Here is a 57,671-nt window from a genome sequence, read left to right on the forward strand (position 1 = left end):
ATCCCAAAACTAAAAAATTAGGACGCCATGAGCATTTTTGTTCGGACAGTAGTGAATATATTTCTACAAGTAGAGCACCTTCATGCCATACTGGAGGGCGTTCACGAAACAAAGTAATTGAACGATACAGAAGTAGAAGATGGCAAAATTTAGTCAGTGCGAACAATTCTTGAATTCAAGGCAAATTCAAGAAATAGAACAATACGTAGGTTTTGATTTTCCGAGGGTGTATAAAGAGCATCTTCTTGCCTTCAACGGTGGGAAGTGTTCTCCTAACGTTTTCCAGTTCGGAGAAGGCGGAAAAATAACTCGATCCACTGTCGACTGGTTTTTGGCCATATATGATGGGAAATATGATAACCTGAAAAGATATATTGAGATATATAAAAAGGATAGCAAGAGACTACCTGGTTATATGTTACCTATCGCTCACGATCCGGGCGGAAACCTTATTTGCCTATCGTGCGCTGGCGAAGACAATGGACAGGTTTTCTTTTGGGATCACGAAAAGGAAGTTGATTATACCACATCAGATGATTCTGATTACTCAAACCTTTATTTTATAGCAGGTTCCCTTCAGGAATTCCTGGAAAGCTTACAGGAAATTTAGTCCTCCGCTGCCGGGCTAAAAGAGAGGCTTTCACTGCACTCATTCCATCGCTTCCAACCGCAATTTTCTCAAAAAATACCTGTATATTTCAATGGATAACTTCTGGGAAAATAACCCGATTCTATGCGCTTGTTGAAATACGTTTGTATAATTATGTTACTGGTGCTTACCTCACTTGAAGCCGAGGCCCAAATTACCCCCTCCATCCGCCTTGGCGGCCAGGAACAAAATCAGGTGGACAAGGTCAAGCGTATAGGGAAAGCTGCCAAGCGCACAAAAAAGAGAGAAAAGAAGTCGAGAAAGCAACGCAGAGCAGAAAGAGATTCTCTGGCAAATGCACGGGCCGAGCAGGAGGGCGAGCGGCTTAGGGATGTTGCCAAAGAGGCTGCCAGGGACACTTTGAACCAACGTTTTGGCGAAGAATTCGAGCAATACAGTGACGAGCTTGCAGCTGGAGAAAATGTATACAATCAGGTAAAGGGAGTGTCTGAAGATAGTCTCACGGCAGCGCAGCTGGCCGACACTGTGGCGCATACCGCATTGGAGTACGGAGAGGGGCAGTTAGAACAGGAAGCAGCCAGGGCCCTTGCCGAACAGGGTGAGGGGCCAGACCTTGGTGCTTTCACTCCCGGAGACACGCCTGACCCCAGCCAGCTACTGGGTGCCGGGATGACGAATGAGGAGATGGAGAAGCTCAAGGCCCTGAACGACGCCAGGCAAGCTGCTCGTAAGCTTGCAAAAAGTAAGGACATTCTAGAGGCGCTTCCGAAAATTGAAGCTGCTGCAACCAAAGGAATTCCATCGGTAGATAAAGTCAAACAACGGTATTTTAAATATGGTACAGTTAAGGGTCACCCAGAAAAAAATGTGTTTAAGCAACAGCCCTTTCACAAGCGCTTTATTTGGGGAGGCAACCTGGATGTGGTGATAGGGCTGAAGAACACGATTGACTTCGGGCCTTTTGTCGGGTACAAGATCAACAAGGTGTGGACAGTGTTTATAGGCGGCAAATACCGCACCGAGATCAACTTCAAAAAAGGTTTTTATTTCCGGCGGGGAGAAGATGAAATGCTGGGCTACCAACTGTTTACGCAATATGTATTGTACAAATCCATTTTCGCCTATGCAGGCTACGAAAACAATTTTGCGGCGGCCAAGACGGATCCAAACTCGCCATCCGACAAAAGCCCTGGGAAGGTATGGGTGCCTTCTGCCATGCTTGGCATAGGGAAGAAGTTCTCAGTCAGTGCCAAAATCGGCGCACAGTGCATTTTGATGTATGACTTTTTGTATGACCGCAACACGGCGCTATACCCCCGCCCGTGGCAGGTGCGGGTAGGGTTTTATAAGAAGTAGGCATCTTGCGGATCAATCTGTATTCTTGGGGACTGAATGATTGGTGTGCGGCTAAATAAAAAAGCAAAACTGGTTCAATGCGTCTCGCCCGGCCGGGTTAGGCTTGGACGTTTTGCTTTTTTATAGCCACTCGGGATATTGCGCTTTAAAGTTTGTCCCCCAGATTTTACGCTTTATCCCATTTTGCTGGAGCCAATTCTCCCTTCGGGCACCGCTTGCCTCGAACGTTTTGCCTTTCGGAAAGCCTCAACACTGCATCAACTTACCACCCATTTTTAACTCTTCCTCAAATATTCATTTCACCACATCAATCGGCTGCTTATTTTGTGCTTTCTCGCAAAATTCAACTCCATGAAAAAACTTTCGATGTACCTGTTTTTCTTTCTGGCCATTTTCTCAGGCCAGCTGCTGGCCCAATACCCCACCGACTACCTCGGCAAGGATTTTCACAAAGAACGCCGGCAGGCGCTGCGGGAAAAGATGCCACCCAATTCAGTGGCCGTTATGTTTGCTAATCCCGTTCGAAATCGGGCCAACGATGTGGAGTATGTTTACCATCAGGATCCTGATTTTTACTACTTAACTGGCTACCAGGAGCCACACTCATTGGTGCTTATTTTTAAAGAAAAACAAAAAGATAGTCAGGGAAATACATTCTCAGAAGTGCTATTTACGCAACAAAGACAGGCTCGAAAGGAGATGTACAACGGTGCCAGATTGGGTGTGGAGGGAGCTAAGAGGGAGCTTGGCTTTGAGGCGGCCTACGACGCCACCGAGTTCAAAAATTTCAACATGGACTTCTCCGTGTTTGACAAGATCATGTTCCTCAATTTGCCCTCCGATGTGAGGGACGCACCCGGCGACGAAGCCGATCTCTATAGTCTCCTGTTGCAGTTCAAAAACAAGGTTGACTACCCGGTAGATTTTAATGCCGACAAGTACAAAATGTATGACTATGTCAAGTCGGAGGAGTTCCTGAAGAACCCGCAGGCGGCTCAGATTTTGAGACAGCTGGTCAATAATTTCCCTGATTTTGCCTCAAATGAGCAGATAAAGGCTGTTTTGGAGGCGAAGTCTCCCGAACAACGCAAGCTGATGATTGAAAAGCTGCCAGAGCCCAGGCAAAAGTTGGACGGCTCCTCTCTGGAGAAATACCTGACGGATCTTAGGGAGGTAAAGTCAGCTGAAGAGATAGCACTTCTTCGCATGGCTGTCGACGTGAGTTGTGTGGCGCAGGCAGAAGTGTACAAAGCTATGCGGCCCGGCATGTCGGAATCGGAGGTACAGGGCATTCATGAGTTCGTTTTCAAGAAATATGGCGCCGAAGACCTGGGTTATCCGTCGATTGTCGGGGCGGGCAACAATGGCTGCACACTGCACTATATCAGCAACAACAAGATGGACATCAAGAGCGATTTGGTGCTGATGGATCTTGGGGCGCAGTACCGGGGCTACACAGCCGACATTACCCGCACGATTCCGGCCAGTGGTAAATTTACCAAAGAGCAAAGGGCTATCTACGAATTGGTGCTGAAGGCCCAGGAAGCCGCTTTTGCAAGGTCAAAACCAGGCAATAAGATATCAGACAACACCCTTGTTTGCAGGCAAGTGATCAACCAGGGGCTGGCGGAGCTTGGCATTATTGAGTCGGTCGATGCGCCGCACAATTACTTTCCCCACGGGGTGTCGCATCACATTGGCCTGGATGTGCACGACAGGGGGAACTACCAGGAATTCAAGGAGAATATGGTGTTGACTGTTGAGCCCGGCATCTACATTCCGGAGGGCAGCCCCTGCGACAAAAGGTGGTGGGGGATTGCAGTGCGAATTGAAGACGATATTTTGATCACAAAAGACGGGTACGAGCTGCTCAGCACCCGTGCGCCACGCACTCCCGACGAGATAGAAAAGCTAATGGCGGAAGAGAGTATTTTCTCTAATTATAAACTTCCTGATTTGAAGAAATAAGATTTGAAGAAATTTTTCTCTGAGTCATGAAATAATATGTAATGACTCAGAGAAAAATATGGAAAGTGACTGTTTACTCACCCATCATCCACTGTGAAAGCAGGTAGCCTGCTCCCTTGGTCACTACCTTGTCAAAGCCACTTGGGATTTTACCTTCGGGAAGTAAAATCCACCCATCCATTTCCGCCACTTCGGTAACGTCGATAGCCATAAACGCAGCGCCATCGCCTGAGGCTTTTTCCAGGAACACGTACCTGTTGTTGTCAGCAAATACAGCTGCAATGGCGGGCACTGCATAGCCGGTGGCCTCACCAGTTATAATTTTCCCTTCCACATACATGCCCATGATGAAAGGGATATTCTCCTCTTCGAAGTGCCCGTGGACTTTTACAGCCCTGGTGTTGTCGTCGAAGGCCTTGTCGATCAGGTAGATGTCTGCTTCCAGCACCTTGCCGGGCATCGACGGCAGCATGATCTCCATTTTTTGTCCCTCTTTTACATTCATTGCCTCCGACTCATAAACGCTGAGTTCGGCATGGATGTGGGTGAGGTCCACTATTTCCATAAGGGATTGCCCGGGCGTTATGTAGCTCCCGATTTTTGCAGATACTTCCGTCAGGTAGCCATCCATTGGTGCCCGGATGACAAAAGACCTGGCAATAGTCCCTTTGTCGAGTGTGGCCATATTTACATGCAGAAAGCTCAGCTTCTGTTGTAATGCTTCAACTGAGGAGGTCGTTTGCTCATACACAGCCTGAGCGAGTTGCAGATTCTTCTTTGAGGTGATGGAGTCAGCGGCCAGGTTGCTTTGTCTTTCAAACTCGGACTTTAGCACCGCCAGTTGGCTCCTGTGCTCAAGATACAGCTGTTGCAGATCAACGAATGCCGGCCCCTCCATAACGGCCAGCACTTCTCCTTTCTTTACTTTTTCGCCGATGTGTTTGTCGGCTGATTTTACATAGCTACCCAAAAACGTGGTAACAGAAGCCATGTGCTGCGTTGGAACATCGAGCATGCCATTTGCGGATACAGAGGTTGTGATCGTTCGCTGCTCTATTGTTTTTGACTGGAGACCCGTTTTTGCAATCTGCTGGGCCGACAGTGTCAGGCCATCAGCAGTTTTTTGGGCTTGCTGACTCTCAGCAAGCGGCTCTGCCTGGTTGCTGCAGCCCTGGACGGTAGCTAGAAGTGCAAGACCTAAAATATATATTTGACAACTTTTCATCTGTATAAAATTTAATTTTTAGCGGCCAGATGGAATAGCCTGTACCATTACGGAATAGATCTTAGTCTGTTGACAGATTATCCATTCCGTTGGGTGGGGTATTCCTTATGGCTATTTCATGTGGTGTAGATTAATCAATTAAAAAGAATGCAATGTTGACCTCTGCCAGCTTTAGCTGATGCAGTTGGTCGATGTAGCTTAGCCTGATTTGTCTGGCAGTTTCGAAATTCAACAGCAATTGGTATAAGTCTATTTCTCCTGCGGTGTATGACCTGTTGGCCACTGATATAAGCTCTTCGGCCATTTTCAGCCCCTCAGTTTGGTAATAGGCAACCATTTCCTCAAACTTTAGCCGGTTGGCCTGCAAGCCCGCCCATTCGGCCTCCCTTCGCCGCTCATAATTGTCCAGTTGCTCACCTGCAGCTTCCGCATACAGCTTACTGGCCTGTACTCGCCTCACCTGCGAAAGCCCCAGCAATGGAATGCCAATCCCGAACTGGTAGCCATCAAAATTGGCAGCGTTTTCGCCCTGCCCAAAGCCTTTGAAATACTGGGCCTGAAAGGTAGGTGCCAACCTTGATTCTTCTACTTTTTTGAGTGAAAGGCTGCTGGCTTCTTTTTTTACCAGCTCCCGATACTTTGGATCGTCCTGAGAAGCCTCAATAGAGGTGTTTTTTCCCAGAATATCGGTGCGGCTAAGGGCCTTGGAGGGGAGTACGATTGAATCTTCACTTTGCAGGATGCCTTTGAGCCGTTCCCGGTAATGCGCCACTTCCAATTGCGACTGTGTCAGCGCTGCATGCACTTCGCTGGCTTTCGATTTAGACTGTATAAGCTCAAGTTTGGTGGCGTCACCCACCTCAGCTCTCCGCATCACCACCTGGTTCATGGCAGCATACAGGCTATCCAGTACCCGCCAATGCTCCAATTTTTCCTGCGATTGGGCCATGCCAAGATAGAGAATAGCGACGTCTTTGCTGAGCTGTCGTTTGGCAATATCAAGCTGTGAGGCAGTAATGTCTGTTTGGTTACCCAGGGCCTTTTTGGACGCCGTGTAGAGCCCAGGCCAGGCGATTTGCTGCTGCACGCCAAGCACCCTCAACGGAAAGCCGTTGGGCGCTATATTGTTTTGGTCGTAGCCGTAGTAGATATGGGTGGGGCCGGGATCGAAAGCGGTCTTCTCCAGTTTCTCCACACCTTGCAACGTTTTTTGGGCGGCGTTGATGCCCTGATTGTTCTCCAGGGCGATCTCAATGGCTTTGTCCAGCGTCAACGCAGATGGAGCATTTTGAGCGTTGATCGCAAGGCTGCTGCTCACCAACAGCAACAGCATCGTCGCCTTTTTACCAGGCCATTTGAAAAAGCCAGTTTCCAGGAGCGTGTAGAGTACCGGAAGCACCACCAGTGTGAGGAAGGTGGCTGACACCAGACCGCCGATAACAACGGTCGCCAGAGGGCGTTGCACTTCCGCTCCAGCTGATCCTGAGAAGGCCATAGGGAAGAAGCCCAGTGCTGCCGCCGACGCCGTAAGCAACACGGGGCGCAGTCTCATTTTTGTGCCCATGATTACTCTTTTGTGGATGTCGTTAATTCCTTTGTGCTTTAGTTCGTTGAAGAATTCAATCAGTACAATGCCGTTTAGCACGGCAATGCCGAAAAGTGCAATGAATCCAACGCCAGCAGAGATACTGAAGGGCATGCCCCTGATAGTTAAAGCGATGACCCCACCTATTGCGGCCAGTGGAATGGCGGAGAAAACAAGTAATGCCTCACTGACAGCCCCAAAGGTAAAATAGAGCATGATGAAGATGAGGAACAACGCCACTGGCACCGCCACCATCAGCCTTTTCTTTGCATTTTGAAGGTTTTCAAACTGCCCGCCATAAGTGATATAGTAGCCGACAGGCACCTTCATATCGGCGGCGATGATTTGCTGCATTTCCTGTACCAATGACTCCATATCTCGGTTTCGCACGTTGATACTGACCACAATCCTTCGCCGGGTATCATCCCGTGAAATTTGGGCTGGGCCTGCTTCGTAGGTGATACTGGCCACTTCCCGTAGCGGAACCTGGCCTCCAGCTGGAAGGGCAATGAATAAATTGCTCAAATCCTGCATGTCTTTTCTGTTTTTCACGGCCGTTCTCACTACAAGGTCGAAGCGCTTTTCTCCCTCAAACACAACGCCGGTGGCTTCCCCGGCAAAAGCCATTCTGATCACCCTGTTCACTTCTTTAACCATGAGGCCGTAAGACGCCAATTTGCGGCGGTCGTATTGCACCGACATTTGCGGCAGACCTGCAATTTGCTCCACACTTACGTCAGCTGCACCTTCCACATGCTGGATAAGAGACTTTACACGGTTGCCCATATTGAAAAGCGTATCGAGATTTTCCCCAAAGATCTTAATGGCCACATCAGCCCTTACACCCGTAACAAGCTCATTGAACCTCATTTCGATGGGCTGAGTAAATTCAAAACCAATGCCAGGCAGCACCGACATGGCAGCTTTCATTTTATCAGCAAGCTCATCTTTTGATGCAGCGGATACCCACTGATCTTTTGGCTTCAGCCTCACAATGACATCCGTCATTTCCATCGACATAGGGTCAGTGGGAACTTCCGCCGCTCCAATTCTGGTGATCACCTGACTCACCTCTGGAAAATTCTGAAGCAGAATCCTTTCGAGCTTAGTGCTGATGTCCACCGTTTCCGACAAGGAGGTGCCCGGCTTGAGAATGGGCTGTATCACGTAATCACCTTCATCGAGTGTGGGGATGAACTCGCCACCAAGCTGAATGAATAGGAATACGCTAGCTGCCAGCATAGTGATGGCTGCACCAATAACCAACGCCTTGAACCTCAAAGCGAAGCGGATGGTGGGCAGATACAGGTTTTGTATTTTTTCAATCAGGGCGTCAGAAAACCCTCCTTTTGAGGCCTTCGCTTTTTTGGGCTTAAGAAAGTAAGCCGACATGGCTGGCACGTAGGTCAGACAAAGGATCATGGCACCTATGAGGGCAAAACTGAATGACAATGCCATCGGCTTGAACATTTTTCCCTCAATGCCCGAAAGCGAAAGGATGGGAATGAAAACGATCAGAATGATGACCTGCCCGAAAATGGCGGATCGCATCATTGTGGAGGCACTCGTCGCAGTAAGAGTATCCATTTCGGCGGTTCGCTCTTCGTCTGATAGCTTCAGAAGGCCGTTTGCCCTGGCAGAGATCTGATGCACCGTATATTCTACAATGATAACCGCACCATCGATGATAATACCGAAGTCGATGGCGCCGAGGCTCATGAGATTGGCCGACACGCCGAAGTAGTTCATCAGCGTGATACCAAACAAAAGGCTCAATGGAATAACCGAGGCTACTATCATTCCCGAGCGGAAGTTGCCAAGCAGAAGAACCAGTACGAAGATAACGATGAGTGCTCCAAGAATAAGGTTTTCGGCCACGGTTGTTGTGGTCTTGTCAATTAGTTCAGTTCTCTCCAGAAAGGGGTTGATGTACACGCCTTCAGGTAGAAACTCCCCTATTTCACTTACACGATCTTTCACTGCATTGATTACCTGGCTACTGTTGGCGCCCTTGAGCATCATCACCTGGCCCATGACCTTTTCGCCCTGGCCGTTGGCGGTAATGGCACCAAACCGCACGGCAGTACCAAACCTGACTTCTCCCACCTGCCTGATCAGGATGGGAATGCCATCCCGGTTGCCGATCACCACATTGCCAAGGTCCTCCAGGGACTTGATCTGACCCTCTCCCCTGATGAAGTAGCTCTGGGAGGCCTTTTCTATATAAGCACCTCCAGTCACGTCATTACTGGCTTCAAGCGCATCAAATACTTCTGTGATCGTAACGCCTGTGGCATTCAAGAGTGCCGGATCCACGGCAACTTCGTATTGCTTGAGAAAGCCACCCCAGGTATTTACTTCCACCACGCCTGGTATCCCCGACAAATAGCGTTTGACTATCCAGTCCTGAATTGTGCGAAGCTCTGTGGTGGAATATTTGCCTTCATAACCCGGTTTCACATCCAGGATATACTGGTAAATTTCGCCGAGGCCGGTAGTAATAGGGCCCATTTCCGGCGTGCCAAACCCAGCCGGGATGGACTCCTGGGCCTTCTTGATTTTTTCCGCAATAAGCTGACGAGGTAAGTAGGTGCCCAGGTCTTCGTCGAACACGATGGTGACAACGGACAGCCCAAACTTCGAGATAGAGCGTATTTCCTGCACACCCGGAAGGTTGGCCATTTCCAGTTCAACCGGGTAGGTTATAAATTGCTCGACATCCTGAGTAGCCAGGTTTCTTGACACGGTTAATACCTGCACCTGATTGTTCGTAATATCCGGCACAGCTCCAAGTGGAATTTGACTTAGCGAAAACAGGCCAACGCCCATAATGGCTAAGGAAAATAATGAAACGATCAGCTTATTGTGTATGCTGAATCGAATGATTGAATCGACCATTAACAAATAGATTTAAAGCGCCCGAAAGGGCATGAAAATTAGATAACCAAGAAGATTATCAGGCGCTTTGAGGAGGCTGAAACCAGTTGGATGCGTACTGAAACTGGTAATTGATAGAAAAAGGCTTAAAGTGTTTCACCGCATACTCCTGCACCGAAGCTTGTAAATCGGGTGCTTGGGGGATAGTGAAGAAAAAAGACGCCACCACACCATTGTGTAAAGGCAGCTCTGTTTCGTGTGAAGGTTCACTGTGGTCGGAACTGAGGCTGAAATGGAGCACGAGGAATTGAGGAAAGGTGAGATCCTTATCAAAAACCTTCTTGTGATGCTCATAGTGTGCAATCATAGAGGGCACCTTCTCCAATTCTTTGAAATTGGAACGGGGCAGGATGCTTCCGATGATGAAGTACCCGACAAAAGCCAATGAAAGCAGACTTTTCACAATGCAAATGTATAATTTGATAAACTCTTACAATGGCCACTCATCAATTTGGAATGTATCTAAAGAGGTGATGGCGACCAATAGGCGTGACAGAAGCCCTACTTTTAATGACTTTACTTCTCTCTGTAGTGCTTTTTTCTTTACTTTAGCAATGTCATTCAAATCCTTCGCTGCAATTTCTTCCAATCGAAGGGAAAGTTCTTCTAGTCGGGTTATGTACAAAATTGTTGGAGCAGTGTTTGAAGCCATCGCTGCGAGATTGCCCGGCTAGACCGCACCTGAAAATGCTGTGCTTCTGAGGATTGCCGAAAAATGCATCTTCAATTTCATTGACTTTTGCCTTGTAGTATCAGCCTCTTTGGCCTAAACCTAACTCCCCGCACTGCGCATTGTAAAGATGTGTCTTTCTGCAAACTCCTGGAGGGATTTGAGCAGAATGCGGCGCTTTTGAGACACCGTTAGTGCCGTGCAGCTTGGGGACGTTCTTCCACCCTGTAGAAACTGAGCAAATCGCTTACCTCAAAAACAGGCCCTTTTACAGCTTCTTTTTGCAGAAATGAGTATTGTCGGAATACTTGGGAAAACATACAAAAGACATGATCGAGTTCTTTAAAAAGGCGTGGATGGTACTTAAGAGAGGATCTCTGAGTTTTTTTCAGGAGGATGCTTTTACATACGCAGCATCAATCGCTTACTATACCATTTTTTCAATGCCAGCCGTTTTGCTCATTGCAGTTTCGGTTGGAGCAGCGTTTTACGAAGAAAATAAAGTGCAAATGGAGCTGACTAATCAAATTTCAGCTTTGATAGGATCAACCAGTGCTGCAGAAATTGAGAAAATGCTAGAAAAAGTGGCGATAGAAAGCTCTTCCAACTCTTTGGCTAAGACTTTGGGGATTGTGGCCTTGATTGTTAGTTCAACCACTGTTTTCATATCTCTACAGCTGAGTATCAACAGAGTTTGGAATGTAAAAGCTAAACCAAAAAGGGGAGTTGTTAAGTACATAATCAATAGGCTTCTTTCTTTGGCGATGGTTATCAGTATTGGGTTTATAATGCTGGTGTCGCTACTGCTTGAAAGCTTGCTTGTAATATTGCATGACTTTCTGATGGCGAATCTGGGAGGGGTTTCCGTTTATGTTGTGTCTGTTTTTTCGTTTATCGTTTCCCTGGGGATAGTCTCGTTGATTTTTGCACTGATGTTCAAAATTCTTCCCGATGCGAAAATTGACTGGAAGGATGTGTGGGTTGGCTCTCTGATCACCGCCATCCTGTTCTCGCTCGGCAAATACCTTATTGGCATTTATTTGGGGTCGAGCTCTATTACCACCGCCTATGGCGCTGCAGGTTCAGTGGTAGTTGTGCTTGCCTGGGTGTATTATGCGGCAATAATATTCCTGTTCGGAGCCAAACTTACCTATTCATACGCCGAAATATTCAATAGCAAAATCGAACCCAAATCAAACGCCGTTAGAGTGAAGACGGTGGAAATAGAAACCGACGAATGATATGAGATTAAAAAAAATGGATCATTATTGGTTCGACAGGCTTAGCTGGCGATACACCAACAATAGGAAACAAATCCTAGAAATTTTGATTTTGCGGACTAGAATTGACACAGCAAAGCACGCAGGTTTGAAAGTTAAAACATCCTACTATGGACAATATTACTACCCAATTGGTTGAGTCATTTGAACGGTTCCTGGACATCGTCATCAGAAATGCGCCCGCAATTTTTATAGGCATTATTCTGTTGGTGATATTTCTGTTTGTTGCCTCAGGGCTGCGATCGCTCACCCAAAAGAGACTTACCCGTAGGATAGAGGACAAGCTCCTCGTCAACTTCATAGGCAGGATGGTTTTTCTGTTCGTAAGTGCATTTGGAGTCGTAATATTTTTGAACCAAATAGGGCTTGGCAAAGCAGCCAGTGGCCTGCTGGCAGGTGCCGGAGTGTCTGCGATTGTGATCGGATTTGCCTTCAAAGACATTGGAGAAAACTTTCTTGCTGGCTTTTTTCTCGCATTCAGCCGCCCTTTTTCCATTGGAGACACTATCGAGGTGTTGGAATTGAAAGGAGTAGTGAAGGCACTGAACTTTCGTAATACACATATTCGAACATTTGATGGAAAAGATATTTTTCTACCCAACTCTTCTTTAATCAAGAGCCCTTTGATCAATTACACCCGTGACGGACTTCTTCGGTACGATTTTTTGATAGGTATTGACTATGGAGACGACATTGCAGCCGTAGGCAAACTGATCATCGATACATTATCCGCCGAGAGGCGGATAGAACATAGCCCTGACCTTAAACCCTTTATTTTGATTGAAGAGTTTGGTACAAGTACCGTTAACATAAGGACATATTATTGGGTCAATTCGCAGCGATACGAAGGCTCGGTGGCGGTGCTGCAGAATGATGTAATGAATGGGATAGTTTCGAGCCTTATGAAGCAGGGCTATAGTTTGCCGGCCGACATAGTAGAACTGAAAATATACCAGGAAGGGAAACCTATTCCGCTCAATTTTACCTGTTCCAAGTAGTGAAATCATTTCTCTATTTCTTTTTACGATCGGGTTCAACGAGACGATCTAAACAATTGCCCTTTGTTATTGATTAATAGGGCATATCCTTTGCCTTTCAAGTATGAAAATTCGAATAAAGACCCATGTAAAAGCCGATTTGCAAACGGTAATAGCCGGGTTCACCGACAAGCTTTTTTTAAAGTTAAATCCCCCTTTTCCACCTGTGAAGCTCCGGCGCTTTGATGGTTGCAAAAAAGGAGATAAGGTGGAGCTTGAACTGAACTTTATCTTTTTTAAGCAAACCTGGGAAAGTCTCATCACGCATGATCTCACAAATGAGACCGTTTTTTCTTTTGTCGACGAAGGCGTGCGGCTGCCCTTCTTTCTGAAAAGCTGGAAGCATCACCACCTTAATGAAGCCAACGACGCAGGAGGCACAAGCATCACCGATGATATCGAATTTACCACGCCTGCGTTGCTTACCAATTGGCTAATTTATCCGATTCTGTACTTGCAATTCCTCTACCGCAAACCCATTTACCGAAAAGTATTCAGTAAGTAAGTCTTCTCTTATTTTTATTCTAATTTTGGCGCATCGTGGCCAAAGTAAAATCAGCTTTTTTCTGTCAGAATTGTGGTGCGCAATCACCGAAGTGGACTGGTAAATGCCCCTCTTGCGGAGAGTGGAACACCTACGTTGAAGAGGTAATAGAAAAGGAACACGCTTCCTCGCCCTCCTGGAAAAAAGCCAGCGGCCCTGCCCGTGCCTCTAAGCCTCAGGCGATTGACCAGGTGGAGTCCGTGGCTATGCAGCGGATCAAAACTGCCGATGAAGAGCTCAACAGGGTGCTGGGAGGAGGCATTGTTCCGGGAAGCCTGGTGCTGATTGGCGGAGAACCGGGCATCGGCAAGTCGACGCTGCTGCTGCAAATTGCGCTGCAGCTACCCAACCTCAAGGTGCTGTACGTATCGGGTGAAGAAAGTGAGCAGCAGATCAAAATGCGGGCGGAGCGTATTGGCATCAAAAACAATAACTGTTTTGTGCTTTCTGAGGTAGGCATTGCCAATGTGTTCAGACAAATCGAAGAGCTGGAACCCCAGCTTTTGGTCATCGATTCGATCCAAACGCTTTACTCCGATAAGGTAGAATCAGCGGCTGGCAGTATTTCTCAGATAAGGGAATGCACAGCAGAGCTTATGAAGTTCGCCAAAGAAACCAACACCCCCGTGTTTCTCATTGGCCACATCAACAAAGAGGGCGCTATCGCCGGGCCAAAAGTGTTGGAGCACATGGTGGACACGGTACTACAGTTCGAAGGTGATCGGCATTTAGTATATCGCATCTTACGAACTACTAAAAACCGATTCGGCGCCGCCTCCGAGCTCGGCATTTACGAAATGCAAGGGGAGGGGCTTCGGGAGGTCAAAAATCCATCGGAAATCCTTATTTCACAAAAAGATGGCGATGTGAGTGGTGTGGCCATTGCCGCTACGCTGGAAGGCAATCGGCCTTTGCTGATCGAGATTCAGAGTTTGGTGAGCCCCGCCACCTATGGCAACCCTCAAAGGACGTCTACAGGCTTCGACAATAAGCGATTGAGTATGCTGCTGGCAGTGCTCGAGAAGAGGGGAGGCTTTCGGTTGGGGACGCAAGACGTTTTCCTGAATGTGGCCGGTGGTTTGAAGCTGGATGATCCGGCAGCGGATTTGGCCATCTGTATGGCCATGATTTCTTCTCTGGAAGAAATCCCTGTATCCTCAAAAGTTTGCTTTGCTGCAGAAGTGGGATTGGGTGGTGAGATCAGAGCAGTGAACAGGATCGATGGGAGAATCATGGAGGCTGAAAAACTGGGCTTTGAGGCCATTTATGTTTCTAAGTTTGCGCAACGGGCAATAGAGGGAAAGAAGTTTAAAATAGCCGTCAGGCAGTTTGGAAGAATCCACGAGGTGATATCCGATTTGTTTGGCTAACTAAAAGAGGCAATGAAAGAGTTTTTCGAAGGTTTGGGTATCAGTGAGTCGGTGTTCACCTACGTAGTTATCCCTGCGCTGATATTTCTCGCCAGAGTGTGCGACGTGTCCATTAACACGATACGGATCATCTTTGTGATGCATGGTAAGAAGTTGCTCGCACCGCTTCTGGGTTTTTTTGAGGCCTTTATCTGGTTATTGGCTATCCGTCAAATTATCACCAATATCGATGCCTTCTATTCTTATTTTGCCTATGCAGGAGGCTTTGCGACGGGCACGTTCCTGGGCATGGTCATCGAAGAAAAACTTGCCCTTGGCCGGGTCGTAGTAAGGGTGATTACCCAAAATCCAGCTGAGCAGCTGACAGCCTTCTTAAAAGAGAAAGGCTACCGCTACTCTAACCTCGATGCGGAAAGCAATGATGGCAAAGTCAATGTGCTTTTTACCGTTGTGAAAAGGGACGAGCTGCCAACCTACATCAACATCATCAAAAAATACAATCCCCAGGCTTACTACACTGTGGAGAGTGTGAAAAAGGTAAGCGACGACGATGTATTCGATCAGCCTGCTGCCTACCAGGGAGTGCTGGGGCGACTCAGAGGGATCAACAGGAGCTAGGCGTTAGTTATCCTCCTTCTTCTTCTTCTTGAACCAGCTCTTCCAGGTTTTTGGCTGCTTCTTTTTGGTGATGATGGTATAAATATCCTTTTTGCGGATCACCGTAGGCTTTTTCAGTCTTGGGTCGGTGGGGTAGTCCACTCCTTCATCGTTGCTGGAAAACTTCGGTTTGGACCTGTGTGCTGGCGGTAAATCAGTTTCTTTCTTCGCTTTGCCACTTCCGATAATAAGGTTAACCCCCATTTTAAAGTCCAGTGTGTTCATGTTGCCTACATTGGCAAATCCAATCAGATTGTCTGAAGCGATATAATACTGAACAGGACCGCCAGTCATCGACAAAGCGAGCCCTGGCCGGGGCCATTGCTGCGGAAGCTTCACCACGCTGCCTGAGGCAACAATGCCTGGCGTTAGCTGTTTGACATAAGACACGGCGAAGGCCGATTTTACTTTGCCTACGAGGAGTTGATTCATCATTGTAACTGTGACTCTATCCACAGGACCAAGTAGCAGCGATCCGCTTACTATTGATTTGGCACTCAACATGGCCGAATATGGATCGGCCGTTTCCTTTGGTGTAAAGGCGTTCTTTAGTGAGTCAATAGTGCTTTCTATATCACCATCAGCTGTGAAATAGACACCCTGAAAAGCAAATGAGGTGTCGCTAAGAATGAAATTCTGGCTAAACTCCTTCCAACGGACATAGCCGAGGTCGGTGATAGAGGCCGACAGGCTGTACAGGTTTTGATGAGTCCACGTGGCACCGAGGTCGATAGCTGCCCCCTTGTTTGGGTTCGAAAGCAGGTAGCCAACGGAGGGATATTCATTTACTCCGGCTGCATTTAAGCCAGCCCTTTTGAATAGAAAACCGTAGCTATAGGTTTCCGGCTCAATATCCACTCTGGCGTCCATCCCCCATAGTGTTTTCACATTGTATATCCCCTGGATCAGCTTTATTCTGGCGCCAATTTTCAGGTCATCATTCATCAGGGACGTATTCACGCCAACGCCATACTCTCTGAAGTAGGAAGCGCTGAAAGCCGACTTGCCTATATTGAGCGGCTGGCCTACAAGCGAGTTGGTGCCTTCCCAGGCTGCCTTTATCAGATTTTTGGTGTACTGGCCCCGCACATTAATTCGTTCGTTGACAAAGAAGCTGTAGCCAAAGGAAGACTTTTCCGGCTTGATACCCACATAGAGCAGGGGGATACTAGTTTCAAATAGCAGGGCATTCCTCTTTTTGAGGTGAGAGACCACCTTGTCAACGTCCAGCTTCACGGAGTCATTTTCCAGTTTGGTGAACGCCCTGTTGTAACCGAATCTGTTGTTAACATGCAGTCCCATTTCGGAAATGACCGGCAGGCCCAAAACCAGTTTTCCTTTTATCTCATTCGCCGGATTCAACCGGCTGTTTTGCGGCACAGCATCACCCAGCGTGTATAGTCCCAGCCCATTTTGCCCCTTCACAGTTGCGAAGCAGCAAATAATGACCAATATGGTTGTTAGCCAGCGCCTCATTGGGTTTTTATTTTCAAGCGGCCCAAAACAGAAATATTGATGTCAAGTTTGTAGTCGGCATACAGCTTGACGTACTCCTCGTCGGCGGCATTAAACGTATTGATTATAATGGCCACATTGAGATGGTCAGCGCTCTTTAGGGCCTGAGTGCCCTCTGTTCCCAACACAATTTCTGAAAGCAGCTTTTTTGATTCCAGTGTACGCCCCGATGCGTCAACTTGCGGGGCTGACAGCACCAGCTCTTCTGGCACGGTGAAGAGAATGGTGTCGTGTTCGTCAGCAAAGTTGACAGCGAGTCGCCCCTCAAAGGGCATTTCATTTTCGGTGTAAAATCTCAAAGCTGCTTCCTGAAGATTTTTCAGGTCGATTTCGTCGGTTCCAAACTTAAGGTTGGTGGTGAACTCCTGCATCCTCACTTCGAAGGGTAACTCCACCACAGTGATGGTCCTGAACCTGCTGCTGTCTGTCATGAAATTCAGGTAGTCCTTTTCAAAAACATCGGGGTTGGAGATGACTGTCAAAGGCAAGTTGAATTTGACGGGGGTGATGCCAAAAAGCTCCCTGATGTTTGAGTTTTGTGCGTTGATGACAAACTCTGAGTGGCTGGTTTTTCCGATGGAATCGAGCTTTGGATAGTTCACAAATTGTAGCGACTCGGTTATTGATCCGGTAAGCGCAACTGAAGTGCTGTCATTATTACTTGCGGAAAGGTTGTTCATCAACAGGCCCGATGGAAACCCAAATGAGTTATCAACTTTGAGAATAATTTTGGGATCTTTAAAGTCGAGCCCGTAGTCTCCAAACGTTTCAAAAAACTTTAGCTCTATCGTCCTGTCCTGCAGGAGCCCTTCTTTCCGGTCGAAGTAGCCATGCACATGAGAGTATGTTGCTTCGGAGAAGTCAATCGAAAAACGAAAAAAATCCGAGAAATCGACCGACTGGCCAGGCTTCACCACTACTTTTCCTTTGATGATAACATCAAAATCGTTGGCCTCTTCCCGCCTTCGGAAAAGAAACTTTTTGCCAGCCAGCGTCATTTTTTTGATCGATGTTACCGGCACTGTTGTGCCAAAGTTTAAAGTATCCGAAATGCCAACCGATGAATTTTCGGCCGTCTCAAACATAGAAGGAAAGCCAAACTCCAGAATGACGTCACTCCGGAAGCGGGAGTTAATTTCCAGTGCCAGGTTTCCGCTATTAAAAAAAATAGAATCGACCTGCTCACCAAAAAAGGCATCGAAAGAGAAGGTGATCACCTTTTCGAATTCGATCTCCTCGGTCTCTCCGCCAGGAGACGAAGACACGAATGGAAAGACTATATCACTTTTATTAATAGGGGGGAAATAGAGAAAAGCTTCCCGTTCGTCATTGTACGAGGTGTCCATATACACGATGGTCATGAACAAATCCTCACCTTCTTCAATGGTCAACGCATTGTCCTGAAGGTCGCCTACCAGTTCCCGCATGGTGTATCTCGACACTCCCAACGGAACAGCGAGCGTTGGCTGGTAGTCGGGAATATCCAGGTTGCCAAATTCGAGGTCATTTATTCCGCAGCCAGAAATCAGAATGGCCAAAGCCCCTTTCATTAGCAAGGACAATGGACTTTTCTCCAAAAAAGTCATTAAGGTCGATAGTATAAAAAAAATAATAACATGAAGAAGTCGTCACGCAGAAACGCATGTTGTTCCTTTACGCAGGTATTCTCCTAAAACCGGCCCTGCCCTGTAGCCCGCCGGTATGAATTGTATAAATGACAGAGCCTTTACGAAAGTAAGCATTTTTAATCATCTCAAGCAGGCCAAACATCATTTTCCCAGTGTAGACGGGATCTAAAGGGATGGCATATTGGTCTTCGAAGGCCTTCATAAACACAATCAAATCATCTTTGACCTTTCCATATCCACCAAAATGGTAGTGGTTTATCATGTCCCAATTGCCAAAAGCGCTTAGGCTGTATTGCTGTTGCAGCGCTATTATTTCTTCGGTAAGGAAATTGCCTTTCAACGCTGAGAAGCCAAGTATTTGCCCCTGTCCCCTCAGGCAGTCTATGCATCCAGCCATCGTGCCACCCGTTCCCACCGGTAAGGCCAGATAGTCAAAAGGAGTATCGATTCGGGCGACCATCTCTGATGCTCCTTTTATGGCCAGGTCGTTCGTGCCACCCTCCGGAATGAGAAAGAAATCACCGAATAGCATCCTCATTTCATCGGCAAATGAAGCAAATTCCTTCTCTCTGTATTTGGCTCTTGATATCCTGTGCAAGACCATTCCGTTCTCAAGCGCTAGTGCCAGGGTGGGGTTGGTCAGGTCGGCATCCTCGCCTCTGATGACACCAATCGACTTCAGCCCAACGGCCTTGCAAGCGGCTGCAGTAGCGGCGATGTGGTTAGAGAACGCCCCACCGAAGGTCAGCAATGTGTGGTGGCCGAGTTTGCCGGCTTCCAGAAGGTTATATTTTAGTTTCCAGTACTTATTTCCCGAAATGTGAGGATGGTTTAAGTCTTCTCTTCGTACAATGAGTTGTACGCCAGCCTTTTCAATAAAAGGTGCCTTAATTTCAATCTCGGGAACAGGCTGTGCTGCTGGATAAATCATTGATTCAAAATTGGCAGAACTTCTGTGTATTTTTGCACCATGAGCGAAGAAATTGATTTGGGAGAAGATTTTTTGGATGAAGAAGGTGAGCTTTTTGAACACCACAGGATTGTGGTGGATAAAAAGCAGAGCCCTGTGCGAATAGATAAGTTCTTGACTGACAGGCTTCCCAATACTACCCGCAACAGAGTACAAGATGCCATTCGGGATGAGTTTGTTCAGGTAAATGAAAAGGCTGTAAAGCCAAACTATAAGATTCACCCGGATGACGTGATCACGGTTTCACTGCCTGAGCCTCCCAGAGACACTGAGGTGGTGCCCGAAAACATTCCACTTAATATTGTTTATGAAGATGAGCACCTGCTTGTGGTCAATAAACCCGCTGGCATGGTAGTTCATCCGGCTTTTAATAACTGGTCAGGCACGCTTGTAAATGCCCTTACCTACCATTTTCAGCAGCTGCCGGAAATGAAAGGCAATGAAGGAAGGCCCGGCTTGGTGCATAGAATCGATAAAGATACCAGTGGACTGCTGGTAATTGCCAAAACAGAGCTTGCCATGAACTCTCTGGCCAAACAGTTTTTCGACCACTCTATCGAACGCACATACTATGCCCTGGTGTGGGGGGTGCCTGAGCAGGAAAAGGGTACTGTTGATGTCTTTCTCGGAAGAAGCTTGAAGGACCGCCGGGTTACTACAGCCTTCCCCGATGGTGACTTCGGCAGAAATGCTGTCACGCATTATGAGATGCTGAAGGATTTGAGGTATGTAGCGCTGATCAAGTGCAACCTGGAAACGGGCCGCACTCACCAGATCAGGGCACACATGAAGTACATCGGGCACCCGATATTCAACGATGCTACCTATGGAGGTGACAGGGTAGTAAAGGGCACCATTTTCACCAAGTACAAACAATTTGTGGACAATTGCTTCAAGCTAATACCCAGGCAGGCCCTTCATGCCAAGTCGCTGGGGTTCATACACCCTGCCACCAAAGAGTTTGTGCAATTTGAGTCCGAACTGCCGGAAGATTTCACTTCTGTAATCGACAAATGGGAGCACTACCTGCAGTATAATTAGAAACCCCCTAAAACTTTTTCTGCTTCTATTGTGACTTTTCTGCTGATCTCCTGATTTTAATAGGAAAGTTGGTTCTTTTGAAAGAGGAGACTCACATAGAAAACGCACGATCGGACTACAACGAAGAAGAGCTCCTCCTTCTTTCGAAGAAAAATATTGACCATTTCGGCAAGATTTATAACCAGCAATACGACTCGATTTTCCGATTTGTCTTGCGCAAAACGGACGACGATGAGTTGGCAGCCGACCTTGTTTCGGAAGTGTTTCTTAAGGCCATGCTGGCCATAAAAAGGTTTCAGTACTATGGTGTGCCCTATCAGGCCTACCTGATGAAAATAGCCAGAAACGAGGTGCTGGCCCACTATCAGCGAACAAAGAAGCGGATGGTGATCAGCATTGATGAGACCAACCTGAGAGAGATTCTACAGAACGAGGTAGAAGTGAAAATGGAGGCTGAAAAAGTGATCAGTCTTATCGACCTGCTCGATGAGGACGAAGTGGCCATTCTGGAGCTCAAGTTTTTTGAAGGGAAGGCATTTTATGAGATCGCTTTCATCCTCGAAAAGAATGAGAGCACAGTGAAGATGAGGTATTACAGGGCGTTGCAAAAGTTAAAAGAAAAGGTGTCGGGGCAATGAAGAAGTACGATATACGGATACGGAGGGGAGCTTTTCAGGAAAAGCGGACGTCGAGGTACAAGAACTTCGACCAGCTGAGCCGTCGGTACAAGAAGGAACGGGTCAAACAGGTGATGACCAGATTGTTCTATTTACTATTTCTGGTGGCAGTAAGCGTAGCACTCTTTTTTCTATTTCGATAACCGTAAACTTTAAACACTACAAAAATGGAAGCAAAGAAAAACCCCCGAGCAGATGTACAGCGCCGATACGGCCTGCATCTGTCCATTGGATTTATGGTGGCCCTGGCCCTGGTAGTCACTGCTTTTGAATGGCGCACGGCTTATGAACCGCCGATTACTTATGAGGATATTGATAACCCGATACCCTTGCTTGATGAGGTAATTGCTACGGATATACCTGAACCTCCGAAGCCAAAAGTTGTCATGCCAGAAGTTGTTCCTGTCCCTGACGAAGAGATTCTCAAGGAGGAACCGGTGATTTTTGATAGCGACGAGGCTGAGAAAGTTGAAGACATTCCTTTTTTGACTGAGGAACTTCCTGATGAGGAGGTCGATAAGTTTTATGAATATGTTGAAAAAATGCCAGAACCAATGGGCGGCATGGCTGATTTCATGGCATTCCTGGGAAAGAATATCAGGTACCCAAAAAGCGGCATCAGAAACGATATTCAGGGCAAGGTCTATGTGCAGTTCATTGTAGATGAGCAGGGCAACCTGACGGACTTAAAGGTGATTAAGGGCATCAACGAAGACTTCGATAACGAGTCGCTGAGGGTGCTTTCCAAAGCACCTGCGTGGAAGCCAGGCAGGCAGGGCGGGCGGCCCGTCAAAGTGAGGATGGTGCTGCCGATTATTTACAAGCTTCATTAAAGTACATGAGAAGGGCTGGCGATCCCAGCCTTTCTCATTAAGGTCAGGTGCCGCTCCATTTAATTGTACAGCCAATGGCTTTGGTAAGCGTTACAGGAACTTTCTTGCTGGAAATCAGCGCATCTACGGCATCTTCTACATACTTCTTGTCAGCCTTATCCGAGTCCTGGTGGTTGTTGTCGATGGCGCCGATATAAGCGACCCTAAGCTTGCCACTTTCTTTGTTCAGCAAAAAAACATGAGGCGTTCGGGCAGCACCATAAGCACGGGCTATTTCCTGGGTTTCATCAAGCAGGTAAGGGAAGCTAAAGCCTTTCTTTTTGCTATTGGCCTGCATCGCTTCAAACGAATCGCCGGGCGACAGCGAGCCGTTGTTGGGCTGAATGGCAATGACCGGATAGCCATCTCCCTTGTATTTTTTGTCAAGAGCAATGATCCTTTGCTCGTACAGCTTGGCATAGGGGCAGGTGTTACAAGTAAAAACCACAATAAAGCCTTTAGCCTCTTTGTAGTCTGACAGGCTTACTGAGGCACCGTCCACATTTTTAAGCTGAAAGTCCCTGGCTATATCTCCTACCTCGTATCCCCCATCAAAAGGTGCGGCACTGATCTGAACAATGGCCAGCAACACTAGCAAACTGATTGTCTTTTTCATAGTAAGCAGGGTTTAGTTTATAAAAGCTTCAATAACCTCAGACAGTTCCCCTTCTTTAAACGTCTTTTCATAGAACTGTTTTTTGCCGGTTTTTGAGTTCACAATGAGTGTCGCCGGAATGGCCCCCGACCACGAAGGAGAGACTTTATCTATAAACGAATTATAATCGGTTTCGTCTAGCAAAAGCACTCTTGAGTGAAGGTCATTTTTATCAATGAACTTTTGTACTTTCTTTTCAACATCCTTGCCGAAGTCAAAGCTGACCAGAATAACAGAAACCCCTTTGTCTCTGAATTGACTGTCAGCAGCTTCAAAATAGCCTATTTCTTCTACGCACGGTTTACACCAGGTAGCCCAAAAGTTAATGACTTTGATCCCATCCTCTTTGGCATTGATAATCGCCCCCAGCTGCGGATACTTTATTACCTCTACATCTTGCGCAATGGTAGCACTGGCACCGAATAGAAAAAATAACAAAAGTACTGAGCGTGGCATACCACAATTTACGAATTATACGTCAGTAATGTTTTTGTCAACGAAGCGATGTGGATCTTAACCCCACAGATATCCACATTTAGTAAGAGTTATCCACATCCGCCCGCTGCCCTTTCCACAAGAGTTTGATTATCAATAGAATATAAAAGTACTCCGAATGGAAACCTCGTGGATAAGTTCGCCCGTTTTCCACAAATACGGTTACTCTTCCTGGTTTTGACGGATGAGTTTGCTGCGGTAGGCGCTGAAAATACTGGATTTAGAGACGAAGCCGATGTACTTCCCGTTGTCGATAACCGGAAGATTCCAGGCCTGCGAAATTTCGAACTTGTTCATCACGCTTTGCATTTTTTCATTAGAAGAGACAAATGCCGGAGGCGCTGTCATCCAGGTTCTCACAATAATGCTTTTTCGGGCCTCTTCATTGAACATGATCTCTCTCACATCGTCCAAAGTGATGATTCCTTCCAGCTCACCCAGGTCATTCACAACTGGGAAGATATTGCGCCTCGACTTCCTGACCAACTTCACCAGGTCATCCAGTGTGGCATTTGGATGAATGGTTAAAAGATCAGTTTCCACTATTTTCTCAAGCAGTATCTGGCTAAGTACCAGCCTGTCTTTGTCGTTGGGGATGAGGTCGCCCTTTTCCACAAGGTGCTTGGTGTAAATGGAATATTTTTCGAAATAGGAAATAGTGCTATACGATATAGCGGAAACCAGCATCAATGGAACGAACAACGTATAGCCGCTTGTGATTTCGGCAATAAGGAAGATGGCCGTAAGCGGGGCATGCAACACGCCGCTCATAACGCCACACATGCCCACCAGCGTAAAATTGCTCAAACTCAGGTTGGTAAATGGAAATACCTGCGTGATGGTGCGGGCGTAAAAGTAGCCAGTAACGCCACCCAGGAAGAGGGAGGGAGCGAAGATACCACCGCTGCCACCAGCGCCAATGGTGGTGGCAGATGCGATTGGCTTAAGGAGCATGACCGCAAACAAGAAGAAGATGATGATAAGCCCGTTCTCCCTGAGGCCATAAAATAAGCTCCGCTGAAGCACTTCATCTTCGTTTCCGTTGAGAAGCGACTTAATGGTTTCATAGCCTTCACCATAAATTGGGGGAAGAATGAGAATGATGAGCGCAAGGGCAGCACCACCCATAAGGGCCCTGTTAAAGTCATTGTTTATTCGGGACAGCTTCCCTTCAACAAAATAGGTGAGCCGGGTAAAGTATAAGGAGACTAAACCGCATGCTACACCAAGCAAAATGTAATAGGGGGTATCGGCCGCCGCAAAGGAATCTTTTAGCTGAAATGAGAAAAGGATGTCGTTTCCCAACAACGCTTTTGACACAAGGGAGCCGGTTACCGAGGCAATCAAAATCGGAATAAACAATGAAATGGTGACATCGGCCAGGATTACCTCGATGGCGAATATAACGCCAGCAACAGGTGAGTTGAATATAGCCGAGATGGCACCAGCTGTTCCACAACCTATTAAAAGCGTTCTCTTTTTGTAGTTAAGATGAACAAGCTGGGCAATATTGGAGCCGATAGCCGAGCCTGTGACCACTATAGGGGCCTCCAGCCCCACAGAACCACCAAAGCCAACAGTGATGGCACTGGTGATCATGCGGGAGTACATTTTCGACCTCTTGATGATACTCGAATTTTTGGATATCGAGTAGAGGACGTGGGTGATACCGTGGCCGAGCTTCTCTTTGAGGACGTATTTGGAAATGATCAGCGTGATCACAATACCAATCAACGGATACACCAGATAGGAGAAATTGATATCATACAGATAAAAATTTCTCTCCAGCATTCGTTGAATGAAGTGGACGCTGCTCTTCAACACCACAGCAGCAATGCCTGCAATGGCCCCGACAATCCCAGCCAGGATCAGAATGAAGTTCTTATCGCTGATGTTTCTGAGCCTCCAAATGAGAAATTTCAGAAGCACATCATTTCCTCTCATATCGTCAAATGTACTACAAAATATAAGAGATGTCGACCTTCGATATCAGTTACTTCGCTTGTTCGGCCATCTGCTTAAAGTGAATGTCGTAGAAACGATAGTGTACATAAAACTTATTGCTCGACAAAATCTTTAGGATGTAACTCCAAAGGATTTCATAAGGAATTACTTCCAGGTCTACCTTGATCTCACAAGGGATTTTTGTTCTCTTCAGTTTCGAGAAGTATACCTTGCCCCGGTCTTTGATGGCGTCGTGACTAAACTCATTTTCAGTTACCATGGAGATCAGCCTGATGAAGATGCTGTTCCGGTAGTTTGTTCTCTTGTCCAAATGCTCGGAATTGTATTTCTCAAGCTCCTGAAGCACTGCTTTGAGCTTGATAACTTCCGCATCTCTCAACAGATATAGGAATTGAATAACCAGTGTGCCCACGGCGTAGTTATTCATGTCCTTAGAGTAGTCAGGCACCTTGTTGAGGAACTCCTCAAGGTCAAAGCCCCATTTGAGTAGCTTTTCGTCGTTTACGAAAACAAGGAAGGCTCTGTAAATCAACCAGCGATCTTTGTCCACCTCGTCAAGATGCACGTAGTTCTTGTTGGTTCTGATGGCTCTGAAGGCTTTTCCGGCGTCTTTGTACATCTCCCCTTTCATTAGCAGCAGGAAGTAGTACTCCATGAAGTCAAACCACTCAGGGCTGCCGTTTTTGAAGAGGCTAAGCGCCTTGGTGGCATACGCCTTTCCGTTCTCGACGTCGCCTGTATTGTAGTAGCAATAGATTTTGATCAGAGAAATCTGATTTTTGCTCAAATCGACCTCCACCTCATGGTTGTGCTTGTTGAGGTACTTTTTCTCTATGTCTGTACAAATGGTGAGGTTCTCTTTGAACTTCCAGGTAAGCTGGTTGTAAAGTAACTTTAGCTTATACGACAGCACGTCCAGTCGATTGCTTTTGAGCTGTTTAGCAGCCTCATCTATTTGCTTGATTGTCTTCGGAATAGCATCAATAACCCGCTGCTGCGCACTTACCGATTTATTAATGTTTACCAGGGTGCTAAAGTAAAGCTCCTCGCACTGCCGGGTTATTTTGAGTGTGTTCGTTACAACATCAATTTCGGCCTGAGTTTCAAGGTAGGGAGTCAGCTTTCCCATGTGCGCATATTCGTTCCTCAGAATAATGAGTGCCTCGATTTTTATCTCATGGAATTCAAACTCGGTTGTAGCCCTTATTAATTGGGGGATAAGCCGAATGCCGATTTCTGAAGATCCTTCCATGAAAAGAATCTTCGTTTGATGTAGCGTATGAAGACATTCGTAGGACATCTTGTTGTGCAACGTGTAGATGTCCTTGTCGTAATCCAGAAAGTAAAGATGATTGAGAAGCCGCTGTTTTAGCTTTGTCTTGGCGTTTCTGTAATTTCTGTTGCCAGGATCAGTGTCAAACATTTTCGTGGCTGCATCATCATCGTTGAGAAACTCTCCTGTTATAATCCCCTCATAAAGTTGATTGTCTTTTGAGATTTCCTTCTTTCGAAAATTCTGGTTAACGAGCTGTATGCTTCGCTGACCTTTCTTTTTTGCAATTTCAATGAGCTTAACTAGTTCTTCCATTATAATGTGCTAATACGTAAAGAGTACAATTTGTGAAAACAATAGAGTATACTGATTCAAGTGCCGAATTTTACCCCAAAACAGCAAAACAGTCGTAGGATAAAGCCTTCTAAAGATTAAATTAAATAAATTATAACGGATTCAAGGGTTTTATGCTAAGAATTAATTTACAGAGCGTTTGGTAAACGGGAGAGCGAGAACCCCAACATGGATTTCTGCCAACTATCGGATGACTTGAACACACGGAATAGAGAAACAGCATATTGGAAAAGTACAAAAAATAAATGTTAACAATTATTGTAAGAAATGTAACAGCAAAACTAGAGATAAGCCTATATTTGCCCCCCAAAATAAATAGCACGGCGTTGGTTGATAAATTTAAAATTAGATTTGAGTGCGTTAAGGCGCCAAAACCATTTGTTGGTTTAAACGGATATGAACAGGGTTCGGTTTACCAGGGAAGGAAGTATAATGGAATGTACGAAATTTCTGTGAAATGGGGAAACGGCGAACAGACCAAACTTATTGAACGTAAACTCTTTAGCGAGTTTTTTCAAGAGATAGATTTAAATGAAGATAACAAGGATAAAAGAAACATGTCTATATGTGTCTGACCTTGAGGCTACCCGGAAGTTCTACCACGAATGCCTGAGCCTGCCGGTCATTGCAATGGTGCCCGGCCGTCATGTTTTTTTTGACGTCGGAGACACAGTGTTGCTCTGTTTCGATGCATCGGCCACACGAAATGAAAAGGTGCTGCCGCCACATTATGCTGAAGGCAAGCAACACATAGCATTTGAAGTGCCGGCGTCGACGTATGACAGGTGGAAGGCTGCACTGCTAAAAAAGGGTGTCGAAATAACGCACGAGCAGAAGTGGAAGGAAGAAATTTACTCTTTCTACTTTGAAGACCCCGATGGGCATGTGATTGAGATTGTGCCCCCGGGGCTTTGGTAGAAGATACTAGTTGCTCTGGAGTACGCCGAGCGCTTCTTCCACGAAATCAAAGGTGGTAAGTACATCTGGCTTGCCATCAACAATGGCTACATCATGCTCGTAATGGGCCGAAGGCCTGTTGTCGGCAGTAATAATTGTCCAGCCGTCCCGGAGTTGCTTTACCCTTCTTGTGCCCATGTTGATCATGGGTTCGATGGCTATTACGAGACCTTCTTTGATTTTTGGGCCACTCCCTCTTCTTCCGTAATTGGGTACTTCGGGAGACTCATGCATTTTCTTGCCCAGGCCATGCCCTACAAGCTCCCTCACCACCCCATAACCATTGGCTTCGGCATGCGCTTGAATAGCAAAACTAATGTCACCAATTCTGTTGGAGGAAGTGGCCTGCTCAATGCCCAATGCGAGGCATTCTTTGGTCACCCTAAGAAGCTTTTTAATCTCGTCTGACACCTCTCCCACCATAAAAGTATAGGCCTGGTCTCCATAGTAACCATTTTTCAGCACCCCGCAGTCAATTGAGATGATATCGCCCTCTGCGAGTGGCTTGCCCGAAGGAATGCCGTGCACAACCTGCTCGTTGAGCGACATACACAAGGAGTTGGGAAAATCATAAAGACCAAGAAACCCCGGAATAGCTTTATGATCTCTGATAAATTCTTCAGCAAGTTTGTCGAGATGCAGAGGCGTGACACCCGGTTGTACTTCTTTTGCCAGCATACCCAGTGTGCGTGAAACCAGCTGGGCACTTATTCTCATTAGCTCAATTTCCTCTGCGGTCTTGTATTGAATCATATAAATCAGAATCTCTCAGTAATCAATATCGGCCCGGCACCAGGGCCTGCCTTTCAAAAAGACCACAAAGATAAGCTAAATAATCCTCAAAAGGTAGCTCGACTCCTTGTGCCAGGGGAAAACAAAAAAGGCGACCTTGTAGCCGCCCTTTCAGTTAATTAGAATTTTTTATATGATGCCTTCCAGCACATCTTTAATAGGCACTCTTTGTCCATCTTTGAAAGAGACAATCCAGGCATCCTTCACGCCCATTTCCCTGAGATACTTTTTGAAAGCATCAGCTTCATAGTAGTCTTTGAAGACGCCCAGTGTGTACTTGTTCACGTCGCCATCTGTTTCCGCACTGAAGTTCTCATTGTCTTTGGCAAACTTGGTGAGATCCTTGTTTTTGAAGGCACCCACCTGCACTTTGAAGACAACACCAACATTGGCGTTAATACCAGCTGGTTTCGCAGGTGCAGCATTGGCATCCTGAAGTTGCTTTCTGGTTGCTGACAAGTCGGAGCGAAGAGAGCTGATCGTTTCCTGATACTCGCTGATCTGAGAATCTTTGTCGGCCAGTTTGCTGTCAAAGTCAGCTGTTTGATTCTTTAATGTACTTACCTGGCTCTTCAGCGACTGGTTTTCCTCTAATAGGGTTTTATATTGTTCTGGCTCCAGGGACTTAGTCCTTTTCTTCCATTCCTTTTTTTCTTTCTTCGACATCTGTGCCTGAGTAGGCAAGGCTACAGCAAGACCAAAGATAATTGGTAAAAATTTGAAGAGTTTTTTCATCTTAAATTGAAATTTTAATATAACTCGTTAGCAATGTACAAAAATATGTTTGATAATGTCAAATTTCAATTTGCACTATTTCAAGCTGCCAACCATATTTTTAGGCACTACCCACTCATCGAATTGTTCATTGGTAAGAAGTCCTAGCTCAATAGCGGCCTGCCGGAGGGTGGTTCCTTCCTTGTGCGCCTTCTTGGCGATTTTAGCTGCATTTTCATATCCGATATGCGTATTCAGCGCTGTTACGAGCATTAATGACTTTTCCAGCTTGTCTTTTATTTCAGGATGATTAGGCTCGATGCCAATGGCGCAATGGTCGTTGAAAGACTCGCAGGCGTCGCCTAAAAGGCGGGCTGATTGAAGAAAATTCGCAATCATAACCGGCTTGAATACATTCAGTTCAAAATGGCCGTTCATGCCTCCCACGGTAATGGCTGCGTCGTTACCAATGGCTTGAGCGCATACCATCGTCAGTGCTTCACACTGAGTAGGATTCACTTTGCCAGGCATGATGGACGAACCAGGTTCGTTTTCAGGGATGAGGATTTCCCCGATACCACTGCGGGGCCCTGAGGAAAGCATCCGGATGTCGTTGGCAATTTTCATCAGGCTCACAGCCAGCTGCTTGAGTGCGCCCGACGATTCAACGATGGCATCGTGAGCAGCCAGCGACTCGAACTTGTTTTCGGCTGTAACAAAGGGGTGACCTGATATAGCAGCGATTTTTTTCGCCACCAACACGTCGTATCCTTTTGGTGTGTTGAGGCCTGTACCTACAGCAGTGCCACCTAGGGCCAGCTCTGATAAATGAGGGAGGGTGTTTTTCAGTGCCTTGAGTGCATGATCCAGCTGCGACACATAGCCAGAAAACTCCTGGCCCAGCGTGAGCGGGGTAGCATCCATAAAATGCGTCCGGCCAATTTTTACCACATCTTTAAAGGTGGCTGCCTTGGCAGCGAGTGTATCACGAAGCTTCTGAACTTTGGGGATCGTCACTTCAACCACCATTTTGTAACCGGCAATGTGCATGGCGGTGGGGAAGGTGTCGTTAGACGACTGTGACTTGTTGACGTCGTCGTTGGGGTGGATGATTTTCTTTTCATCGAGCAGCTTGCCGCCGTTTATAACGTGGGCCCTGTTGGCCACCACTTCATTCACATTCATGTTCGACTGGGTGCCTGAGCCGGTTTGCCAGATCACCAGCGGAAACTGATCGTCTAATTTCCCTTCCAGCACCTCGTCACAAGCCTTGGAAATGAGCTCCAGCTTGTCTTTTGGCAATACCCCAAGCTCGTTGTTGGCCTGGGCAGCAGCTTTTTTGAGTACGGCAAACGCCCTGATTATTTCAATGGGCATACGGGCGCTGTCTCCGCCGATTTTGAAATTGTCTCTTGATCGTTGTGTCTGAGCGCCCCAATATTTTTCAGCGGGCACCTCCACCGGGCCCATTGTATCTTTCTCTATTCTTATACTCATTGTACTGTTGGTTAATTCTCACGGCTAAATTAGTAAAAACCAAGCCGAATTGACACCTAATTTTCTTACGGCTATTCTATTACATGTGGCAAGAGATGCAAAGAGAATCGCTTTCAGGTTTTTGCGCTTTGCGAATAGATTTTTGACAAGAGTAAAATAACTTGCAACGTTCTCTCCCGGAATAGAGTCAACAGTATATAATGAGCAGTCAATGAAGAGTAAAATAAAGATCTATTTTTTGGGAATGTTTTTTTTGATCTCCGGCGTATCGTGCCATGAAAGAGGCCCTGACCCATCACTTTTTAGGTTTTTTGACCAGAAGGGGTTTGTTGAAAATATTGGGAAGAATTTGATCATTCCGTCTTACAAAGACCTGACTGAAAAGAGCATGGCCCTCGACACTGCCCTGACTCGCTTAGTCGAACAGCCCGGCAAGAACAACTTACTTGTGGCAAGGCAAAGCCTGAAAGATGCCTGGTTGTCATGGCAGTATTGCCTGCCGTTTGAATTCGGCCCCTCAGAACTGCGTGGCCTGAAGGCTGACCTGAATTCGTTTCCAGCCAACACGACTCAAATAGAGGCAAATCTGAAAAGTACTAGCATTGACTTGAATCTTCCGGAAAACAGCCACGCTAAAGGCTTTGCTACCTTAGACTACCTTCTTAATAATAAATCTATCACGGATGAAAAGTTGCTTGCCACAATCGAAAAAAAGACTGCCCTAAATGGGTATATGCTGGGAGTTGCCGACCAGATTTCGCTGTCGTCAAATTTGGTTTATCGCTCCTGGGATCCGGCCATAGGCGGCGTTTATTACGTCTTTTTTACTGATGACGACGCCCTGGGAGTGAAGGAAGGAAGTTCTGTTTCAGACCTGGTCAATGGCCTTGCGAAAAGCCTTGAACTGGCAGTGACGAAAGCCAAAGTTGGTATTCCTATAGGCGACTATAGCGGTGGACTGGCTGCCCCTGAAGCAACAGAGGGCCACTATGGTGGCTATTCTCTTGAGCTACTCAAAGCAAGCATCGAAGCATATCAATTGATTTTTACCGGCACTTCAAGAAGTGGAGTAGATGGGTTGGGCTTTGATGAATACCTTAACATCAAAGGGGCCAGGCTTTCTGGCACAGACCAGCAATTGTCCGAGGCGTTGGCTTCAGGCATGGACTCGGTTTTAACCACTCTCCAATTAATGACCGATCCACTCTCAGATCAAATAGTGAACAACCTGCCAGCGGTGCAAGAGCTCAACAATCAATTGAAGGCTTTGTCTTATCTGCTCAAGGAAGAAATGGCTCCGGCCTTAAGAGTAGAGATTACATATTAACGGCCCTTCCTGCCCAACAATTATCCCGCATTTTTTCCAGCGCCTTTATTTGTATTAAATCTAAATAAAGATAATTTTGCCGTTGTTTATAATTAATCTAAATAATTTGAAACAATGAGATTATACGAAAGATTCAGGGTGTTGTGGCCGCTGACGTTAATTGTATTGGTCGCTGCATGCGACAACGACGACGATGCCGGGGCGCCGGCTGCTGAAGTGCCTGCATCGTATGCATTTGAGAGGAATGGGCTGAGTACGGTAGACTTTAGCGGGCAGACTGATAGGTTAAACATGTTAGCTGAGATAAAGGCGTACATCGCTTCAGCAAATAACGGCGACAAGGTCAGTGGTGAACACATCATGGATATGTTTCAAAATCTGAACGCTCCTTTTGACGATGAGGCGCTCAATAGTTCGACAAGGAAATTGGAGGATAAAACATTGATTTCAGAGGCGGGTGCTTTGAAAGACATGTTCGCAAAGGTGGCGGAAGTAAGTGCTGACGTAGCCGATAACGGTACGCTGGCGGCACAGGGAATACCTGGAAAATTGCCAAGAGGATCAGGGTATATATTAGTAAATGAAAAAGGCTGGGAGTTTTCTCAGTTTGTCGAAAAGGGATTGATGGGCTCTTGTTTTTATCATCAGATATACAATGTGTACCTCACCGACGGACGGGTGGGAGACGGCGTTGATAACACCAATGTGGTTGAAGGTACAAACTATACTGCCATGGAGCACCATTGGGACGAGGCCTTCGGATACTTTGGTGTTCCATTCGATTTTCCTCAGGGAGAGGTAGTGCTTGAAGACGACGAAGACCGATTTTGGGCTGAGTATACCCACAAGGCGAATCCTTTCCTGGGCACCAACAAGTTGCTCATGGATGCTTACCTGACCGGACGAACAGCGATAGTCAATAAAGACTACCAGGTGCGTGACGCACAGCGGGCTGTTTTGTATGCAGGCCATGAATTGGTGGCTGCCGCCAGCGCCTTGCATTATATCAACGAGGCGATCAGCGACTTCAACAATGGCGATACTGGCAATGCGTTTCACCACCTTTCCGAAGGCTATCCATTTGTAAAGGCATTGCAGTACAGTCCCTATAAAAGGTTATCCCAGGCGCAGGTCGTAAAAATTCTATCCGAAGACTTTGGAACTGATGGTGATTTTTGGACCGTGACTATTGCAGGACTCAATCAAGCAAAAAGTACACTTGTACTCGTTTATGAAGAATTGGAGCCAGTGAAAGATCAATTATAAAAATGCAAAAATTAGTTACATGGAGTCTGCTAACTGCGCTGGGCCTGTTTATCTGGTCGTGTGGAGAGGATGACGATCCAAGGGTTGATGACAACTTCGATCAGAAAAGCTTTTTAGTGAATATTGGGACGAACTTGATTGTCCCGGCTTATGCTGAACTGAAAGATAGGTCTGACGAACTTTATGCCAGCATACAGGCATTTGTGGCAACTCCTAACCCATCAAACCTGGAAGCTGCCAGGGATGCATTGTTGGAGGCAAGAATGGCGTTCCAGTACTGTGCCCCCTACCAGTTTGGACCTGCAGAGCAGCTGGGCCTGGTAGCGGATCTAAACATATTTCCAACGGACAAAAACAGGATTGAATCCAATATCCTTAGCGGTAGTTATGACCTCAAGCTGTTGAGTAACAGTGCAGCGAAAGGCTTTCCGGCATTGGGGTATTTGCTTTACGGAAGCGAAAAGCCGGATGAGGAGATTGGTAACGATTTCCTAAATGACGATCGGAGGGCTGCCTATCTTTTGGATGTCGCCGAAACCATTAGCACATCGGCAGCGGCAGTCTTTACGGCCTGGGATCCATCCGGCGGGAATTATCTGGCGGAATTTACCAGCGACGGAGCCCTTGGGGCCGATGCCGGAAGCTCGTTGGGAATACTCGTGAATGCATTGAACCTAAGTTTGGAGCGAAACACTCGTGATGCAAAAATTGGAATTCCCGCAGGAATCAGGTCACTGGGCATTATAATCCCGGAAGCCACCGAAGCTTATTATGGAGGATATTCGAAACAATTGGCGGTGGCCAATTTAATGACTTTTAAGAGGTTGTTTCTTGGGGAGAATTTTAATGGTGAGCGGGGAACGGGATTTAGTGACTATTTGCAAGCTCGTTCCAGCGTGAGCAGTAATAGCAATGAATTATCGCTTGAAGCAGCAATTCTTGTGGAATTTGATGCAGCTATCGCTTCGCTACAGGCGCTGGAGGATCCTCTTTCCACATCCATCTCTATAGATCCGGCACCGGCCCAGCAAGCTTTTGCGCAGCTTCAAAAGCTTTCGGTCTTACTAAAAACTGATATGGCATCCATTTTAGGCGTTGTGATTTCTTATCAGGACAACGATGGCGACTAGACAATGATGTTCAGGGCTCAGTCAATTTTTTCCGGCCATGAGTCGATTGCGCCTCTGGTGATATTCAGAATGCTATTCGGCATCTTAATGGCCCTGAGTACCATCAGATTTGCAGCCAAAGGGTGGATCAGCGAACTGTATATTGAGCCCAGGTATTTTTTTACTTTTTATGGGTTTGAATGGGTCAAACCCCTTCCGGGAATAGGAATGTACTTCGTCTTTGCCCTGATATTCATCTCGGCAGTAACGATTGCATTGGGCTGGCGCTATCGATTGTCGGCTATCGTCTTTTTTTTATCGTTTACCTATGTAGAACTCATCGATAAAACAAATTATCTCAACCACTACTATGCCATTTCTCTGGTCAGCTTTTTGCTGATTTTTATGCCTGCTCATCGGCGATTTTCAATTGACAGCCACCGCAATCCAAAGCTTTTCTCGGGGCAAACGCCCTCTTGGGCACCATTTCTTCTCAAGTTTCAATTGGGAGTGGTATATTTTTTTGCCGGAGTGGCCAAGCTCAATGCCGATTGGCTTTTGGAGGCTCAGCCTCTCAAAATCTGGCTACCAGCCAAGTCAAATCTTCCACTTATCGGAAGCATCTTGGAAGAACCATGGGCGGCCTATTTGCTAAGCTGGGGGGGCGCTCTGTACGATCTGCTTATCGTGTTCTTTCTCCTATGGGCAAAGTCCCGCCCAATTGCTTATGGCTTTGTAGTGGTTTTTCATGTGCTGACCTACCTCTTATTTCCAGGGATCGGCATGTTCCCATTTATCATGGTTGGCCTGACGCTCATTTATTTTTCCGCTGATTTTCATGAAAAGGTGCTGGGAAAGCTGGAGGACCTCTTTTCGATACAACCGCCCGTCCAGCAGCCAGGCAGTTCTTCGCAGGCGTTGACAGGCGTTTGGCGGATGGCCGTGGTGTTGTTTGTAAGCTGGCAGCTTCTCATGCCCATGCGATATGTTCTTTACCCCGGGCCATTGTTTTGGCGGGAAGAAGGTTACAGATTTAGCTGGCGGGTAATGCTGATGGAAAAGGCCGGCACCGTCACCTTCCACGTGCACGATCAGGCTTCTGGCCGCAAGGGCCAGGTGGCTGCGTACGAGTATTTGACGCCTCAGCAAGAAAAGATGATGGCGACACAGCCTGACATGATCCTACAGTTTGCACATTTCCTGGCTGAAGAACTTAAAAGGAAGGGGTTGGTTGACCCAGAGATAAGGGCGGAGAGTGCCGTGAGTCTCAATGGAAGACGCAGCCGGCCTTTGATAGACCCAACGGTTAACCTGGTGCGCCAACAAGAATCATTTTCCCCAAAGACCTGGATACTCCCTGCCGAATGAAAAAATGCCTTCTGATTGTGTTAATAGCATTACTCCCTACAGCTGTTGTTGTGGCACAGGAGACAGTGCAAGGCCGAATAGAAGACATGGCCGGGTCGTCGCTTCCTGGTGTGAGAATTTTTGTTGAGGGCACGTCGCTGTTTGTCGTCTCAGATGCTGATGGGTATTTTTCGTTATCAGGATTACCAAAGGGAACCGGGGAGCTGACAGCCTACCTTTATGGTTACGAAGCACTGAGGCATAAATTAGATGATCGGGGGATATCACCCATTGTGCTTCGCCTGAAAGAGCTCGAGAAGGAACTTCATGAATTGGTGATCGATGGATCATCAGATGAAATGTTCAGCATGAAAACGCTGAGGGGTGTGGAAGGAACCAGCATCTACGAAGCCAAGAAAACAGAGGTGATCCAGCTAGAGGAGATAGTGGCAAATAAGTCTGCCAATAATGCGAGGCAGGTGTTTAGCCGAATTCCTGGTGCCAATGTTTGGGAAAGTGACTGCGCCGGGTTGCAAATAGGGGTTGCCACGAGGGGCCTCAGTCCGAACAGGAACTCGAATTTTAATACACGCCAGAATGGATATGATATAGCAGCAGACGCTCTCGGCTACCCGGAAAGTTACTATTCGCCAGCTATTCAGGCAGTGGATCGCATAGAGATTGTGAGAGGAGCAGCTTCGCTTCAATATGGCACACAATTCGGTGGACTGGTGAATTTTGTCATGAAAAAGGGGCCTGTTGATCGAAAACTGGCCGTAAGCACCGAACAAACCTATAATAGTCTCGGGTTTTACAACAGCTTTTTGTCGGCTGGTGGGCAGGTTGGCAAGGTGAATTACTATGCCTATAACCGCACTGCTTCAGGCCAATGCTGGCGTTGCAATTCAGATTTCAATTCAACCACCACCTACGGAAGGGTGGCTTACCAACTGTCGGCCAGCACCTCACTGGAAGCAGATTATACCCATTTATACTATCTGGCCCAACAACCCGGCGGCCTTACTGATAATGAATTTTATGCCGACCCGAGGCAGTCGAAAAGGGAGCGAAATTGGTTCAAAGTGAACTGGAACCTGATGTCTGCACAGCTTAATCATTCGTTTACGTCGACGTTGAGGTTGAATTCCAGATTTTTCGGGCTCGTGGCAGGCCGGGAGGCGCTGGGCAACCTTGGCCGGATCGACAGACCAGACGATGAGACGCAAAACAGGGACTTTTTAAGCGATTCTTTTCGAAATTTCGGTAACGAAACCCGACTGATCTGGAATTATAAAGTAGGCAGGCAGTATTCGGCGCTACTCGTAGGTGGAAGAATTTACAATGGATTTACAGTGCGAAAGCAGGGTGCAGGACCCGCCGGAAAAGAAGCAGATTTCAGGTACCTGAACCCAGAACGACTGGAGGGCTCAGATTTTGACTTGCCGAGCTTCAATACTGCCGCATTTGTAGAAAATATTTTCACCATCTCGGAAAAATTCAGTGTGACGCCGGGCTTGCGACTTGAGCACATCCGAACAGGCGCAGACGGCTATTACAGGGACACAAGAACAGACCTTGCCGGAAATGTGATTTATGATTCTACCGTGTATGAGAATAAGACCAATGAAAGAACGTTCCTCTTTGGCGGGATTGGACTAAGCTTCAAGCCTACTGGTCAAATAGAACTCTATGGCAACTTCTCTCAGAACTATCGGGCAATTAACTTCAATGATATCAGGGTTAATAATCCCTCGCTCTCAGTCGACGAAAACCTGACGGATGAAACGGGGTATAATTTGGATGTGGGAGCCAGAGGCGTGGGGGGCCAACTGATAAGCTACGATGTAAGTGGCTTCTACCTTGGCTACAATAATAGAATAGGGACGGTACTGCGCACCGAACCTGACCCACGATTCAATAACCTGATTGACAGAACTTTTCGTTACCGCACCAACATTGCAGACGCTGGTATTGTAGGACTTGAATCACTTGTCGAACTGAATATCGACAGGCTGATAGCCCCCGATCAGGATAGGTGGCAGCTTGCCTTCTTCAATAACCTGGCGATCATCCACTCGGTGTACCTGAGAAGTGGCGAGCCTGGAATCGAAGGTAACCAGGTGGAGCTGGTGCCCAAAGTGAGCTACCGTACAGGGTTAACCTACCGGGGAGGGCCCCTGCAGTTGTCTGTACAATATACCTATCTGTCCCAGCAGTTTTCCGACGCTTCCAATGCCGATAGTAACCCCCCTGTTCCCACCGCGGTGGAAGGCGTTATTCCTGCCTATTTTGTCTTCGATTTTTCGGCACGATATGCACCGAATAGGTTCTATTTTGAATCGGGAGTAAACAACATGACTGACAATATGTACTTTACCCGCCGAGCAGCTGGTTACCCGGGACCTGGTATTATCCCCTCCGATGGTCGCAGTATTTACTTTTCGATTGGGATTAAGCTTTGAGCATTTTGCTCACCACATCCCAAACAACTACGCCGAGGCTAACGGTGATATTGAGCGAGTGCTTGGTGCCGAACTGAGGAATTTCAATGGCTGCATCCGCTAAGGCTACTGCTTCTTCTGACACGCCGAACACCTCGTGCCCGAAAACGAAAGCGTATTTTTCGTCAGTGTCTGGTTGGAAGTCTTGCAGAAAGATTTTTTCGTCCGTTTGCTCGACCACGAAAATTTTATATCCCTCTTTTTTCAGCGATTGGATAGCTTCTGTAGTTGTTGGAAAATACTTCCATTCAACAGTATCAGTTGACCCCAGGGCCGTCTTGTGAATCTCTCTGTGAGGGGGCGTTGCCGTGATGCCACAAAGCAGTATTTTTTTCACCGCAAAGGCGTCGGCAGTCCTGAAAGCAGCGCCCACATTGTGCATGCTTCTTACATTGTCGAGCACCACAGCGATCGGAAATTTTTTAGTAGTTTTGAAGTCATCTACTGACAGCCGATTGAGTTCGTCGTTACTGATTTTTCTCATGAAGAAGTATTTTTTCAGGGAAAAGATGTCCCCGGCGTATCGGCAAAAGTAAACTTTTTCAGGAAAGAGCACATGGCTAAAAAAGCAAGTACAAATGAGGTGGCGGAAACCCCGCTGATGAAGCAATACAATGCCATCAAATCAAAATATCCCGGGGCACTTTTGCTTTTCAGAGTGGGCGATTTCTACGAGACCTTTCGTGAAGACGCCGTAACAGCCAGCCAAATCCTCGACATTGTGCTTACCAAAAGGGCCAACGGCTCTGCCTCACATATTGAACTGGCAGGCTTTCCTCATCATTCCCTCGACAATTACCTTCCCAAGCTGGTAAGGGCAGGCCATAGGGTCGCCATTTGTGATCAGCTGGAAGACCCGAAAATGGTGAAGGGCATTGTGAAGCGGGGAGTAACTGAGTTGGTAACGCCCGGGCTTTCTTTCAACGACAATGTGCTTGACCGGCGGAGCAACAACTTTCTGGCTTCACTATATTTTGACAAAGAGAAAGCAGGAGTGGCATTTCTCGACCTGTCGACGGGTGAGTTTATGGCCTCAGAGGGCACACACTTGCAGGTGGAAAAGCTGATGCAGGGATTTGATCCTTCTGAGGTGATTTACCCCAAAAACCAAAAAGCGGTTTTCAAGGAAAAGTACCGAGACTACAACACCACCTTTGCGCTCGACGAATGGGTGTATGGGCCTGACTATTCCTTCGAGAAACTCACCAAGCATTTCAAAACCAAAAACCTGAAGGGCTTCGGTATCGATGGTCTGGCACTGGCCGTTTCGGCTGCCGGCGCTGTGCTGCAATACCTGGAGGACACCGAGCACAGGGAGGTCAGCCATATTTCTTCCATCAGCAGGATTGAAGATGAGAAGTTTGTATGGCTCGACAAGTTCACCATCCGCAACCTGGAGCTGATCAACCCGCAGCAACCCGACGGCGTGGCTTTGTTCCATGTAATGGATCAAACGCTTACGCCCATGGGAGCCAGGCTTTTGCGCAAGTGGTTGGTGCTGCCTTTGAAAGACAAGAGCGAAATAGAGGCAAGGCTACAGGTGGTGGAGGAGTTGTATGAAAACGAGGACTTACAACAGAAGACGAGAGACATACTAAAGAACATCGGCGATCTGGAAAGGCTGATTTCCAAGGTGGCTGTTGGCCGGGTGAACCCCAGAGAGTTCATGCAATTAAAGAAAGCCCTGAAGCACATAGGGCCGCTGAAGGAGCTGTTGCTGGAATCGGAATCGCCCTCACTCAAAAGATTGGGGGATGTGCTCAACCCTTGTGAGTTGCTGCTTGAGAAAATTGAAAAGGAGCTGAAAGACGAGCCTCCGCTTTCCATTACCCAGGGGCAAGTGATAAAAGAAGGCGTGCATGAGGAGCTGGACGAGCTGCGAAACATAGCCTTTCACGGAAAAGATGTGCTCCTGCAAATTCAGCAAAGAGAGGTAGAAGCGACAGGGATCAGTTCATTAAAGATCGCCTTTAATAAGGTGTTTGGCTACTACCTGGAGGTGACGCATGCGCACAAAGACAAGGTGCCTGTGGAGTGGATCCGTAAGCAGACGCTGGTAAATGCAGAGCGCTATATTACTCCGGAGCTCAAGGAGTACGAAGACAAAATTCTGACGGCCGAGGAGAAAATGTCGGTGATAGAGCAGCGGCTGTACCTTGAGTTGGTGCAGTTTGCCTGCGACTACGTGGAGGCCATTCAGCAGAATGCACGGGTGCTTGCCCGCATCGACTGCCTGGCTTCGTTCGCCACCATTTCAAAAAAGAACCGCTACGTCAAGCCTGTCATTAGCGACGATAGAATTATCGATATCAAAGAAGGCCGCCACCCGGTGATTGAGAGCCAACTGCCGGTGGGGGAAATCTACGTGCCCAACGATGTGTACCTCGACGACCAGTCGCAGCAGGTGATGGTGATTACCGGGCCAAACATGGCTGGTAAGTCGGCCCTGCTGAGACAAACGGCGCTGGTGGTGCTCATGGCACAGATGGGCTGCTTTGTACCAGCAACCTATGCGCATGTGGGGTTGGTCGACAAAGTCTTTACAAGGGTGGGTGCTTCTGACAACCTGAGCCGTGGGGAGTCTACCTTTATGGTGGAAATGACCGAAACGGCCAGCATTCTGAACAACCTGAGTGGCGACAGCCTGATATTGATGGATGAAATAGGCCGAGGCACGAGTACCTACGATGGTATTTCCATTGCCTGGTCGATTGTGGAGTATTTGCACAACCACCCCAAGTTCAAGGCCAAAACGCTGTTTGCTACTCACTATCATGAGCTCAACCAGCTGGCGAACGACCTGCCAAGGGTGAAGAACTTCAATGTGTCCGTTAAAGAGCTCGACAACCGGGTGATCTTCCTGAGGAAGCTGCAGGAAGGCGGCAGCCACCACAGCTTCGGTATCCACGTGGCGCAAATGGCCGGCATGCCCAACACTGTGGTGATCCGCTCCAACGAGATCATGCACAACCTGGAAAAAGACAAGATCAGGGACGAAACGGCTGACATACTGGAATCCATGCCGAAGTCCAACTTTCAGCTGGCACTGTTCGAAGCCGACCCCAAGTTTGAGAAAGTGAGGGAGCTGCTAGGCAAGATCGACATCAACACCATTTCGCCGGTGGAGGCATTGCTCAAGCTGAATGAGGTGATAACGACATTGAAGGGGAAGTAGGGTTTTCAGATCACACAAAAACCAAAACGCCGAACTTTGCAGCTCGGCGTCAAGTACCAGGAGCGGGGATCGAACCCGCACGACCTTTAAGGGTCACAGGATTTTAAGTCCTGCGTGTCTACCAGTTCCACCATCCCGGCAGGGCATTGAAAGATTTTAGTATTTATTGATTTTGTGATTTGTCCTGCCTCATCTTGCTTCTGGAAGCTGAAAAAATCTTTACCAGCTCGAGGCTTTCAGAAATATAAGGTGATAACAACTCTTTTTCCAGAATGCCACCCTCCCGGGCATATTCCAGCCAAAAAAGACTTTCATCAGCCTCTTCTAAAACGATATTAAGCTTGGCGTAAAATTCAGGTTTTGATCTTGCTCTACAGGCTGCCCGGTAGTTAGCAGCAACAGAGCTTGAAGAACGAAGAAGTTGTCTGCCAATGATCCTCCCTTCATCTGTGGATTTTAGCTGTCGGAAAACAGCCAAAATGGATAGAGAGAACTTAAATGTTCGATCCTTTAACTCTTCCGAGGTCATCGTGAAGGGAAATCAACAAATAACAAAATCAATAAATCAAAGAATGATTTGGAGCGAAAGACGGGATTCGAACCCGCGACCCCGACCTTGGCAAGGTCGTGCTCTACCAACTGAGCTACTTTCGCTTTTGACCCGGCTCCTTTCGGAAACGGATTGCAAAAATAATGAGCGGGAATGATTCTGCAATATTCTGAGTGAAATTTTTCACACATTTTATTCAGCTGCTACCAGGCAACTTTTAAAATATTGCCTGCTGAGCCTGTAACCGTTTGACTTCCAATGCCATTAACACACTGCCGATCAACAGCATGGCGGCTGCCACCACCAGTGTTTCAAAATAGGAAAAATGAGCAGAAAGCCCCACCAACGAAATAGAAGGTAGTGCAGCAAGTGCTATTTCGGTGATGGCAAAACCACCAAAGAAGACCGATATTCCGGTTTTTGACATGGCAGTGAGGTGCAACCAGCCCCCTAAAATGTAGAATCCCAGCAGCATAAAGCTAACCACGCCAATAAAAATCAAGTGGATAAAGGCAATGATGATCCCATTGTTTGCCATCACCCAGCTATCGATACCGGGAATGCTGCCTGCCAGTTGCAAAAAGTATTTCACGGTGAGTAGCGTAATGCCTAACTGAAGGCACTTTCTGGCCCAGGGCACTGGTAAATTTTGCTTCAGGTGCTTCCAAACAAACCTAAGCAATAGCAGGACACCGACTATTTGTAAGACACCGGTAGCCATCGCCAACAGATATTTCCAGTCGCCCAGATCGGTCCACAAGGCGCTCATGACATAGGCTGGCCCAACAGTGTACAGCAGGGTGTATTTGAGCCATTTCCTCTCAGTGTCGGCAAGGCTCCAGCCGCTTCTTTCCAGCAGCCTGAATAGCATGGCCAGGCAGGCAAGCACAAACCAGCCATTGAACTGGAAGTGCATAAAAAAGTAGATGGATAGTGAGTAGAACGAGCTGTCTTTTAAGCCCATGGCCGAAAGCGGGCCCAGCATCAGTGGCCCGACACCCGAAATAAGCTCATACACCAGTGCCCAGCGCAAAAAGCTTGCTGCAAGGCTGCTATCGCCCCTTATCACTTTGAATATTGATACGGCGATGGCGATGGTCACTGCCATGTGGAGCGTGCTGAAGGCAATTGCCACGGGGCCATAGCCCTGAAAGGGAAAGCTGCCCAGCATGCCCAGCACGCCTATCTGCAGGGCGAAAAAGTAGCCCCGGAACAGTTTGCCATTGTTTTCTTTGGCCACAAAATGTTGGAGCATGAGAAGAAACAGCGCATTGTATACCCACCCCATGAAGGCAGTGTGGGAGTGGGCATGCACAAAATACCTGTAGGTGATGGGCAGCGGGCTTACCATTTGCCAGCGAAGTAGCAGCCCAAGGGCGGATAAGGCGACGAGATATAGTAAAGGGAAACGGGCAAACTTGCCAGGATCAAACCGACTCATGAGCAGAACGATATTTTCTGATCAATGTAAAACTAATAAGGGTCAACAGAAAACCCAGTATGCTAATGGCATTGAGCAGACCACTCCATTTTTTTACGGTCGTGAGAAGCAGAATATCGGCTGCGAAGACCCTTAGCAACAGAGAGGCAGACAGGAGGATAAGCCAGACAAAAAGCACTGGGTGAAAAGGAGGGGCGCCCAGGCCTGCAAGGTAGGAAGCCTTGGCCAGGGCATGAATAAATACCATGGAGAAAAGGAAGCCGACAAAGAACGAATGCGTGGTGGCATCGTAGCCGTAAATGTGCTCCTTCCACAGAATAACACCAACGCCGGATGTGAGCAGCCAAAACCAGCCTAGCATGATGGCAATGAACGAATACTTTTCGTAGCTCCAGCCCATGCCCTGATCTGTTTGGATCTCGATGAAAAACATGCCAGATGCAATTAAAATCAGACCTGCTCCCGTGAGATAGTAGCCACCAAGGTGAAATGGAATCATCAGGCTGGCAATAAACAGGATCAGCCCCAACTTGATCACGCTTCCCGTGAACATGTTTTTTGCTGAGTTTTCCGAGAGCCGGGTGGCCAAGATGAAGCAAAGTACAAAGCCCATCCAGAAAGGGATGATAGCAGGCATTAGCGGATTGTACAACAAGCGAATATTGCCACCGGCAAAGCACAGGGCACCGCAAAGCTGGACAATACTGACCCACGTGAGCCGGGACGACAGCAGGTGAATAGCCTGCAGCAAAACCAGCAATGCGGAAGCAGTCACCAGGCAATAGGGAGCCACCTGCTGAAAGCCGAGGAGCCAGGCAATGACCGCCGCACCCGAGAACGCAGGAATGAGCCACCATTTGCCATTGCCGGCGAGCAGACTTCTTTCTACCCCAATCAGGGTGCCCACAAAGCCACCCACCATGAGCGGCCCGTGTAGTGTCGCCAGGTCAACAGCAGGCAGGTTGAAGCCGATTCTGATTAAGCCGGCCCAAATTCCCGACAGCAGCCCGATAAGCGCCAACGCAAAGAAGGGGAGCTTTGATTTCATACTAGAAGTCTTTGCGGGCAGCCACTCTCAGAAAACCAAGCAAAGGGCCCACTACCCACAGAACCAGTGCTGAGATGGATACCAGCATACCCATGGACGTGCCGAAAAACTTATTGAATACTGCTCCGGTATACCCCATCAGCGCTGCCATATCCAATTTCAGCAGCAGGGAGGTTCGTGACAGGTCGATTGGATTGAGCACGGTAGCGATCAGGGAGAATTTTTCCAGTGGATAGTCTTCAAAAAAGAGCAGAAAGATAATAAACAGACCGTCGTACAGCACGGCCAGGAACAACCAGGTAAGGATGGCTATGGCAAATCCTTTCATGCGGTTGGTTTGCCTGAGGGCAATGAGAAAGGCGATGGCCGTAAATATGGCTGTGAGCAGCGTTCCGATGCCAAGCAGGTAGAACAAATCAAGCCAGAGCCTGACCTCAAAGTGGCCCAAAAAGATGGCTGGAATCAAAATACCAAGCAGGAAGCTGGCGGCGAGCGACGTGAATAGGCCCAGGTACTGTCCCAGGAAAATCGAGCGTCGCCTTACAGGTTGGGCCAGCAGCAGCTCGGTAAATTCTGAGGAGTTGTAAAAGTAGACGATACCGTACAATGTACTGATGAGTGGAATAAGCACCACCACAATATTGAGCAGGCTCGTAATGGCTGCTGCCACCTGCCCGCTTAAATGCAGGAGACCAGCGGTAACAATCATAAAAAACAGGAAATAGAAGTAGGTCCACCGGCTGCGCAGGAGGTCAAAAAAGCTGTATTTGAATATTTTCCACATGGCGATTTTTATTAAGCGTTGACGGACGTTCTGTCCTTCCGTTGAATGAGAAAATGAGCGATGGCTTCTTCCAGTGTGTTCTTTTCAGTAAGTGAAAACAGCTCGCTCAGGCTTCCCTGGAAGTACACCTTGCCATCTAGCAGGAACACGATTTCGTCAGCCAGTTCTTCCACGAGTGGCATGATATGCGTGGTGACCAAGATGCACTTTCCTGCCTTGCGCATGTCCTGTATCAGTCGCTTCAGTGCCAGCAACGCTACGGGGTCAAGCCCCGCAGTAGGCTCGTCCATCAGCACAATGGGCGCATCGAACATGAGGGCAAGTACCAGATTCACTTTTTGCCGGGTGCCACCACTGAGCGTCCCGAGCTTTTTGTCGAGAAACGGCTGAAGAGAAAGCCGGTCGACCAAGGAACCCTCGTTGGCGGGCTCCTGCCGCACTTCTTTGATCATTTGTAGCAGCTCCTGCACTGTGAGGTTAGAGGGAAACTGTGCAATTTGTGGCACATAGCTCAGGTGTTTCCTGTAGTTCCATGCATGGCGGGTAGGCTCGCCTCTTACCTCGATAGTTCCTTTATCAGGTAGGGTCATACCCAGAATGCTTTTCATCAGGGTGGTTTTTCCAGAGCCGTTGGGTCCTAACACAGCGGTTACCTTTCCGGGAAGAATTTCCAGTTGGACGTCCTTCAGCACTTCCAGTTTGCCAAAGGACTTATGAAGATGTTGAATATTGATCATGGGGATGAGGTTTCATAAGTGGCTGATCGTCGAACAGGTTTTGCGGCGTGAATACCGGCGTCACTTTTTCAGTGAAATTCATGAGATCAACAAAAAGACTTCGAAGGAGCACAATGGCTTGTGGCACCTTTTCTACTACAAAAGAGAAAAGCTTCACAGGCCGGTAGGGCACATCGCCCAGGCCATTTTTGTCGAGGTCGTAACCAGTATACTCCGACCAGTAGTTTCTTGTGTATTGGTTGTACTGTCTGGTGGCGTTGGTGCCTACGTCAAAGGTATTGTCTATAAAATTGTTCTCGGTAATAATGTTGTCTCTGCAGCTCCCGAGTATTCGCAGTGCATATCCGTTCTCAGTAAAATCGTTTTGGCTGATGGTCATCCTGTCAGAGCTTTCTCCATAGATACCGATGGTGTTGCCCTGAAAAAGGTTGTTGCTGATCAGCCCGTCTTTAATTTCCTTGAGCAGTATGCCATAAGAAGCACTGCCCCAATTGTCGATAAACCTGTTTCGCTTCATCACAATCTGAGAGGAAAACATAACCGCTACTCCGGCACCGTTAGACTGAAAGGTGTTTTCGAGGTAATCATTGTAATTTGAGAACATAAAGTGGAGGCCATACCGCAGGTTGTCCTGGCTCACATTGCGCACTATACGGATGCTATCGGAAAACTCCAGATAGATACCATCCCTGTGGTGGCGGGCTTCGTTGTTACTTACGTCTACATTTTTGCAATACCAAAGGTGGATGGCATTGCCTGAGCTGGCTTCAACCACTGCCTGCCCGATGATGGAGTTTCCGGCGACCCTGCCGTCCCGACTCTTTTGCAGGTAAATACCAAAGAAGGTGTTTTCAAGTTTGTTGTCCTGAATGTTGAAGTGCCGGGCTTCTTCCACGTGAATGGCCGCCAGGTCTCTCACATAGTTGGTGGCCACGTTTCGGATATGAAAGCCTATGATACTGACGGAATCCGCCCTGATAATGATCGCATCGTTCTTAAGACCGGCATCAAGAATGGGGTAGCCCACACCCAACAGGGTGCATGGCTTGTCAATGATCATCTCGTTTTCAAAGTACACACCAGGAAACACCTTTATTACGTCTCCTGATGCTGCTGCGGCCAGCGCCTGCTTGATTGAAGCGTATTTTTTTCCCACCTCCAGGGTGTCGGGCACTGCACCCAAGGCCTGAAAGGTGGCGATAACTAAAAATGGGATGATGAAACGACTAGGAAACCTCATGGGAGCTGGGCGGTAAGGCCAGGCAGGTTGTCTATGCCTGATTGAAGTTTCTCCCAAGTATATATTTCTCCATCGTATCCGTCAATAATGGGCTCAATTTTGGACTTGGAGCTCAACGCTGTGATGTACATGCCCATAGGGCTTGGTAGCTTGGCACTTCTGATGAAAACGCATTTGGCCGCATCCATAAGTGTGCCTGGCTGGTCGTAGGGCACCACCATTTCAAAGGCTATATTCTCAGCACTTATCTTGTTTTCGTCTGCATATTGCACAAGGCACTCCACAGCGTCGAAGGTATAGATTTTGCCAGTGCTGGAAACCAGCTCAGCTCCATATTGTGGCTGTACGATCTTCATTTTGCAATGGTGACAATGGTCGCTGCCCAAAGCAAGCGGCCGGGGAGTTACCGAGCATGACGTGAGGCCAAAAACCGTGATCAAAGCGACCATTGCCATAGCCTTTTCCAGCACTGCTGTTTTGCGAGTTTTCTTCTTCTCCAGCCAAAATGCCAGCAGGGCAAGTGCTATGCCTGCTCCAAGGAAGTAGCCACCTGTTGACGGCCAGGAGTCAGCCTTAAAATTCAGCAGCATTTTCGAGCCAATTACAGGTGGCTGATAAGCCATGCCGGGTACTTTGATGGGTGCCTTAGGGCTGAGATTGTGCCCATAGTCGTATTCCCAGAGGTAGAAGTCGTAGACACCGAGGCCTCCAAGGACAATCATAATCATGGCCCAGGTGAGGTAGAGCGATTTCTTTTTTACCAGGAAGAACAGCAGCCCCAAAAGCGACATGCCACCTACAATCCAGGGGAAATATTTCAGCTCAGGAATTGAGTCGGGTACGATGAATTGCATGCCCACGTAGTGGTTGAGGATGTTGATATTTTGCAATGTGCTGGGCGAGTCCCCTGTTATCTGATTGATCCAGATATACATAGAAATACCGTCAGGGTATTGGGGAGCTTGTAGCGTGATTTTCCATAGCGGAAAAGCAAACAATGCAAGCGGCAAAAGTATGGCCAGCAAGAAAAGGTAATTGAATTTAACTTTCATAATCGAAAGGGGTTAACCCTCGCAGTCGCTCTTCCTGTGAATCAGGAAGAACGACCGAAAAGGTATGAGTTTATTCGTCTAAGCTCCACTTGAGCTCGGTGGTGGCGCCTTTGGCCGATACCCGGGCATAGCCCTGCATCTCCTGGTGAAGGGCGGAACAGAAGTCGGTGCAGTAGAAAGGGTAAACCCCTTCCCGTTGTGGTTCCCAGAGTAGGGTCTCGGTTTGGCCGGGCATGATCAACAATTCTGCATTATTGGCACCCATCACGCTAAAGCCGTGAGGGACGTCCCAGTCTTGCTCAAGGTTCGTCACGTGGAAGTAGACCTTGTCACCTACTTTGATCCCTTCCAGGTTGTCAACAGTAAAGTGACTTCTGATAGCACCCATATACACCCGAACCACATTTCCGTCTCTCACTATACGTGAGTCGTTGGGTGACTTCATAGCGTGGGGGTGGTTATTGTCTTCCAGCTTATAGTACTTCAGCGAATTGGGTGCAATGAGCTCGGCGGCGATGCCTTGCGCATAGTGCGGCTCGCCAATCGTTGGGAAATCAAGAATCAGTTTCATCTTTTCGCCCGAGATATCGTAAAGTTGAGCTGATTGTGTCAACTCAGGGCCAGTGGGCAGAAACCGGTCTTTTGTGATCTTGTTAAGAGCCACCACATATTTTCCCCAGGGCTTTTTGGAGTCGCCACCGGGGATCATCAAGTGACCGATAGAGTAGTAGGCTGGCACTCTGTCAAGCACTTCCTTTGTTTCCAGGTTCCACTTTACAATCTCCGATGAGATAAAAAACGATGTATAGGCGTTGCCTTTTCCGTCGAACTCGGTGTGTAATGGCCCCAGACCTGGTTGAGCCACAATGCCGCTCAACACTTCTTCGTACTGAAGGACGGGAATGCCGTCGATAGTAGTTTCGAATTTCTCACCTTCAATCGCCTTGATCATTTTATCAAACGAGTGAATACTCATGTCGCTGGAAAGCTTGCCATTGCCTACGATGAATTCTCCGGTGGGGTCAACGTCTACACCGTGTGGTGATTTTGGCGTGGGAAGGAAATACACCAGGCCAGGGCACTCTGAAGGGATCAGCACTTTTACAGTGTTCCTTGTGTCTGAGAAGGCCATTTGCTTGCTTTCGTCATAGTGGTTATCCACATAGCTGGCAGGCATTTCTTTAAATTTGCCCTGAGCCATATACTCTTCAGCTTTTTTCCAGTTGATAGCGGCTATATAGTCCTTGTCTCTTTGTGAAGCGTTGACTTCCAAAAGTGTATGCTCCTCTTCCGTGTTATAGGAAGTGAAGAACATCCAGCCATGTGACTTGCCTTTGCCCGCATGAGCAAGGTCGTAGTCGTAGCCAGGCAGCAGCACTTGAAAGGCCACGTCCATGTCACCATCTTCGGCTACACTGATAAAGCTGAGGGTGCCTTTGAAGTTTTCTTTGTAGGTGTCGATGGCTACGTCTTTCTGGGGAAAAGGCACACTGAATCGGGTGCCGGCCACAATATATTCTGAGTTCTCTGTTGTGAATGGAGAACTGTGGTTACCACCGCTGTTCGGTATCTCTATGATCTCGGCGGTTTCGAATGTTTTAAGATCAATTCGTGCGATACGTGGTGTGTTGTTGCCGTTGATAAAGATCCACCGGCCATCGGGAACACCGTTAGTTTGAGATAGCTCGGGGTGGTGGGCATCATCCCAGGGCACAAAGCCAAACGAAGTTTCGAGCATAGGTTTGGTTTCCTCGTTGTAGCCATATCCTTTTTCAGGATCCTGCGAAAACACCGGGATCACCCTGAACAAACGGCCCGAAGGCAAGCCGTAAACAGATATTTGTCCACTGAACCCGCCTGACATAAAGGCGTAAAAGTCATCGTGTTCGCCTGGCGTGACATATGCCTGAGAGGCAACGTCGCTGCCCAGCGCTCCTTTTGAATTCTCGCTGCTGCCACACGAAGTAACAACCCCGGCCAAAACGACCAGAGCAAACAGCTTATTTATAATATGTTGCTTTTTCATAGTTTTTACGTTCATAGGTTATTTTGGCAGGATCACCTGATCCACCACATTGATTATTCCGTTTGATGTATTTATTGTTCCAATGATTTTACACCCGTTGATCAGCACGTCGTCTCCATCCACGGTTACTTCAAGATAATCTCCGGTGGCCATGTACAGCGTGCGGCCTTTCGCTACCATTTTTTTCAGCGCTGCCACATCGTAGGAACCTGGTGCTGCGTGCCTCGTCAGAATCGTAGCCAACTGTGCTTTGTTCTCTGGTTTTAGCAGATTTTCGACAGTCCCGGCTGGCAATTTTTCAAATGCAACATTATTGGGGGCAAAAACGGTAAGTGGGCCTGCGTTAACCAGCACATGCTCTATTTGAGCAGCGGTGACAGCCGCCACAAGTGTGGTATGGTCGGGCGATGAAGCGGCTACTTGCAGGATGTTCTTGGCAGATTCATCGTCGACCACTGAAGCTTGTCCTTTTGGCGTTGCGTCAGCTACTGCACCGGCCTCTTCGGTCTTATTGGTTGGCGTCGAACAGCTCGCCACGACGAGCGTGATCAGGCCAAAGGCTAGAAATTTCAAGGGTGTTTTCATAGAGTGATTATTTAAGGGTTCGGAAGTACTCAAGTACCTGCCTGGCTTGTTCCTCTGTGAGGTTTTGGTTGGCCATAGGTGCTCCGTTGGCTTCTGCCAGCAATTGCTTAGCAATCGGATCCTCCTGAATCATCACCTCAGGGTTGAGAATCATATTCATTACCCATTCGGGAGATCTTCGGCTAAGGATGTCTTTTGGGGATGGGCCAATGAATTTTTTGTCGACCTTGTGGCAGGCAGTACAGTTGGCGTCGAAAATGGCCTTGCCTGCATCTGCAAGTGCCTGGTCAATTTCTCCCAGCGTAACGCTTTTTACAGGCCCTACTCCTTTATTCTTCAGAGGGTCTGAGGCTTTAGCGGTTTCTTGTTCTGTTGGCTTTGCCTGGAAATCTGAGATGTCTTTCTTTTTGGTTTCTCCGCAGCTAGCGAGGATGATCGATAGGGGCAATGCGAATATGAACGCTTTCAAAAAATACTTTTTCATGATACACTATTTTGTTTGATAGTGTAAAGGTAGACTGAGCCTGCCCACCGGTTTTATGATCTAAATCATATAGCAGTATGATTTTCGATAAAATTTTAACTACCTGAAAAATTGATAGTTAGAATGGATTTCGTTGAGGGACAAGGCCGGAAAAACGAGAGATATTGGCCCTTGAGAAAGGCAAAGTCAGTCCGCTGAACCTACTGCGGCGGCGGTTTTCAGTGCAAATGGTATTAGACAACTATTTTGTGGCTTTTGAGCTTAATTTTGCCCTCCTGCTCCATTTTTTTGATGGTGCGGATCACCGTTTCTACCCGCAGCCCTGTCATGTCGGCTAGCTGCTGCCTTGTGTATGGCACAGTGAAAAGATCCTGGTTGGGCATCATCGCCTTCAAATAGTTGACGAGCGTAAGAATGCGATGCTCCGGCGGGTAGGAAGATACCTCTGATAAAATCATTCCCTTGTAGCGCAGCCTGTTGGAAAGCTCGTAGTTGAATTTGCGATGGATATCAAAATTGGCTTCCAAAAGCCTGAAGAAGTTGTCCTTGGGCAGCTTGCATATTTCACAATCTTCCACAGCCACAGCATTGGCCGGGTAGGGAAAGTGGCCGAAAAGGGGAGGTTCACCAAAGCTTTGCCCAGCCTTAAACATGCCTAGAATAAACTCCTGGCCATCGTAGTTGTAGTTAACCATTTTGATTGTGCCGATCGAAACCTGATAATAAAAATGCGCCTCGGTGTCTTTTGCAAACAGAAACTCGTCTTTGTTGAGCTTAACTTTTCTCGCACCAAACGTCGTAAGCAACTCTTCAGGAATCATTGACATGGTGCCAATTTAGTAAGATTTGTGCTTTGTATTTTAACACAACCTTACCAGCTGTGAATTATTGTCATGCGACAGCTTTGGCGACGAGCAGCGTGTTTTCCAAATGAATATGCTGAAGAATATCCTGTTTGAACTCTCCCAGCTTTGAGTAGAGCAGCCGAAATGAACTACATGCTTGCTGGGGAGGCTGGAAATTGTTAGTCAGCAGGGTGAGGTCCGTGAGTATGGCACCCACTTCGGCGTGCTCCACCTTCATCTTCTCGATTTCTTTGAGCAACTCAACACTTTTTGAGCCCTTCAAAATCATTGGAAAGAGCTCATTCTCTTCCTCAAAGAAGTGATCAATGATGGCGTATTTAAGGTGGCCGACTAACTCTTTTACCTTTTTTAGATTCGGAAAGTCCGCTCCATGGTGATCCGCCACTTTGATAGTGAGATCCTCGATGTCGGAAAGTGTATGCCTTTCCCAGCTGTGGTGATTTTCAAGGATGTACTGAATGAGTAAAGACACCGACCATTCCTCAAAATGTGGCTGCCAAAAAGCACCAGGCCCGCTCTTTTTTTTCATGGCCACCAGCACCTCGTTGATATCCAATTTTTGGCGGCGACAGGCCTCTTCGAGAGAAATATCGCCGTGGCAGCAAAAATCTATGCCGTAGGCGTCGAAGACTTTGCCCAGGCTGAGGTCTTCCATGACCAGGTCAGCCACTATTCTGTTGGTGATCGACTGTTGGCGGGTTATGAGTACCCGCCATTTTTCAGGCCCTTTATCAAGGTAGTCCCAGCCAAAGCTTTTAGGATACTTGTGGCTGAATTCGTAAAAAAGTGGCTGAGGATCGTGGTCGACGGCAAGCACCAGCGAATGCCCTTCGTCAAGGCTTTCATAGGCTTTGAAAATGGTATCGTGGCGGGTTGCAGGGGGCAAAAGGGAAACATCGATGCGTATGGGAGATTCCATAAGTTTTTGGATTTTGACTATTGATGGTCAAATGTGGTGACATCAAAGGCTACTATTTTATGACTTGAGTCATACTGGGGGTAAGATTGTCACTTTTTTTTTGATGTGATTTGCTAGGTGCATCATAATTTCTGACTGCGTGATCTAAGTCACTGACGGCCGCCTTTGTTATTCAGACTTTTGTGTTCAGACAATGTCACAGTAAGAGTCACACAGTATGCCGGTTATCGAAATTTTGGGGTTTGCAGCATCAATACTTATAGGGGTTAGCCTGGGGCTAATTGGAGGAGGGGGCTCCATTCTAACCGTGCCGGTGCTGGTTTACATGATTCACATCGACCCAGTGCTGGCGACAGCCTACTCTTTGTTTGTGGTCGGCAGCACTGCCCTGGTAGGGTCGGTCAACTTTCTTAGAAAAGGGTTGGTAAGTCTTAAAACGGCTATCATATTCGCCATTCCTTCCTTCATTTCTGTCTTTGTCACCAGAAAATTCGTCATTCCTGCCATCCCGGATCCGGTTTTCTCTTTGGGGGGATTTCCGGTAACAAAGGACTTGGCAATAATGGTGCTGTTTGCCGTCATTATGCTGGTGGCTGCCTGGTCGATGATCAGAGACAAGAAGGAAAACAAGATGATAGAAGAGGAGCTATCCTATAATTACCCGATGATTGCTTTGGAAGGCCTGGTGGTGGGGGCGTTAACGGGCCTGGTAGGGGCAGGCGGCGGCTTTCTTATCATTCCTGCACTTGTGCTGCTGGCCCATATCCCAATGAAGTTGGCAGTCGGCACTTCGTTGCTGATCATTGCTGCCAAATCGCTGATCGGATTCACTGGTGACCTGGGAACCCAGCCAATCGATTGGCCATTTATGCTGATATTTACCAGTTTGTCTATTGGAGGGCTTTTTCTGGGAGAGTATCTTTCCCGCTTCATATCAGGGGCAGCGCTAAAAAAAGGTTTTGGCTATTTCGTGCTTGTTATGGCTGTTTTTATCCTTACCAAAGAACTTATATTCTGATGATACACCCTGGCGAAGCTACTTCTTCTAAGTTCGAGAGAAGCCTCTTCGAAAATCTCAACTTTGTTACATTTACATGTGTTACCAATAAACAGATCAATTTTAAAAAAGAGATATGAAAACCAGTACAAACATTGTTGCATCGCTAGCTTTTCTTTTTGTTTCAGCCATAGGCACAGCATGCAGCTCGTCTTCCACTGAGAAGGAGGCTGCCTCGGAAGTGGTTACCAAGCCAGCAGGTCAGACATCCGCAAAAATTGTTCAGCTTAATGCGCCAGACTTTGCTGAGAAAGTGAAGGAAGCCGAAGTTCAGCTTGTAGATGTGAGAACAGCGGGGGAGGTAGCTACCGGCAAAATACCCAATGCAATAAATATCGATTACAACACCGTCAATTTTGAGGAGATAGCCGCTAAGCTTGACCCGAATAAGCCGGTTGCAGTTTACTGTAAGGTAGGAGGCAGGAGCGCCAGGGCAGCCAAAGTATTTCAAGAGTTGGGCTTCAAGCAAATTTTCGAGCTGGAAGGCGGAATAATTTCATGGAACGCCAGTGGACTTGCCACCGAAAAGCAGTAGTAGTTAGTTAAATCAGCTAAGAGAAAGTGGAAAAGTATTGGAACATCATCGTTGGCTCGTATACGGGTTACTGGAATTATCTGGTCAACGAGATTTTACACCCTAGCTGGCACAATTATTTCTATTGGCTGCTGCTGGTATCCGCCTTTTTCTTCATTCTCGAATGGGTGAAGCCCTGGAGGAAGGATCAGTCCAGGTTCAGAAAGGACTTCTGGCTGGACTTCTTTTACATGTTCTTTAACTTCTTTCTCTTTTCGCTCATTATTTACAATGCTGTCTCCAACTCGGTTGTCAATCTTTTTAACGACGCCCTGGCAGTTATCGGTATCAACAACCTTTTGGCCTTTGAGGTAATGAAGTGGCCCATGTGGTCGCACCTGCTCATTGGGTTTGTGGTGCGTGACTTTGTGCAATGGTGGGTGCACCGCTTGCTTCACCGGTCGCCCTGGCTCTGGGAGTTTCACAAAGTTCATCATTCCGTGGAGCAAATGGGTTTTGCGGCCCACCTTCGCTACCATTGGATGGAAAACGTGGTGTACCGCACTATCGAGTATATTCCGTTGGCGCTGATCGGCATTGGGTTGAGAGACTTCTTCATTATTCACATTTTTACCCTGGCTGTCGGCCATTTCAATCACTCCAATATCAAAGTGCCGTTGGGGCCTTTCAAGTACTTTTTCAACAATCCTCAGATGCACATCTGGCATCATGCCTATGACCTTCCCAGGGAGAGGGGCTATGGGGTTAATTTTGGGATCACGCTGAGCATTTGGGACTATCTGTTCAAAACAGATTATATTCCTTACGACGGTCGGGACATTAAGCTAGGTTTCCCCGGCGTGGAGCAGTTTCCACACGATTTTGTGGGGCAGAACCTTCATGGAATAGTGCCGGAGCACAAGAAGGATAAAGCGAGTGTTGATAAAGAGCCCACGAAGTAACTGCGCTCCTTTTCCTCGCAAATTCTTTTCTTTGCAGCATGACTCCAACTGTGTACGACGTCATTGTGATTGGCGGAGGGCAAAGTGGCCTTGCTGTAGCTTATTATCTGAATAGGGCCGGTTTAAATTATGTTGTTCTTGACGCCAGCGACAACGCAGGCGGAAGCTGGCAGCATTATTGGCACTCGCTCCGTTTGTTTTCGCCTGCGCAATGGAGCTCACTACCCGGCGTGCTCATGACTGGCGGCCCCGACTATTATCCCACCCGCAACGAAACGATCGACTACCTGAGAAAGTACGAGGAGAAATATAAATTCGCCGTACAAAGAGGTGTGACGGTAAAAGATGTAAAAAAGGCAGAAGGGCGTTTTGATATTGTTACCAGCAAAGGAGCTTACCAGTCGAAGACGGTCGTGTCTGCCACTGGATCATTTGCCAATCCGTGGGTGCCGGAGTTGCCCGGAAGAGACAAATTCAAAGGGAAGGTTTTCCATTCCACTGCCTACAAAAGACCGGATCCATTCAAGAGCCAACAGGTAGCAATTGTCGGCGAAGGGAATTCTGGTGCCCAGATACTTGCTGAAGTGAGCAAGGTGGCGCAGACTTTTTGGGTCACGTCAAAGCCGCCGAAGTTCCTTCCTGATGAGGTAGACGGACGTTATCTTTTCGATGCAGCCACTCAAATGTATGAATCCAAAAAGGCAGGGAGGGAATTCACTCCGCCGTCGCTTGGGGATGTGGTGATGGTTCCGCCGGTAAAAGAAGCCAGGAAAAGAGGAGTATTGGAGCGGGCTTACCCGCCAATCGATCATTTCACGGATCTGGGAATTATGTTGGTGAATGGCCAGGAGCTGCTCGTCGACAGTGTGATTTTCTGCACCGGGTTTCGGCCGGCGTTGAACCACCTCAAGGGCTTGGCCCTCAATGTTAGTGCGGGGAAAGTGGCAACGGTTGCCACCCGGTCGGCCGAGGTGCCAGGCCTTTGGCTGGTGGGTTACGGCCAATGGACGGGCTTCGCCTCGGCCACGCTTATTGGCGTTGGCCGGTCTGCAAAATCCACTGTAGAAGAAATCAAAGAATACGTGTAAATACTGTTTTGTTGCAAATACCGGCTGCCTACCTTTGCCGGATGAAACGGTCTTTCTTTTATGCTTTTTTCTTTGGGGTCTTGCTTTTCGCCACTGAAGTTTCCGCACAATCTGTTCTTAAAGTCAGGGTGCTCGACGCCGACACACAAGAACCTCTTGTAGGCGCTACCATTCAAATAGCGGGAACCACACAAGGAACGATAACAGACTTGAATGGAGAAGGTCAAATTACCGTTTCCGGTACTGAACCAATAAGTTTAGTGGCATCTTTCGTTGGCTATTCTTCTGTAAAGAGAAAGGTAGTGACGGGTACAAATGAGCTGGTTTTCAATTTGGAACCCGAGGAGGCGCTTGAGGAGGTAATCGTTACTGCTACCCGTAGCAGCAGAACCATCGAGGATATCCCCATCAGGATGGAGGTAATCTCCGGAGAAGAGCTGGATGAAAAGGCCGCTATGAACTCCACGAACATTGCCATGCTGCTGAGAGAAAGCTCAGGTATTCAAATGCAGCAGACTTCTACCAACTCAGCCAACCAAACCCTTCGAATACAGGGACTGGATGGTCGCTACACCCAGCTACTTCGGGACGGACTTCCTTTGTACGGTGGTTTTTCCAGCGGGTTGAGCATCATGCAAATTCCCCCACTGGATCTTCGGCAGGTGGAGGTAATCAAGGGCAGCGCCTCTACTCTTTATGGCGGCGGTGCTATTGCCGGCCTGGTAAACCTGGTTTCGAAAACGCCGGGTAGCGAGCCAGAGCGCAGCGTCATGCTCAACCAAACTACGGCAGGCGGCACCACACTCAACACTTTCTTGTCGGGCCGCAATGAAAAAAGGGGCTTCACGCTGTATGCTTCCGCTAATCGTCAGCAGCCATACGACCCAAACAAAGACGATTTTTCTGATATTCCGAGAGTGCGGGGTATAGCGGTCAACCCGAAGGTGTT

The 57,671-nt window shown here is 47.5% G+C and carries 52 protein-coding genes and 2 tRNA genes (1 of these 54 running past the window's edge); 25 read left to right on the plus strand and 29 right to left on the minus strand.

Going from position 1 to position 57,671, the window contains the following annotated elements; all coding sequences use genetic code 11:
* Positions 1–139 precede the first annotated feature (139 nt).
* The 3 genes from AAC052_RS17745 to AAC052_RS17755 all read left to right on the plus strand — a co-directional run bounded on the left by AAC052_RS17745 (position 140) and on the right by AAC052_RS17755 (position 3,934).
* On the plus strand, positions 140–610 hold the full coding sequence (locus AAC052_RS17745; protein WP_339814851.1) for an SMI1/KNR4 family protein: 471 nt from the start codon (positions 140–142) through the stop codon (positions 608–610).
* Positions 611–763: 153 nt separating this feature from the next.
* Entirely contained in the window at positions 764–1,966 is a 1,203-nt protein-coding gene (locus AAC052_RS17750) for a hypothetical protein (RefSeq protein ID WP_339814852.1), read from the plus strand.
* 351 nt (positions 1,967–2,317) lie between these two features.
* The gene (locus AAC052_RS17755) at positions 2,318–3,934 is read left to right on the plus strand and encodes an aminopeptidase P N-terminal domain-containing protein (protein WP_339814853.1); all 1,617 of its coding nucleotides are present in this window, start codon (positions 2,318–2,320) and stop codon (positions 3,932–3,934) included.
* Between the two features lie 73 nt (positions 3,935–4,007).
* Here AAC052_RS17755 and AAC052_RS17760 read toward each other — a convergent pair whose 3' ends face one another.
* The 4 genes from AAC052_RS17760 to AAC052_RS17775 all read right to left on the minus strand — a co-directional run bounded on the left by AAC052_RS17760 (position 4,008) and on the right by AAC052_RS17775 (position 10,333).
* Positions 4,008–5,159 (minus strand): efflux RND transporter periplasmic adaptor subunit, encoded by a 1,152-nt coding sequence (locus AAC052_RS17760; protein WP_339814854.1) that lies wholly within the window; start codon positions 5,157–5,159, stop codon positions 4,008–4,010.
* A 130-nt stretch (positions 5,160–5,289) separates the two neighbouring features.
* On the minus strand, positions 5,290–9,642 hold the full coding sequence (locus AAC052_RS17765; RefSeq protein ID WP_339814856.1) for a CusA/CzcA family heavy metal efflux RND transporter: 4,353 nt from the start codon (positions 9,640–9,642) through the stop codon (positions 5,290–5,292).
* A 58-nt stretch (positions 9,643–9,700) separates the two neighbouring features.
* Positions 9,701–10,084: a hypothetical protein gene (locus tag AAC052_RS17770; RefSeq protein ID WP_317488776.1), complete on the minus strand. Its 384-nt coding sequence runs from the start codon at positions 10,082–10,084 to the stop codon at positions 9,701–9,703.
* A gap of 27 nt (positions 10,085–10,111) precedes the next feature.
* Positions 10,112–10,333, minus strand: coding sequence for a hypothetical protein (locus tag AAC052_RS17775; RefSeq protein ID WP_317488775.1), 222 nt, complete (start codon positions 10,331–10,333; stop codon positions 10,112–10,114).
* A 347-nt stretch (positions 10,334–10,680) separates the two neighbouring features.
* Between AAC052_RS17775 and AAC052_RS17780 the strand changes: the two genes are divergently transcribed.
* The 5 genes from AAC052_RS17780 to AAC052_RS17800 all read left to right on the plus strand — a co-directional run bounded on the left by AAC052_RS17780 (position 10,681) and on the right by AAC052_RS17800 (position 15,200).
* Positions 10,681–11,592 carry a YihY/virulence factor BrkB family protein gene (locus AAC052_RS17780; RefSeq protein ID WP_317488774.1) on the plus strand — a complete coding sequence of 304 codons (912 nt, stop codon included), beginning with the start codon at positions 10,681–10,683 and terminating at the stop codon, positions 11,590–11,592.
* 149 nt (positions 11,593–11,741) lie between these two features.
* A complete protein-coding gene (locus AAC052_RS17785; RefSeq protein WP_339814858.1) occupies positions 11,742–12,629 on the plus strand; it encodes a mechanosensitive ion channel family protein in 888 nt (295 codons plus the stop codon).
* A gap of 103 nt (positions 12,630–12,732) precedes the next feature.
* Positions 12,733–13,173: a hypothetical protein gene (locus tag AAC052_RS17790; protein WP_339814859.1), complete on the plus strand. Its 441-nt coding sequence runs from the start codon at positions 12,733–12,735 to the stop codon at positions 13,171–13,173.
* Positions 13,174–13,208: 35 nt separating this feature from the next.
* Complete coding sequence (gene radA, locus AAC052_RS17795) at positions 13,209–14,582, plus strand: DNA repair protein RadA (protein ID WP_339785581.1); 1,374 nt, start codon at positions 13,209–13,211, stop codon at positions 14,580–14,582.
* A 12-nt stretch (positions 14,583–14,594) separates the two neighbouring features.
* Entirely contained in the window at positions 14,595–15,200 is a 606-nt protein-coding gene (locus tag AAC052_RS17800) for a DUF2179 domain-containing protein (RefSeq protein WP_339814861.1), read from the plus strand.
* Positions 15,201–15,203: 3 nt separating this feature from the next.
* Here AAC052_RS17800 and AAC052_RS17805 read toward each other — a convergent pair whose 3' ends face one another.
* The 3 genes from AAC052_RS17805 to AAC052_RS17815 form a co-directional block, all read right to left on the minus strand.
* On the minus strand, positions 15,204–16,715 hold the full coding sequence (locus AAC052_RS17805) for a DUF5723 family protein (RefSeq protein ID WP_339814863.1): 1,512 nt from the start codon (positions 16,713–16,715) through the stop codon (positions 15,204–15,206).
* The gene (locus tag AAC052_RS17810; RefSeq protein ID WP_339814865.1) at positions 16,712–18,340 is read right to left on the minus strand and encodes a hypothetical protein; all 1,629 of its coding nucleotides are present in this window, start codon (positions 18,338–18,340) and stop codon (positions 16,712–16,714) included. Before AAC052_RS17810 ends, AAC052_RS17805 begins: the two co-directional genes overlap by 4 nt.
* 67 nt (positions 18,341–18,407) lie before the next feature.
* On the minus strand, positions 18,408–19,313 hold the full coding sequence (locus tag AAC052_RS17815) for a pyridoxal-phosphate dependent enzyme (RefSeq protein ID WP_339814866.1): 906 nt from the start codon (positions 19,311–19,313) through the stop codon (positions 18,408–18,410).
* Between the two features lie 39 nt (positions 19,314–19,352).
* Here AAC052_RS17815 and AAC052_RS17820 point away from each other — a divergent pair, with 39 nt between their 5' ends.
* The 4 genes from AAC052_RS17820 (at position 19,353) to AAC052_RS17835 (ending at position 21,903) form a co-directional block, all read left to right on the plus strand.
* Positions 19,353–20,393: an RluA family pseudouridine synthase gene (locus tag AAC052_RS17820; RefSeq protein ID WP_339814867.1), complete on the plus strand. Its 1,041-nt coding sequence runs from the start codon at positions 19,353–19,355 to the stop codon at positions 20,391–20,393.
* Positions 20,394–20,470: 77 nt separating this feature from the next.
* Entirely contained in the window at positions 20,471–21,031 is a 561-nt protein-coding gene (locus tag AAC052_RS17825) for a sigma-70 family RNA polymerase sigma factor (RefSeq protein WP_339814868.1), read from the plus strand.
* The gene (locus tag AAC052_RS17830) at positions 21,028–21,213 is read left to right on the plus strand and encodes a hypothetical protein (protein WP_339814870.1); all 186 of its coding nucleotides are present in this window, start codon (positions 21,028–21,030) and stop codon (positions 21,211–21,213) included. The genes AAC052_RS17825 and AAC052_RS17830 overlap by 4 nt, the downstream gene beginning before the upstream one ends.
* A gap of 24 nt (positions 21,214–21,237) precedes the next feature.
* Positions 21,238–21,903 carry an energy transducer TonB gene (locus AAC052_RS17835; RefSeq protein WP_339814872.1) on the plus strand — a complete coding sequence of 222 codons (666 nt, stop codon included), beginning with the start codon at positions 21,238–21,240 and terminating at the stop codon, positions 21,901–21,903.
* A gap of 43 nt (positions 21,904–21,946) precedes the next feature.
* Here the strand turns inward: AAC052_RS17835 and AAC052_RS17840 are convergent, their stop codons facing one another.
* The 4 genes from AAC052_RS17840 to AAC052_RS17855 all read right to left on the minus strand — a co-directional run bounded on the left by AAC052_RS17840 (position 21,947) and on the right by AAC052_RS17855 (position 26,645).
* Positions 21,947–22,558, minus strand: coding sequence for a thioredoxin family protein (locus AAC052_RS17840; RefSeq protein WP_339814874.1), 612 nt, complete (start codon positions 22,556–22,558; stop codon positions 21,947–21,949).
* 12 nt (positions 22,559–22,570) lie between these two features.
* A complete protein-coding gene (locus tag AAC052_RS17845; protein WP_317488762.1) occupies positions 22,571–23,053 on the minus strand; it encodes a TlpA disulfide reductase family protein in 483 nt (160 codons plus the stop codon).
* Between the two features lie 201 nt (positions 23,054–23,254).
* The gene (locus tag AAC052_RS17850; RefSeq protein WP_317488761.1) at positions 23,255–25,036 is read right to left on the minus strand and encodes a chloride channel protein; all 1,782 of its coding nucleotides are present in this window, start codon (positions 25,034–25,036) and stop codon (positions 23,255–23,257) included.
* A 49-nt stretch (positions 25,037–25,085) separates the two neighbouring features.
* A complete protein-coding gene (locus AAC052_RS17855; protein WP_317488760.1) occupies positions 25,086–26,645 on the minus strand; it encodes a hypothetical protein in 1,560 nt (519 codons plus the stop codon).
* Positions 26,646–26,929: 284 nt separating this feature from the next.
* Here AAC052_RS17855 and AAC052_RS17860 point away from each other — a divergent pair, with 284 nt between their 5' ends.
* Both AAC052_RS17860 and AAC052_RS17865 read left to right on the plus strand, forming a co-directional pair.
* Positions 26,930–27,259: a hypothetical protein gene (locus AAC052_RS17860; protein WP_317488759.1), complete on the plus strand. Its 330-nt coding sequence runs from the start codon at positions 26,930–26,932 to the stop codon at positions 27,257–27,259.
* The gene (locus AAC052_RS17865) at positions 27,252–27,602 is read left to right on the plus strand and encodes a VOC family protein (protein ID WP_317488758.1); all 351 of its coding nucleotides are present in this window, start codon (positions 27,252–27,254) and stop codon (positions 27,600–27,602) included. Before AAC052_RS17860 ends, AAC052_RS17865 begins: the two co-directional genes overlap by 8 nt.
* Before the next feature lie 6 nt (positions 27,603–27,608).
* Here AAC052_RS17865 and map read toward each other — a convergent pair whose 3' ends face one another.
* From map to fumC, 3 genes are all read right to left on the minus strand, one after another.
* The gene (gene map / locus AAC052_RS17870) at positions 27,609–28,394 is read right to left on the minus strand and encodes a type I methionyl aminopeptidase (RefSeq protein ID WP_317488757.1); all 786 of its coding nucleotides are present in this window, start codon (positions 28,392–28,394) and stop codon (positions 27,609–27,611) included.
* Between the two features lie 168 nt (positions 28,395–28,562).
* Positions 28,563–29,168: an Ezrin/radixin/moesin family protein gene (locus AAC052_RS17875; RefSeq protein WP_317488756.1), complete on the minus strand. Its 606-nt coding sequence runs from the start codon at positions 29,166–29,168 to the stop codon at positions 28,563–28,565.
* A gap of 75 nt (positions 29,169–29,243) precedes the next feature.
* On the minus strand, positions 29,244–30,644 hold the full coding sequence (gene fumC / locus AAC052_RS17880; RefSeq protein WP_339814878.1) for a class II fumarate hydratase: 1,401 nt from the start codon (positions 30,642–30,644) through the stop codon (positions 29,244–29,246).
* A gap of 211 nt (positions 30,645–30,855) precedes the next feature.
* Between fumC and AAC052_RS17885 the strand changes: the two genes are divergently transcribed.
* The 5 genes from AAC052_RS17885 (at position 30,856) to AAC052_RS17905 (ending at position 38,155) form a co-directional block, all read left to right on the plus strand.
* Positions 30,856–31,971, plus strand: coding sequence for an imelysin family protein (locus AAC052_RS17885; RefSeq protein WP_339814879.1), 1,116 nt, complete (start codon positions 30,856–30,858; stop codon positions 31,969–31,971).
* Positions 31,972–32,085: 114 nt separating this feature from the next.
* On the plus strand, positions 32,086–33,237 hold the full coding sequence (locus tag AAC052_RS17890; RefSeq protein ID WP_339814880.1) for a DUF4856 domain-containing protein: 1,152 nt from the start codon (positions 32,086–32,088) through the stop codon (positions 33,235–33,237).
* Positions 33,238–33,239: 2 nt separating this feature from the next.
* Positions 33,240–34,367 carry an imelysin family protein gene (locus AAC052_RS17895; RefSeq protein WP_339814881.1) on the plus strand — a complete coding sequence of 376 codons (1,128 nt, stop codon included), beginning with the start codon at positions 33,240–33,242 and terminating at the stop codon, positions 34,365–34,367.
* A 3-nt stretch (positions 34,368–34,370) separates the two neighbouring features.
* The gene (locus tag AAC052_RS17900) at positions 34,371–35,714 is read left to right on the plus strand and encodes an HTTM domain-containing protein (protein ID WP_339814882.1); all 1,344 of its coding nucleotides are present in this window, start codon (positions 34,371–34,373) and stop codon (positions 35,712–35,714) included.
* Entirely contained in the window at positions 35,711–38,155 is a 2,445-nt protein-coding gene (locus AAC052_RS17905; protein WP_339814883.1) for a TonB-dependent receptor, read from the plus strand. Before AAC052_RS17900 ends, AAC052_RS17905 begins: the two co-directional genes overlap by 4 nt.
* Here AAC052_RS17905 and AAC052_RS17910 read toward each other — a convergent pair.
* The gene (locus AAC052_RS17910) at positions 38,145–38,678 is read right to left on the minus strand and encodes an RNA methyltransferase (protein WP_339814884.1); all 534 of its coding nucleotides are present in this window, start codon (positions 38,676–38,678) and stop codon (positions 38,145–38,147) included. The two genes, AAC052_RS17905 and AAC052_RS17910, sit on opposite strands and share 11 nt — an antisense overlap.
* A 72-nt stretch (positions 38,679–38,750) precedes the next feature.
* Here AAC052_RS17910 and mutS point away from each other — a divergent pair, with 72 nt between their 5' ends.
* Entirely contained in the window at positions 38,751–41,369 is a 2,619-nt protein-coding gene (gene mutS / locus AAC052_RS17915) for a DNA mismatch repair protein MutS (RefSeq protein WP_339814885.1), read from the plus strand.
* 54 nt (positions 41,370–41,423) lie between these two features.
* Here the strand turns inward: mutS and AAC052_RS17920 are convergent.
* The 14 genes from AAC052_RS17920 to AAC052_RS17985 form a co-directional block, all read right to left on the minus strand.
* Positions 41,424–41,509: transfer RNA gene (locus AAC052_RS17920), tRNA-Leu, on the minus strand.
* A 23-nt stretch (positions 41,510–41,532) separates the two neighbouring features.
* Positions 41,533–41,898: a four helix bundle protein gene (locus tag AAC052_RS17925; protein ID WP_317488747.1), complete on the minus strand. Its 366-nt coding sequence runs from the start codon at positions 41,896–41,898 to the stop codon at positions 41,533–41,535.
* Positions 41,899–41,947: 49 nt separating this feature from the next.
* A tRNA-Gly gene (locus AAC052_RS17930) sits at positions 41,948–42,023 on the minus strand.
* 113 nt (positions 42,024–42,136) lie between these two features.
* On the minus strand, positions 42,137–43,360 hold the full coding sequence (locus AAC052_RS17935) for a hypothetical protein (protein ID WP_339814887.1): 1,224 nt from the start codon (positions 43,358–43,360) through the stop codon (positions 42,137–42,139).
* A complete protein-coding gene (locus tag AAC052_RS17940; protein ID WP_339814889.1) occupies positions 43,347–44,408 on the minus strand; it encodes a hypothetical protein in 1,062 nt (353 codons plus the stop codon). Before AAC052_RS17940 ends, AAC052_RS17935 begins: the two co-directional genes overlap by 14 nt.
* A 1-nt stretch (position 44,409) precedes the next feature.
* Positions 44,410–45,192: an ABC transporter permease gene (locus AAC052_RS17945; RefSeq protein ID WP_317488744.1), complete on the minus strand. Its 783-nt coding sequence runs from the start codon at positions 45,190–45,192 to the stop codon at positions 44,410–44,412.
* Between the two features lie 11 nt (positions 45,193–45,203).
* A complete protein-coding gene (locus AAC052_RS17950; protein WP_339814890.1) occupies positions 45,204–45,929 on the minus strand; it encodes an ABC transporter ATP-binding protein in 726 nt (241 codons plus the stop codon).
* Positions 45,904–47,169 (minus strand): nitrous oxide reductase family maturation protein NosD, encoded by a 1,266-nt coding sequence (locus tag AAC052_RS17955; RefSeq protein WP_339814891.1) that lies wholly within the window; start codon positions 47,167–47,169, stop codon positions 45,904–45,906. Before AAC052_RS17955 ends, AAC052_RS17950 begins: the two co-directional genes overlap by 26 nt.
* Complete coding sequence (locus tag AAC052_RS17960) at positions 47,166–48,221, minus strand: nitrous oxide reductase accessory protein NosL (RefSeq protein ID WP_339814892.1); 1,056 nt, start codon at positions 48,219–48,221, stop codon at positions 47,166–47,168. Before AAC052_RS17960 ends, AAC052_RS17955 begins: the two co-directional genes overlap by 4 nt.
* Positions 48,222–48,291: 70 nt before the next feature.
* A complete protein-coding gene (gene nosZ / locus AAC052_RS17965; RefSeq protein WP_339814893.1) occupies positions 48,292–50,247 on the minus strand; it encodes a Sec-dependent nitrous-oxide reductase in 1,956 nt (651 codons plus the stop codon).
* Positions 50,248–50,265: 18 nt separating this feature from the next.
* Positions 50,266–50,832 carry a fasciclin domain-containing protein gene (locus tag AAC052_RS17970; protein WP_339814894.1) on the minus strand — a complete coding sequence of 189 codons (567 nt, stop codon included), beginning with the start codon at positions 50,830–50,832 and terminating at the stop codon, positions 50,266–50,268.
* A gap of 7 nt (positions 50,833–50,839) precedes the next feature.
* A complete protein-coding gene (locus AAC052_RS17975) occupies positions 50,840–51,316 on the minus strand; it encodes a c-type cytochrome (protein ID WP_317488738.1) in 477 nt (158 codons plus the stop codon).
* 233 nt (positions 51,317–51,549) lie between these two features.
* Positions 51,550–52,143, minus strand: coding sequence for a Crp/Fnr family transcriptional regulator (locus tag AAC052_RS17980; protein WP_339814895.1), 594 nt, complete (start codon positions 52,141–52,143; stop codon positions 51,550–51,552).
* A 64-nt stretch (positions 52,144–52,207) separates the two neighbouring features.
* Positions 52,208–53,101, minus strand: a complete 894-nt coding sequence (locus tag AAC052_RS17985) for a DUF542 domain-containing protein (RefSeq protein ID WP_339814896.1) — start codon at positions 53,099–53,101, stop codon at positions 52,208–52,210.
* 217 nt (positions 53,102–53,318) lie between these two features.
* Between AAC052_RS17985 and AAC052_RS17990 the strand changes: the two genes are divergently transcribed.
* The 5 genes from AAC052_RS17990 to AAC052_RS18010 form a co-directional block, all read left to right on the plus strand.
* A complete protein-coding gene (locus tag AAC052_RS17990) occupies positions 53,319–54,119 on the plus strand; it encodes a sulfite exporter TauE/SafE family protein (protein ID WP_339814897.1) in 801 nt (266 codons plus the stop codon).
* Between the two features lie 115 nt (positions 54,120–54,234).
* Positions 54,235–54,693 carry a rhodanese-like domain-containing protein gene (locus AAC052_RS17995; protein WP_339814898.1) on the plus strand — a complete coding sequence of 153 codons (459 nt, stop codon included), beginning with the start codon at positions 54,235–54,237 and terminating at the stop codon, positions 54,691–54,693.
* Positions 54,694–54,719: 26 nt separating this feature from the next.
* Positions 54,720–55,634: a sterol desaturase family protein gene (locus AAC052_RS18000; protein ID WP_339814899.1), complete on the plus strand. Its 915-nt coding sequence runs from the start codon at positions 54,720–54,722 to the stop codon at positions 55,632–55,634.
* A 38-nt stretch (positions 55,635–55,672) separates the two neighbouring features.
* On the plus strand, positions 55,673–56,722 hold the full coding sequence (locus AAC052_RS18005; protein ID WP_339814900.1) for an ArsO family NAD(P)H-dependent flavin-containing monooxygenase: 1,050 nt from the start codon (positions 55,673–55,675) through the stop codon (positions 56,720–56,722).
* Positions 56,723–56,763: 41 nt separating this feature from the next.
* A protein-coding gene (locus AAC052_RS18010; protein WP_339814901.1) for a TonB-dependent receptor crosses the window boundary here: on the plus strand, positions 56,764–57,671 show its 5' portion. The gene runs 1,291 nt beyond the window's last position; 908 of the gene's 2,199 nt are visible here — the first part of the coding sequence; it begins with the start codon at positions 56,764–56,766; the stop codon falls past the right edge of the window.

Source organism: uncultured Imperialibacter sp. (assembly GCF_963974565.1).
Taxonomy (GTDB): Bacteria; Bacteroidota; Bacteroidia; order Cytophagales; family Cyclobacteriaceae; genus Imperialibacter; species Imperialibacter roseus.

Excerpts from the sequence above, each read along its gene's own strand:
- AAC052_RS17970 (WP_339814894.1), bottom strand. The coding sequence starts at position 50,832 with ATGAAAACACCCTTGAAATTTCTAGCCTTTGGCCTGATCACGCTCGTC.
- AAC052_RS17975 (WP_317488738.1), bottom strand. The coding sequence starts at position 51,316 with ATGAAAAAGTATTTTTTGAAAGCGTTCATATTCGCATTGCCCCTATCG.
- AAC052_RS17990 (WP_339814897.1), top strand. The coding sequence starts at position 53,319 with ATGCCGGTTATCGAAATTTTGGGGTTTGCAGCATCAATACTTATAGGG.
- mutS (WP_339814885.1), top strand. The coding sequence starts at position 38,751 with ATGGCTAAAAAAGCAAGTACAAATGAGGTGGCGGAAACCCCGCTGATG.
- AAC052_RS17995 (WP_339814898.1), top strand. The coding sequence starts at position 54,235 with ATGAAAACCAGTACAAACATTGTTGCATCGCTAGCTTTTCTTTTTGTT.
- AAC052_RS17755 (WP_339814853.1), top strand. The coding sequence starts at position 2,318 with ATGAAAAAACTTTCGATGTACCTGTTTTTCTTTCTGGCCATTTTCTCA.
- AAC052_RS17760 (WP_339814854.1), bottom strand. The coding sequence starts at position 5,159 with ATGAAAAGTTGTCAAATATATATTTTAGGTCTTGCACTTCTAGCTACC.
- AAC052_RS17985 (WP_339814896.1), bottom strand. The coding sequence starts at position 53,101 with ATGGAATCTCCCATACGCATCGATGTTTCCCTTTTGCCCCCTGCAACC.
- AAC052_RS17900 (WP_339814882.1), top strand. The coding sequence starts at position 34,371 with ATGATGTTCAGGGCTCAGTCAATTTTTTCCGGCCATGAGTCGATTGCG.
- AAC052_RS17765 (WP_339814856.1), bottom strand. The coding sequence starts at position 9,642 with ATGGTCGATTCAATCATTCGATTCAGCATACACAATAAGCTGATCGTT.
- AAC052_RS17905 (WP_339814883.1), top strand. The coding sequence starts at position 35,711 with ATGAAAAAATGCCTTCTGATTGTGTTAATAGCATTACTCCCTACAGCT.
- AAC052_RS17835 (WP_339814872.1), top strand. The coding sequence starts at position 21,238 with ATGGAAGCAAAGAAAAACCCCCGAGCAGATGTACAGCGCCGATACGGC.
- AAC052_RS17955 (WP_339814891.1), bottom strand. The coding sequence starts at position 47,169 with ATGAGGTTTCCTAGTCGTTTCATCATCCCATTTTTAGTTATCGCCACC.
- AAC052_RS17950 (WP_339814890.1), bottom strand. The coding sequence starts at position 45,929 with ATGATCAATATTCAACATCTTCATAAGTCCTTTGGCAAACTGGAAGTG.
- AAC052_RS17790 (WP_339814859.1), top strand. The coding sequence starts at position 12,733 with ATGAAAATTCGAATAAAGACCCATGTAAAAGCCGATTTGCAAACGGTA.
- AAC052_RS17780 (WP_317488774.1), top strand. The coding sequence starts at position 10,681 with ATGATCGAGTTCTTTAAAAAGGCGTGGATGGTACTTAAGAGAGGATCT.
- AAC052_RS17840 (WP_339814874.1), bottom strand. The coding sequence starts at position 22,558 with ATGAAAAAGACAATCAGTTTGCTAGTGTTGCTGGCCATTGTTCAGATC.
- AAC052_RS17925 (WP_317488747.1), bottom strand. The coding sequence starts at position 41,898 with ATGACCTCGGAAGAGTTAAAGGATCGAACATTTAAGTTCTCTCTATCC.
- AAC052_RS17775 (WP_317488775.1), bottom strand. The coding sequence starts at position 10,333 with ATGGCTTCAAACACTGCTCCAACAATTTTGTACATAACCCGACTAGAA.
- AAC052_RS17980 (WP_339814895.1), bottom strand. The coding sequence starts at position 52,143 with ATGTCAATGATTCCTGAAGAGTTGCTTACGACGTTTGGTGCGAGAAAA.
- fumC (WP_339814878.1), bottom strand. The coding sequence starts at position 30,644 with ATGAGTATAAGAATAGAGAAAGATACAATGGGCCCGGTGGAGGTGCCC.
- AAC052_RS17800 (WP_339814861.1), top strand. The coding sequence starts at position 14,595 with ATGAAAGAGTTTTTCGAAGGTTTGGGTATCAGTGAGTCGGTGTTCACC.
- AAC052_RS17855 (WP_317488760.1), bottom strand. The coding sequence starts at position 26,645 with ATGGAAGAACTAGTTAAGCTCATTGAAATTGCAAAAAAGAAAGGTCAG.
- AAC052_RS17820 (WP_339814867.1), top strand. The coding sequence starts at position 19,353 with ATGAGCGAAGAAATTGATTTGGGAGAAGATTTTTTGGATGAAGAAGGT.
- AAC052_RS17945 (WP_317488744.1), bottom strand. The coding sequence starts at position 45,192 with ATGTGGAAAATATTCAAATACAGCTTTTTTGACCTCCTGCGCAGCCGG.
- AAC052_RS17745 (WP_339814851.1), top strand. The coding sequence starts at position 140 with ATGGCAAAATTTAGTCAGTGCGAACAATTCTTGAATTCAAGGCAAATT.
- AAC052_RS17940 (WP_339814889.1), bottom strand. The coding sequence starts at position 44,408 with ATGAAATCAAAGCTCCCCTTCTTTGCGTTGGCGCTTATCGGGCTGCTG.
- AAC052_RS17960 (WP_339814892.1), bottom strand. The coding sequence starts at position 48,221 with ATGAAAGTTAAATTCAATTACCTTTTCTTGCTGGCCATACTTTTGCCG.
- AAC052_RS17890 (WP_339814880.1), top strand. The coding sequence starts at position 32,086 with ATGAGATTATACGAAAGATTCAGGGTGTTGTGGCCGCTGACGTTAATT.
- AAC052_RS17785 (WP_339814858.1), top strand. The coding sequence starts at position 11,742 with ATGGACAATATTACTACCCAATTGGTTGAGTCATTTGAACGGTTCCTG.
- AAC052_RS17805 (WP_339814863.1), bottom strand. The coding sequence starts at position 16,715 with ATGAGGCGCTGGCTAACAACCATATTGGTCATTATTTGCTGCTTCGCA.
- AAC052_RS17845 (WP_317488762.1), bottom strand. The coding sequence starts at position 23,053 with ATGCCACGCTCAGTACTTTTGTTATTTTTTCTATTCGGTGCCAGTGCT.
- AAC052_RS17850 (WP_317488761.1), bottom strand. The coding sequence starts at position 25,036 with ATGAGAGGAAATGATGTGCTTCTGAAATTTCTCATTTGGAGGCTCAGA.
- AAC052_RS17830 (WP_339814870.1), top strand. The coding sequence starts at position 21,028 with ATGAAGAAGTACGATATACGGATACGGAGGGGAGCTTTTCAGGAAAAG.
- AAC052_RS17935 (WP_339814887.1), bottom strand. The coding sequence starts at position 43,360 with ATGAGTCGGTTTGATCCTGGCAAGTTTGCCCGTTTCCCTTTACTATAT.
- nosZ (WP_339814893.1), bottom strand. The coding sequence starts at position 50,247 with ATGAAAAAGCAACATATTATAAATAAGCTGTTTGCTCTGGTCGTTTTG.
- AAC052_RS17815 (WP_339814866.1), bottom strand. The coding sequence starts at position 19,313 with ATGATTTATCCAGCAGCACAGCCTGTTCCCGAGATTGAAATTAAGGCA.
- AAC052_RS18005 (WP_339814900.1), top strand. The coding sequence starts at position 55,673 with ATGACTCCAACTGTGTACGACGTCATTGTGATTGGCGGAGGGCAAAGT.
- AAC052_RS17750 (WP_339814852.1), top strand. The coding sequence starts at position 764 with ATGTTACTGGTGCTTACCTCACTTGAAGCCGAGGCCCAAATTACCCCC.
- AAC052_RS17910 (WP_339814884.1), bottom strand. The coding sequence starts at position 38,678 with ATGAGAAAAATCAGTAACGACGAACTCAATCGGCTGTCAGTAGATGAC.
- AAC052_RS17885 (WP_339814879.1), top strand. The coding sequence starts at position 30,856 with ATGAAGAGTAAAATAAAGATCTATTTTTTGGGAATGTTTTTTTTGATC.
- AAC052_RS17875 (WP_317488756.1), bottom strand. The coding sequence starts at position 29,168 with ATGAAAAAACTCTTCAAATTTTTACCAATTATCTTTGGTCTTGCTGTA.
- AAC052_RS17860 (WP_317488759.1), top strand. The coding sequence starts at position 26,930 with ATGTTAACAATTATTGTAAGAAATGTAACAGCAAAACTAGAGATAAGC.
- map (WP_317488757.1), bottom strand. The coding sequence starts at position 28,394 with ATGATTCAATACAAGACCGCAGAGGAAATTGAGCTAATGAGAATAAGT.
- AAC052_RS17895 (WP_339814881.1), top strand. The coding sequence starts at position 33,240 with ATGCAAAAATTAGTTACATGGAGTCTGCTAACTGCGCTGGGCCTGTTT.
- AAC052_RS17810 (WP_339814865.1), bottom strand. The coding sequence starts at position 18,340 with ATGACTTTTTTGGAGAAAAGTCCATTGTCCTTGCTAATGAAAGGGGCT.